Genomic DNA, 56,404 nt, shown 5'->3' with positions numbered 1-56,404 from the left:
GTGCGGGAGACCACCGGGCTGCCCTATGCCTCCACCGTGGACGGTGTGATGCACGCCTGCGGGCACGACGTCCACACCTCCTCCCTGCTGGGGCTCTGCGCCGTCATGGACGCCCACCGCGAGGCGTGGGCGGGCACCTTCATCGCCCTGTTCCAGCCCGCCGAGGAGGTCACCCAGGGCGCGAACAACATGATCAAGGACGGGCTTGCCGACGTGATCCCCCGCCCAGATGTCTGTTTCGGCCAGCACGTGGTCGCAGGCCCCCAGGGGACGGTCTACACCGCCGCAGGCCCCGTGCTCGCGGCGTGCGACACCATCACCGTGACGATCCCCGGCCTGTCCGCGCATGCCTCCTCCCCGCACCTGGGCCTGGACCCCAGCTACGTCGCGGCGATGATCGTCGTGCGCCTGCAGGGCATCGTGGGCCGCGAGGTGGACCCGAACGACTTCGCGGTGATCTCCGTGGGCTCGCTCATCGCCGGGCACACGAATAACACCATCCCCAGCGAGGCGAAGCTGGTGCTGAACTGCCGCTTCTACAACACCGAGGTGCGCGACCGCACCTACGAGGCCATCGAGCGGGTCATCCGCGGCGAGTGCCTGGCCTCCGGGGTCACCGGCGAGCCGACCATCGAGTACTCCGCCCGCGGCGAGCTGACCGATAACGACCCGGAGCTCTTCCGCACGGTCCGCCCGTACTTCGACGAGGTCTTCGGCGGCCAGTCGCAGGACTCCGAGCGGTGGACCGCCTCCGAGGACTTCTCCGAGATCCCCCGCCACTTCGGCTGCCCGTACCTGTTCTGGACGGTCGGGGTGACCCCCACCGAGCAGTGGGACGCAGCCACCCCGGCGCCGGGGAACCACGCCAGCGACTTCGCCCCGGCGAAGGGGTCCGTGCACACCGGCATCAAGGCCGCCGCCGCAGCAGTGCTGGGCTACCTGGGGGTCTAGGCCACCTGGGGTTGCCCCCTCCTGCGGCGCCCGCACCGCAGTATTCGCTCCACCTGCTTTGCCCCACCCGCGCTAAGCACAGCGAAAGGGCCGGAGCTCGCTTCATTAGCGAGACACCCGGCCCCTTTTTCACTCGCGCGCTCTGCCTAGCGGCGGCGCTCCTGACCCAGCATGTGCACCTGGATCATGTTCGTGTTGCCCGGAATCCCCGGCGGGGAGCCCGCGGTGACCACGACGAGGTCATCGTAGTTGTAGTTCTTCTTGCTGAGCAGGGACTCGTCCACCACGCGCATCATGTCATCGGTGGAGTCGACGTCATTGGTGAGCAGCGTCTCGGTGCCCCAGGTCAGCGACAGCTGGTTGCGCACATCCTGCGAAGGCGTGAACACCAGCAGCGGCAGGTAGCTGCGCAGGCGCGCCACGCGCTTGGCGGTATCCCCAGAGGAGGTGAAGGCCACCAGGGCGCGCGCGTTGAGACGCTCGCCGATGTCCTTCGCCGCGTAGGAGATCACGCCGCGGCGGGTGCGCGGGCGGTGCGTCAGGGGTGGGGCCTCGCCGTCGTCCTCGGCGGCAACGACGATGCGGGACATCGTCTCCACCGTCGCAATCGGGTGCTTACCCACGGAAGTCTCGCCGGACAGCATGACCGCATCCGCACCGTCGAGCACGGCGTTGGCCACGTCGGAGGCCTCCGCGCGGGTCGGACGGGAGTTCTCGATCATGGAGTCCAGCATCTGGGTCGCCACAATCACCGGCTTGGCGTTCTCGCGGGCGATCTGGATGGCGCGCTTCTGAACCAGCGGGACGTCCTCCAGCGGCACCTCCACACCCAGGTCACCGCGGGCGACCATGATCGCGTCGAAGGCCAGGATGATCGGCTCCAGCGCGTCGACGGCCTCCGGCTTCTCCAGCTTCGCGATGACCGGCACGCGGCGGCCGACCTCGTCCATGATCTCGTGGACAAGCTCAACGTCCGCCGGGGAGCGGACGAAGGACAGCGCGATGAAGTCCACGCCCATCTTCAGGGCGAAGCGAAGGTCCTCGCGGTCCTTCTCGCTCAGCGCCGGCACAGAGATGTTCATCCCCGGCAGGGACACACCCTTGTTGTTGGAGACCGGGCCGCCCTCGACGACCTCGCAGACCACGTCGTCGTCCTCGACAGCCTTGCAGATCAGCGCGACCTTGCCGTCGTCGACGAGCAGGCGGTCGCCCGGCTGGGCGTCCCGGGCAAGGCCCTTGTACGTGGTGGAGACGCGGTCGTGGGTGCCCTCGATGTCCTCCACGGTGATGCGGACGGTCTCGCCGGTCGCCCAGTAGGTCTTGTCTTCGGCAAAACGGCCCAGGCGGATCTTCGGGCCCTGCAGGTCGGCGAGGATGCCGACCGGCTTGCCGGTCTCCGCCGAGGCGTCGCGGACCCACTGGTAATTCTGCTGATGATCAGCGTGTTCCCCATGGGAAAAGTTCAGACGCGCGACATTCATGCCCGCGTCGATCAGCCCGCGAATCGAATCCTTATCGGCCACAGCCGGGCCGAGCGTACATACGATTTTTGTTCTTCTGCTCACAGCTCCCCAGAATAGCCAGGAGCAGCCTACCCCCGCTACATAAGGGGTAATTGGGGCGTGTTTTTACTCCGACGCGGCAGAAAGTTCGGCGTTGCCGCGGACGTACTCGGGAGTTTCCCGACGTCGGTTCCGGGTCGCCCAGAACAAGATGGCAGCCGACACAAACGCCACGGCAGAGACCACCACGTTGATGCGGACGTCCCCGAAGACCGTCGTCGCCGGATCGGTGCGCATCATCTCAATGAAGAAGCGACCCAGGGTGTAGCCAGCCACGTAGAGCATGAACACCCTGCCGCCACCCAGCCGGCGGGTGCGGTCGATGTAGACCAGCAGGCAGACGATGAGGATGTTCCACAGCATCTCGTAGAGGAAGGTGGGCTGGACGGTGGCGATGACCTCCCCGGTGGAACGCCCCGTGACGGGCGCGAGGTACCCGGATTCGTCGACGCGGCGGTAGATCTCCAGGGCCAGCGGGCCGTCAGCGGGACCGCCGTAGAGCTCCTGGTTGAACCAGTTGCCCAACCGGCCGATGGCCTGTGCCAGCAGGATGGTGGGCGCGATGGCGTCCGCGAAGGGCATCAGTGGGAGACGCTTGAACTTAAACAGCAGCGCCACGGCCACCCCACCCAGGATCACCGCGCCCCAGATGCCGAGGCCACCGTTGGTGATCTTCAGCGCGTCAACGGGGTTCTTCCCCGGCCCGAAATACTTATCGTGGTCGGTGATGACGTGATAAATCCGCCCGCCGATGATGCCCGCGGGTACGGCGACGAGCAGCGCGTCGACCACGACTTCCGGGTCACCGCCACGATCGGCGTAGCGCTTCCGCGACCAGAAGTACGCCACGACGATGCCCGTGAGGATGCACAGGGCGTAGGCACGCAGCGGGAAGCTGCCCAGGTACCACACGCCCTGCGGGGGCGAAGGAATCGCGGCGAGCAGCATGGTGTCCGTCGCACCCATCATGCGTGGCTACTCCCCTACGCCTTGGCGCGCACGCCGGCGGCCAGATCTGCTGCGACCTCCATCAGGGTGCCCTGCTCCGTGGCGTTGATGAGGGCTGAGCCCACGATCACGCCGTCGGCGAAGGCTGCGATCTGCGCGGCCTGCTTGCCGTCGCGAACGCCCAGCCCGACGGCCACCGGCAGGTCGGTGACCTTGCGGCAGCGCTCCACGAGCTCCTGGGCCCCCTTGTCGACCTCGTCCTGGGCGCCGGTGACACCCATGTGGGAAGCCGCGTAGATGAAGCCGCCACCGGCGTTCGCGGTCATCTCCAACCGCTCCATCGTGGTCGACTGGGCCGCCAGGTAGACCGGATCCAGGTCGTGCTCATCGCAGGCGGCCTTCCAGCGGCCAGCCATCTCCGGAAGCAGGTCCGGGATGATGCTGCCCAGCCCACCGGCCTCAGCGAACTCGGCGGCGAAGCGCTCCGGGCCGTACTGCAGCACCGGGTTCCAGTAGGTCATGACCACGCAGTTCGCGCCGGCTTCGGTGGCCCGGCGAACGACCTCGATGGTGTCCTTGACCTTGAAGCCATTCTCCAGGGCGATATCCGCGGCGTGCTGGATGGTTGGGCCGTCCATCATCGGGTCCGTGAACGGGATGCCCACCTCGATGAGATCCGCGTGCTTGGACAGCTCGATGATGTTCTCGACGGACTCCTCCACCGTCGGGAAACCTGCCGGGTAGTAGGCGACGAACGCCGCCCTCCCCTCGGCCTTGGCGTCCTTAAAAATCTGCTCCAAACGGCTCATTTAGTTACCCTCCTTCGCGAACCACTTCGCGGCGGTCGCGACGTCCTTATCGCCGCGGCCGGAGACGTTGACGATGATCAACGGGTTATCCTCGCGCTCGGCGTACTTGATAGCAGCGGCCACACCGTGGGCGGACTCGATGGCCGGCAGGATGCCCTCCAAGCGGGTCAGCAGGCGGAAGGCCTCCATGGCCTCGGCATCGGTGATGGCGAAGTATTCCGCGCGCCCCTCGGCGTGCAGTGCGGAGTGCTCAGGGCCCACACCCGGGTAATCGAGCCCGGCGGAGATGGAGTGCGACGGGATGATCTGGCCGTCCTCGTCCTCCATCAGGTCGGAGTAGGAGCCCTGGAACACGCCCTGGCGACCCATGTTGATGGGTGCTGCGTGACGGCCGGTGTCCATGCCGTCGCCCGCGGCCTCGGCGCCGATCAGCGCGACGGACTCGTCCTCGATGAACCGGTGGAACAGACCGATGGCGTTCGAGCCACCGCCCACGCAGGCCACGACGGCGTCTGGGAGGCGACCAGCGCCCTGAAGGATCTGCTCGCGGGCCTCGGTGCCGATGATGCGCTGCAGGTCGCGCACCATCTGCGGGAATGGGTGCGGGCCGGCGGCGGTGCCGAAGCAGTAATAAGTGTCGTCCGCGTTGGCCACCCAGTAGCGCATGGCCTCGTTAATCGCGTCCTTCAGCGTGGCGGAGCCGAGCTCGATCTCCACGACTTCCGCTCCCAGCAGCTTCATCCGGGCGACGTTCATCGCCTGGCGCTGGGCGTCCACTGCACCCATGTAGATGCGACATTCCAGGCCGAGCAGGGCACACGCGGTGGCGGTTGCGACGCCGTGCTGGCCGGCGCCCGTCTCAGCGATCACGCGGGTCTTGCCCATGCGCTTGGCTAGCAGGGCCTGGCCGAGCACGTTATTGATCTTGTGGGAACCCGTGTGGTTGAGGTCTTCACGCTTGAGCCACACCTCTGCACCCACGTGCTTGGAGAATCGCTCTGCGTAGTACAGCGGGGACGGTCGGCCCGAGTAGTTGCGGTGCAGATCGTCGAGCGTATCCAGGTACTCCGGATCGGTCTTCGCCTTCCCCCAGGCATCGGTGATCTCATCGATCACGGCCATGAGGGCCTCTGGGATATAACGGCCACCGAAGTCGCCCCACTGCCCGAGATTATCGGGCTCGTGGTGGGTCGCGGTGCCGATCACTTCGCCGGCGGTGGGAAGTGCTTGTGCTGGGCTTTTCTTGTTATTACTCACGAGTTCCAACTTACCTGGCTGGGATTATGCGTTTTGCTTGGAGCCGGTCGGGCACGCCGGGTGCTGGCCCGCCACCACGAGGGCCTTGGCGGCCGCACCCGGGTCGTCGGCGGTCACGAGCCCCTCGCCCACGAGGACAGCGTTTGCGCCGTGGCGGGCGTACTCGATCAGGTCGTGCTTATCGCGCACACCGGATTCCGCGATCTTCACGATGTGATCCGGGATCAGCGGGGCGATGCGCCCGAAGACGGACATATCGACCTCGAGGGTCTTGAGGTTACGGGCGTTGACGCCAATAACCTTGGCGCCGGCAGCGACCGCACGCTCGACCTCGTCCTCCGTGTGGACCTCGACGAGGGCGGTCATCCCCAGCGACTCGGCGCACTCCAGGAGCCCGGTCAGCCGCTCCTGCTCGAGGGCGGCAACGATGAGGAGGATGACGTCCGCGCCGTGGGCCCGTGCCTCGTAGATCTGGTACGGGTTGACGATGAAGTCCTTGCGCAGCAGCGGGATATCCACGTTTGCGCGCACAGCGTCGAAGTCGGCCAGGGAGCCGTTGAAGCGGCGTTCCTCGGTCAGGCAGCTGATGACTGCGGCACCATTCTTGGCATAGGCCTTAGCCAGCACCTCCGGCTCTGGGATCGCGGCCAGCGCTCCCTTCGAGGGGCTGGAGCGCTTGACCTCAGCGATAACGCTCACATCCGGACCGGAGAGAGCAGCCAGCGCGTCGAGCGCGGGCGGGGCGTCCAGTGCACGGGCCTTGATCTCCGCCAGCGGCACCTCCGCTTCACGGCGAGCCTGGTCCTCGAGAACTCCGGCGATGATCTCATCCAACACTGTTGCCATGTCGGCCTAACCTTTCACGATCGCTGTGTCGATGGTCACAACATTATCTACGCGTCGCGCTGGCACGAAATCCTGCCACCCCGGGTGGTACCGGCTACGTCCGTTCGTCGTCCGTGGGGTCCACTCCCGCATCCAGGGCGTCCCACAGCACCCGGCCGGAATCCGGGTTTTCCGTCAGGTCTTGCTTGGCTCCCTCGCGCCGACGTTCCGGGGTCTCATAGCGGCTATAGCCACTGTCCGAGCCCCCGGGCTTCATCGCGAGGATCACTCCGCCACACACGCCGAGAATGGCGACGATGACGGTGAGCAGGACGGGCAGGTTGTGCACTTCCGCGGACACCACCTGGGCCCAGGCGGAGATCTGCTCGGGGTTGCTGGAATTCTGCGTGGCCACGCCAGAGCGCAGCAGCTGCTGGGCACGGTAGAGATCCGGCTCCGCACCCACGAGCTGCACGGCTCGGAAGCTCGCGCCAGCGAACAGCAGTGCGATGAGCACTCCGATGATACGGCGGACCACTGGCGGGACCGCCATCGTCGCGATCAGCGCGGCCATCATCGCCAGCGCCAGCGGCGTGCCAGCCGGATCCCACACTGCACCCACGAGCTCGTGGGTGGACTCGCCGGACTTGTCGTCGAAGACCTCCGCGGTCAGCCAGTTCATGCGGCCGAAACCCCACACGCCGGCCGCTGCCAGGATCACCAGCAGCTGGGCCAGCCCACGAATGCGCTTCTCAGTCTTCGTCATGCCCTTCTTACCTTTTTCGTCAACGTCGTTGGCCGGTCGCAACCTAGAGCTTGCGCAGCGTCTCCGCTGCTGCCACGGCGCGCAGCACGGCCGCGGCCTTGTGCTGGCACTCGCGGTCTTCCGCCGCCGGGTCGGAATCCGCAACGATACCCGCACCGGCCTGCACGTACACGGTGCCGTCCTTGTAGAGCCCGGAGCGGATCGCGATCGCCTGGTCGGTGTTGCCGGAAAAATCGAAGTAGCCGACCGTGCCGCCGTAGATACCGCGGCGGGTGTCCTCGAGGCGGTCGATGATGCCCATCGCGGATGGCTTCGGGGAGCCAGAGAGCGTGCCCGCCGGGAAGGTCGCGGCCGCAGCGTCCACGGCCGTCTTACCCTCCGCGAGCTCGCCCGTCACGCCGGAAACCAGGTGCATGATGGCGCTGTAGCGCTCGATGTGGCGGAAGTCGTGTACCGCCACTGAGCCAGGCTTCGAGATCTTGCCAACGTCGTTGCGGCCGAGGTCCACGAGCATCAAGTGCTCGGAGTTCTCCTTCTCATCGGCCAGCAGCTCCCACTCGTTGGCCAGGTCCTCCTCCGGGGTGGCCCCGCGGGGCCGGGAACCGGCGATCGGATGGGTGCTGATGTGCCCATCTTGCACGCGGACAAGGGACTCCGGCGAGGAGCCGACGATCCGGAACGCGGTCTGCGTGAAGTCCTCGTTCGGGATGTTCATCAGGAACATGTACGGGCTCGGGTTGGTGCGTCGCAACATCCGGTAGATGTCCAGGGCGGGCACGTCCGTATCAATCTCGAATCGCTGGCTCAGCACGATCTGGAACGCGTCCCCTGCCCGGATGTGCTCCTGGCACTGCAACACGCGCTCCCGGTACACCTCAGAAGTCTGCTGGCGACGGACCTGCGGCTCGGCGGTGGCGTCATAAGTGTGAACCCCGCCCGCCGTCGCGCCGGAGAGCTTGCCGAGCATGTCCTCGATGCGGGCCACGGCGTCGTCGTAGGCGGCGTCCACGCGCTCCGGTGAGTTATTCCAGTTCACGGCATTGGCGATGAGCCAGATGCTGCCCTCGTGGTGGTCCACGACCGCCAGGGTGTCGACGAGCATCTGCACCAGGTCGGGGACGTCCAGGTCGTCCTCGCAGGTATCCGGTAGCTGCTCGATGTAGCGCACCATGTCGTAGCCCAGGTAGCCGACCAGGCCACTAGTCAGTGGCGGTAGGCCCGGCATGGGGGCAGTGTGCAGGGCTTCGAGGGTGGCGCTGATCGCAGCGAGCGGGTCCTCGGCGGCGGGCAGGTCCTCGGGAGTCTGGCCGATCCAGCGGGCGTCCTTGCCCTTGGCAACCAGGGCGGCGCGCGCCCCGGTGCCGATGATGGACCAGCGGCTCCAGGACTTGCCACTCGGGGCGGATTCGAAGAGGAACGTGCCCGGCCGGTCCTCCGCGAGGACGCGATAAGTGTTCAGGGTGGACAGCCCATCGGCCAGCACCTTGTACACCACCGGAACCACGCGGTGTTCCGCCGCCAGAGCGCGGAATTCCTCGCGGGTCGTCATCTGCTGGAAATACCCCTGCGCTGTAGCCATGTTCTAGAGCAACCTATCCGAATCGAAGCAGGTGGTGGTTCCGGTGTGGCACGCCGCACCGGTCTGATTGACCTTCAGCAGCACCGTGTCGCCATCGCAGTCGAGCCGTGCCTCCACGACTTCCTGCGTGTGCCCACTGGTCTCCCCCTTGACCCACAGCTGCTGCCGGGACCGGGACCAGTACGTGCCCTTGCGGGTGGCCAGGGTCAGAGCCAGGGCCTCGTCGTTCATCCAGGCCTGCATCAGGACGTCGCCGGAGGTCGCGTCCTGGACGACGGCGGCGACGAGCCCGTCAGCGTTGCGCTTCAGGCGCCCGGCGATGGCGGGGTCGAGGGCTGCAGAACTCAACGGCGCACCTCGTAATCCTCCGCGAGAGCGTCCTTGACTTCGCGAATGCTGACCTCGCCGAAGTGGAAGATACTGGCCGCCAGGACCGCGTTCGCACCGGCCGCAACAGCTGGCGGGAAGTGGCTGGCTGCACCCGCGCCACCGGAGGCGATGACCGGGATGGACACGACCTCGCGCACCGCGGCAAGCATCTCGGTATCGAAGCCGTCCTTGGTGCCATCGGCGTCCATGGAGTTGAGCAGGATCTCCCCCACTCCCAGTTCCTCACCCTTCTTGGCCCAGGCCACGGCGTCCAGGCCGGCGGACTTGGTGCCGCCGTGCGTGGTGACCTCGTAGCCGGAGGGCTGGTCATCGCAGCGGCGGGCGTCCACGGAGAGCACGACGCACTGGGCGCCGAAGCGGGTGGACAGCTCGCGGAGCAGCTCCGGGTTCGCCACCGCAGAGGAGTTCACGGAGACCTTATCGGCGCCCGCCCGCAGCAGGGCGTCGGCGTCCTCGACGGAACGGACCCCGCCGCCGACGGTGAGCGGGATGAAGATCTGATCCGCGGTGCGGCGGACGACGTCCAGCATCGTGCCGCGGCCCTCCTTGGACGCGGAGACGTCCAGGAAGGTCAGCTCGTCGGCGCCCTCTTCGTCGTAGCGCTTCGCGAGCTCCACCGGGTCGCCGGCGTCGCGCAGGTTCTTAAAGTTCACGCCCTTGACGACGCGGCCGTTCGCCACGTCCAGGCATGGAATGACGCGCACACTGACGCTCATTGAATTCCACCTCGGTCCATGATCTCCTGCGCGGTGCGCGCAGCGGTGCCGATCGGCACGTTTTGAATGTGTTCCAGCAGCGTGGCGTGCACGTCCGGTTCCCCTGCCACCAGGCCGGAGACGCCTGGCCGCCACGGGTTGCCCGCGAAGTCGGTCGCCACCCCACCGTTGGCCTCCACGGCCAGGATGCCTGCCGCGTTATCCCACAGGTTCGGGCTGAAGGTCACCGTGCCGCCGAAAACACCGGCGGCGGTGAAGGCCAGGTCGATGCCCACCGAGCCGGTGACGCGCATGCGCGGATAGGACTTGCCGATTTCGTTGAGCATGTCCTGGCGGTAGGAAATCGGCAGGTTGCCGCGGCGCTGGGACAGGATCGAGCCGAAGCTGATCTGTGTCACGCCCGCGTCCGAGGGTGGCATCGGCCGGGCGGGGTTGCCGTCCACGAACAGGCCGTGGCCCTTGTGCGCGGTGATGCGGCGACCCAGCAACGGCATCTCGGTCACCGACAGCAGGGTCTCACCCTGGTGGATCAGGGACACGAGGATGCAGCAGAACGGGTTGCCCACCGCGTAGTTCGCGGTGCCGTCAATCGGGTCAACGACCCAGAAGGTCTCCGGCTCCTCGTCGATGAGTTCCCGACGACGCCGACGCGGGCCGTCGAGGGCGTCCGCGCTCTTGTCACCGGGATTGTATTCCGGCACTTCGCCCGGCAGCTCGCCCGGCATGACGGTCCCATACTCCTCGCCGTGAACCGGGAAGCCGGTGTACTGGCTCAGCAGGTTGCGCAGCTGCCGTTCCACCTTGAGGTCGGCCTCGGTGGCGAAATCGCCGGGGCTCTTGATGACCTCGGGATCCGCACCGACGGCGGCCGTGAAGGTGGCCTCGGCTTCGTCGACCGCGGCTTCGGCGATGGCCAGCAGCGCGCGGGTGTCGAGAGATTCTGTCATCAGTCCTCCTGACCGCGGGCGACCCGCAGCGCCTCCTCGAGCGTGAACTTGCCTGCATACAGTGCCTTACCAACGATGGCCGAGTCCACGCCCTCGTCGACGACGGCGGCGAGTGCTCGGATGTCGTCCAGGCTGGAGATACCGCCCGACGCGACGACCGGCGCGGACGTTGCCGCCGAAACCTCGCGCAGCAGCTCGACGTTCGGTCCGTTCAGCATGCCGTCACGGGAGACATCGGTGACGACAAGGCGGGACACACCCTCGGCGTCGAGGCGCTCCAGGACCTCCCACAGGTTGCCGCCGTCGCTGGTCCAGCCACGGCCACGCAGGCGCCACTCGCCGTCGACCTCACGGGTGTCCAGGCCGATGGCGACCTTGTCCCCGTGCTCCTGGATGATCTTCTTGCACCACTCCGGGTTCTCCAGCGCGGCGGTGCCGATGTTGACGCGCTCGCAGCCGGTGGACAACGCGCGTTCGAGGGAGGCGTCGTCGCGGATGCCGCCGGAGAGCTCGACCTTCAGGTCCATCGCCTGGGTGACCTCGCGGATGATCTCGAAGTTGCTGCCCCGGCCGAAGGCGGCATCGAGGTCGACGAGGTGAATCCACTCGGCCCCGGCGTTCTGCCAGGCCATGGCGGCCTCGATCGGCGCGCCGTAGCTGGTCTCCGTGCCGGCCTCGCCCTGGACGAGGCGGACGGCCTGGCCCTCGGAGACGTCGACGGCGGGAAGGAGAGTCAAAGCGGTGGTGTTGTTGTGGGACATGTTTTTCACTTTCTCGCCACGGGGTGGATTTAGCTATTAAAGGATCAGTGTAGCCCCGGCCTGCCGGCGCAGTGCCGGGACCGTGCAACTAGAGGGTTGTGACCCAGTTGCGCAGCAGGTGCGCGCCCGCGTCGCCGGACTTCTCCGGGTGGAACTGGGTGGCCCACAGCGGGCCGTTTTCCACGGCTGCGACGAAGCGGCAGTCCTCGTGCTGGCCCCAGTGGACCAGGGGCGCGCGGGTCCGGCCGTCGGTGTGCAGCTCCCACTCCTGGACCCCATAGGAGTGGACGAAGTAGAAGCGCTCGTCGGCAGGGAGACCGTCGAACATCTGGCTGCCCGCGGGATCGACGTCCACGGTGTTCCAGCCCATGTGCGGCAGGATCTTGGCGTCGAGGCGACGGACAGTACCCGGCCACTCTCCTGCGCCCTCGATCTCCGAGCTGCCGTGGGCGCCGTCGGCGAACTCCACACCGTGCTCGAAAAGGATCTGCATGCCCACGCAGATGCCGAGTACCGGGCGGCCGCCGGCAAGCCGCTCCCCGATCAGTCGAGCCCCCTGGACCTTGCGCAGGCCCGTCATGCAGCTGGCGAACGCCCCCACCCCGGGCACGAGAAGGCCATCGGCGTTCAGCACCGTCTTCGGATCGTTGGTGACGGTGACTTCGGCCCCGGCCCGCTCGATGGCGCGCTGCGCGGAGCGGATGTTGCCACTGCCGTAGTCCAACAGCGCGACGCTGGGCCGCCGCCCACCGGTGGCCTTAAGGGTACCCTCTTCAGCAGGGGCGGCTGTGCTGGAATTCGCTTCTGTGGACTGTGTTTCCATAGCCCGCATTGTACCCGGGCGCCTACCGGCGACGAACGCGCACCCGGTCGGTCACGCGGCGCAGACGGGTACGGACATTTCCGGTGTCCACGACGCGGTGCTGGCCCATGAAGCGGTCCAGGATGACCAGCCCCAAGCCAACGAGGATGACGATGCCCGCACCGATGAAGGCTCCCTGGAAGGCGAAGCTGGAGGCCACGATGCCCAGCAGGATCGAGCCGACACCGGTGCCGGAGTCGAAGGACATGTTCCACAGGGCGGAAGCCTCGGCGGAGCGGTCGCGCGGCAGGCGGTAGAAGAGCAGCAGCAGCGCTTCAGACTGCGCCAAGCCAAAACCGGCGCCGAAGATCGCGGCGGTCAGCAGGGCGCAGGCCACCAGCAGCCGGCCGGTGGGCTCCATGTTGATGGTCAGGGCTGCTCCCAGCACACCGGCGAGGGCGAAGATCAGCGAGGCAACGGCCAGGGTGCCGGGCTCGCCCTTGCGGTCGGACCACCAGCCGGAGAACGCACGCGCGATCGTCTGCGCCGTGCCCATCACCGCCAGGGTGAGGCCGGCGACCGTGGCGGCGATGGCGGGATCGATCTTGGCGGCGGCGGGCGCCAGGAAGTTACTGAACGCCGCAAAACCCACGGCGGCGACACCGATGAGCAGCCCAGGCACGGTCGCCAGCTTCCAGGTGGCAACCATCTGGGTGGCGGGCTTTTCGACTTCCGTGGTTTCGTGGGTGGCCTCGGTGACCTCCTTGGATTCCACCGGGAGCCCCAGCGCGGCTGCTGCACCGATCACGGCGTAGACGGCGGCCAGGACGTAGACCGCGGAGCCGTAGTTGTCATAAACCCACATGCCCAGCGGGAAGCCGATGAGCTGGCCGCTTCCCACGAAGACCCCGAAGACACCGCTGGACCGGCCCAGCAGGTGCAGCGGCACGAGGTCGGCGATCAGCGCGGCCTCCGTCACCGTGACGGCACCGAAGCCGATGCCGCGGATGATAGCCACGGCGATCACGGCCGCATTGGACAACGAGCCGATGTGCAGCAGCGCGGGAAGGCCGAGCAATAAGCCGGCCGTGGCCATGACGGGGAAATAGCCTACTTTCCGCAGGATCCTTGGGGTGAAGTACTGGGTCGCCACGGTGGCCCCCATGAAGATGCCGGTACTAGCACCGGCCATCGTCTCGGATCCCCCAGCTTCAATGATGGCCAGCGGGATCACCGGCAGGAGGATCGCCCACCCGCCGAAGGCACAGAACACCGAGATCAACGTGGCTTTGAGCCCCGGGGCCTGCCACACGGATTCGATCTTGGCGAGCTCTGCCGCCGGGAGTGCCTTCGGGCGAATAGGCAAGGTCATCCTTCCTTCCTCCGTACGTGGTGCGCACGGGGTTGAGAATCTGCTGGTCTAATTCGGCGACGGGTCTCTCACCCGCCCAGGCCGCACGGCTGGGGCGCGTGCGGCTCAAATCCTACAAGGCACCCTTGGTCGACGGGATGCCGGTGACGCGCTCGTCGCGCTCCACGGCGGCACGCAGTGCGCGGGCCACGGCCTTGTACTCCGCTTCGGTGATGTGGTGCGGATCGCGGCCATAGAGGCAACGCACGTGCAGGGCGATCCGAGCGTTCAGGGCCAGGGTTTCGAAGAAGTGCTGGTTGATCACGGTGGCATAGTGACCGCCGATGACCGTGTGCACCATGGCATCTGGCTCACCGGTGCCAACGTAGTACGGGCGACCCGAGACGTCGACGGCCGCATGAGCCAGGCACTCGTCCATCGGGATGAACGCATCACCGAAGCGGCGGATGCCGGCCTTGTTCCCGAGCGCCTCGCCCAGTGCCTGGCCCAGAACGATGCCAGTGTCCTCGACGGTGTGGTGGGCGTCGATCTCGACGTCGCCGACTGCCTTGACCTCGAGGTCGAAGGAGCCGTGGGCACCGAGTGCGGTGAGCATGTGGTCGAAGAAGGGCAGTCCGGTGGAAATGTCGGTCTTACCGCTGCCATCCAAGTTGATGCTCACCGAGATGTCGGACTCGCTGGTCTTCCGCTGGGCGCGTCCGATCCGGTCCTCGAAGGTGTTGCTCATAGTTAGTTCTTTCCTTTCACTGCTGCCGCTGCGGCCAGGAAGGCGTCGTTTTCTTCCGGCAGGCCGACCGTCACGCGCAGCCAGCCGGGGATGCCGACGTCCCGGATGAGGACGTCCTGGTCCAAGAACGCCTCCCACGTGCGGTGACTGTCCTGCAGCCCACCGAAGAAGATGAAGTTGGAGTGCGAGTCGACGACCTCATAGCCGAGTTCCTTCAGCTCGGCGGCAACCCGGTCGCGCTGCTCGCTGAGGGTGGCGACGGTGGCCAACGTATCCTCCCGGTGGCGCAGCGCCACGCGCGCGGCGGCCTGGCTCAGCGTCGAGAGGTGGTACGGCAGGCGCACCAGCATGACTGCCTCGATGAACGCCGGGTCGGCCACGAAGTAGCCCAGGCGACCACCGGCAAAGTCGAAGGCCTTGCTCATCGTGCGGGAGACCACGAGCTTGGCCGGGTAGTCCGCCAGCAGCGTGCAAGCGCTCGGCTCGTCGGAAAACTCGGCGTAGGCCTCGTCGATGATGACGATCCCCGGTGCGGCGTCGAGGATGCGGCGAATGTCCGCCAGCGGGGTGATCCCACCGGTCGGGTTATTCGGCGTCGTGACGAAAACGATGTTCGGCTGGTGCTCCTCAATGGCCGCCACAGCCTTGTCGACGTCGATCGCGAAGCCCTGGGCCGGGTCGCGGTCGATGGCGATGAACTCGGTCTGGGTGCCTGCCGCGAGGATCGGGTGCATGGAGTAGCTGGGTACGAAACCCAGCACGCTGCGGCCCGGCCCGCCGAAGACCTGAAGGAGCTGCTGCAGGATCTCGTTGGAGCCGTTGGCCGCCCACAGATTGTCCTTGGTGACCGCCACGCCCGTCTGCGCGGTGATGTAGTCAGCCAGATCCTCGCGCAGCTCGACGGCGTCGCGCTCCGGGTAACGGTTTAGCCCAGCACCGAGCGCGCGGACCTCGGCGACGAGGTCCTCAACGATGGCCTCGCTCGGCGGGTAGGGGTTTTCGTTCGTGTTCAACTGGTTCTTGACGGTCAGCTGGGGCGCGCCGTAGGCAGACTTGCCCTGGAATTCTTCACGGATCGGGAGATTAACCACGGTTGGTCCAATCTGGGTTGGTGCGGGCCTTGATTGCTTCCCCGTGGGCGGGGAGGCGCTCGGCGTCCGCGAGGGCGATCACGGTCTCCGAGACGTCCTGCAGGGCCTGCTCACTGTAGTTCACGACGTGCACGGACTTGAGGAAGGTGTGGGTGGACAGGCCCGAGGAGTGCCGGGCGCTGCCGCTGGTCGGCAGGACGTGGTTGCTGCCCGCGGCGTAGTCGCCCAGCGGCACCGGGCTGTACGGCCCGATGAAGATCGCACCGGCGTTGATGATCTTCTTCGCGGTGCCGGTGTCGTCCTTCGTGTGGATCTCCAGGTGCTCGGCGGCGTAGGCGTTGGCCACGCGGATCGCCTCTTCTTCATCGCCGACGAGCACGATGCCGCTCTGCTGGCCCTGCAGGGCCTCGGCGACGCGCTCGGAGTTGTGGGTCACCTGGTAACGCTCGGCGATCTCGCGGTCGACCGCGTCGGCGAGCTGTTCGGAGTTTGTGATCAGCACGGAAGCCGCCATCGGGTCGTGCTCGGCCTGGCTGATCAGGTCATAAGCCACCTGCACGGGGTCGGCGGACTCGTCGGCCAGGACCGCGATCTCAGTGGGGCCTGCCTCCGCGTCGATACCGACGACGGAGCGGCACAGTCGCTTGGCGGCGGTGACGAAGATATTGCCCGGGCCGGTGATCATATCCACCGGCTCCAGATCCTCGTCACCGTAAGCCAGCAGAGCGATGGCCTGCGCGCCGCCCACGGCCCAGACCTCGTCCACGCCCAGCAGCTTGCAGGCCGCGAGGATCGTCGGGTGCGGCCAGCCGCCATTATCCGCCTGCGGCGGGGAGGCCACCACGAGGCTGCCGACGCCGGCGGCCTGCGCGGGAACTGCGTTCATGATCACGCTGGACGGGTACACGGCCTTGCCACCCGGGACGTACAGGCCCACGCGCTCCACCGGGATCCATCGCTCGGAGACCACGCCACCTTCGGCGATCTCGACGTCCTGGTCCTCCGGCCGCTGTGCCTCGTGGAAAGCCCGCACCCGGCGGATCGCCTCCTTGAGCGCGTCCAGCACCCTCGGCTCCAGGGTGTCAAGGCTCTGATCGATGACCTCGGCCGGCACCCGGAGGCTCGCCGGTACGCAGCCATCGAACTGCTGGGAGTACTTATTTGCCGCCGCCACGCCGTGGGCCTTGACGTCCTCAACGACGGGCGAGACGGTCGGCAGCACCGCATCAATATCCGTGCCGCCGCGGGGCAGCGCCCGCCGAAGCTGGGCGGTGGTGGGTGTGGTGCCTCGAAGATCAATGCGCTGGAGCATGCCAGATCCTCTCCCTTAAAGGGGCTAAAAATGGTGGGTTGCTAGGGTGATCCTTATTCTAATCCAGCCAGGTTTTCCGGAGGTTCATGGGGCATGCCACTGACTTTGAACGCATTGTTGGCCGATAGCGCCCACGATGTCGCTCAGGGGCGCACGGCCTGGCGGCAGATGAGTGAATTCGCCCGCTTCCACTGGCTCGCCACCGCCGAGGACGTCAGCCCCGAGCTCGTCGGCGAGTTCTACTTCCTGCGCGCCGGGGCCGCAGATGTGATGGGGATGACCGACGAGGCCATCGCCGCGCTCAGCGAGCTCAACACCTGGGCGGACAGTCGCGGGGACGATGCGCTCACGCTCGTCGGCAAGGCTCACCTGGCCTTCCACGCGCTCAACCAGGATGAGCCCTCTGTGTACCCGCTCGGCGAGCCCGAGGACCGGCTGCGCGCTCTGCTCGAGGACTTCCATGCCTGGCGCCCCACCCCGGATTCCCCCACTGTCGGCGAGGAACCGACCATTCGCGGGGAGAGCATCGACCGCCCCGATGCGGTAAAGCTCGCCACCGCCGCCACGACCGCATACTCGGTGGCCGTGAATGTCAGCGAGCAGCTGGCAGAGGTCTTCGCTGGGCTGGTGCGCCGCTTCGGCACCGCCTACCCCACCGAGGCAGACCGATTGCTCTGGTACGCCCAGCGGCACTGGTTCTCCGGCCGCAAACAACAGGCCTATGCCCTGGCCAGCGAGGTGCTGAGCAGCTCAGACACCACGTCGGTCTCCCGCTTCGACGCCCACGACATGCTGGGGCACTTTGCACTTTTGGAAGGCGACGAGGCAGGCGTGGCTGAGCACTGGGCACGCTGCGTGGAGCTGGCTCGCATCATGGATGCCCCGGTCATCGCGATGCGTCACGCGGAGCTCACCGCCCGCGTGTACTTCTCCCAGGACCGCGCGGGAGAGGCCTGGCAGCTCTCACACGACATGGTCACCTGGGTCGACGGCGTCCCCGTCGGCCCCATCCTGCTGGATTTGCAGGAGGTCATCGCCCAGTCCGCCTTCGAAAACAACCTCTTCGAGGAGGCCTGGGACACCGCGCGGTCGGTGATCCACTGGTCGGAGATGACCCCCAATGACCAGCGCACCGCCTCCTGCTACGCGATCGCCACCTTCGCGGGCCTGCGCCTGGGGCTAGCCGAAGAGGTCTTCGACCTGCAGCACCGCCGGGCGGAGTTGTTGAAGGCATCCGGCCGGCTGCTGGATGCCGCCGAGGTCTTCCAGACCCTGGCCTACCTCGACGAGGACGCCGCGACCGCGTATCTCCGCCGCTCCTGGGAGCTCATCGAGGCCAGCCAGGAGGAGGGCAAGGAGTGGCACGTCGCCGAGTGGCTGCTCACGATGGCCCAGTTCGCCGAGGGCGGGGCGGCCGTGGACTTCGCGCGCCGGGCGACCAGCGCCTTCGAGCAGTTGGGGCACCCGGTCAAGGAGGCCTTCGCGCTGCTAGCGGAGGCTCGCGCCCAGCTGGCGATGGGGGAAACTGACCTGGCGCGGCAGGCCTACGCCCAGGCAAACGTGGCCATGCCCGCGGAGTTCGCGCGCCCCGCAGAGCTCGATGCGGTATTCACGCAGGTCAAAGAGGAGCTCGGCGACTAACTCTGGGCCGAAGCCGCACTATCGCTGAAGGTCTCGCTGTCGCTCATCACGGACGCGCACCAGTAGAAGACCAGGGCGATGGTCATCGGCAGCAGCAGCGCGGTCAGCGAAATATCGGCGCTGGCCAAGTGGAGAACGTCCCCCGGGGCGGGGTGCCCCTCGGGCAGGGTATTCATCCAGCTGGTGATCCGCGCCCCAATCGCGAAGGCCCACCAGGTGCCGGAGAACACCACGAGCGTGGTCCACATCATCATGGCCGGTCCGCGCGGTTTGGTGAGGAAAGACCACCCGGCGACGGCGAAGGCCAGCAGGCCGGTGACGATGACGAAGCACGCAAAGCCCACGAAGCTGGCATCTTCGGTGCCGGGCACGGGGTCGAGTGCACCGTTGGCGGTCACCTCGACGTCAACGGTCGGGTGCCACAGCCCCCACAGCACACCGACAACGCCGTAGGCCAGCATCGCGAAGAGGAATACCGCCGAGACCGGCTGCGCCTTGCGTGCGATGCTAGCTAGCCGCAAAACTTCCAGCGCCCGTCTTCCTTGACCAGGTCAATCGGCGCTGGCTGGGACTGCCCCTGTGCGCTGGCGGTGGTCTCGACGCGCGCGGTGTTGCCGTTGACCTGCACGCTGTTGATGTTATCGATGCGCGGGATCAGGTTCAGGCCGGTCCCGGCGAGGTTGTTCGCTGCCTCGTCGAAGGCGCCGTCGCCAACCTCGTTGCGGACGCGCTGGCAGGCGTTGTCACGGCGGTAGTTCATGTAGGCGTGCGGGTTGTTGACGTGGGCGTTCATGCCCATGACGAGGTCGCGGATCTCCTTCTCGTCGTTCCCCGCGTTGCCCTGCGCCGGGGCACCACCCGGCGCCTTGGGCTGCTCCTTCGCCTGCTCCTGCTGGGCCTGCTTGGCGGCCTCTGCCTTCTTGGCCTCTTCCTTCTTGGCCTCAGCCCGCTTCTTCTCGGCTTCTGCCTTCTTCTTTTCCTCCGCCTTCTTCTTTTCGGCGGCCTTTTTCTCCTCAGCCTTCTTTTCTTCGGCCTTCTTCTTGTCCTTGTCCTCGGACTTCTTCGCGTCGGCCTGCGAGGTGGTGGTCGAGGTGGACTTCTCATCCTTCGACGCTTCCTCTTCCTTCGAGCAAGCGGACAGGGCGAGCCCTGCTGCCAGGCACACCGCGAGGGCGCGCCGTCCAGAGCTGGAAACTGCTGAGATCTTCATAGCTTTAGAAGCCTAGTCGCTCGCGTGTCCTGTGCCTAGCTCCATCGGGTAGCGTCGAAGCCATGACGGACTCCTCGATCACCATCACCAGCGACGGCATTCAGGTCCACCGTTCGCTGCTCGCCCGCTCCCTCTCCCCCGATCTGGCCATCGCACCGGAGCAACTGCTGGGTTGGCGCATCTCGGCGCCGACGGCCAGCTCGCCGGGGTGGTTGCACTTCCTGCTTGCTGGGGCCAGCACCAACGGCTTCATCCGCAGCTTCGATGAGGCACGCCTGAACCCGGCCACCGTGCACTTCTTCCCCGGCGAGGCGGAGATGCTGACCGAGATCGACGAGCAACTTTCCCGCCTGCAGGCCGGTTTCGACGTCGACGTCGCGACCATCGATGCCGCAGAGTGGTCGGCCTCCTTCGAGTCGGACGCCCCAGCGGCGGGCAGCTCCGCAGCACCAGCGGCCGCGCCGACGTCGTCGTCGACAAAGAAGACACCGAAGAAGAGCGGCAACCGGCGCGCCCCCTGGGACCGGGTGGCCACACCAGACAAGGTGCCGGAGCAAAACACTGAAGCGGACGTGGACGGCCCCGTGTTCGGCGAGACGGTCGTCATCACCGGGGACGTGGATCCCTACTCCAAGGGCGAGGTCTGGGACATGCTGGCCGATGCTGGTGCGATCGTCGCGAAGAACGTGACGAAGAAGACCACCCTGCTGATTCTCGGCGAATGGGCGACGGTGACCAGCAAGGAGAAGCGCGCCCGGGAGCTGCAGGAACAGGGCCAGGAGCTGGCGATCTGGACCTTCGAGGAACTGCTTAACAAGCTGGGAGTGCAGGGCTAGCTCCCCGGCGCGGTGGGTGGCTCCCCCAAGAATTTTTGGGGTTTTCGCCGTTTCCGGGAACCAAATGGGCTCCCGCGTTGTCTAACACTGTCATGACGAGCACAGTGACAACGCGTAGAACAACGCACAGAACCAGGACCACGATCACGGCTGCCGCGGAGGTGGCCACGCAGTGCACGGCCGGGCCGGCGGGCCCTGCGAGCAAAAGCCTGCCCGGGGTGGCTCGGCTGACCCGCCTGCCGGAGGCCTGCTATAGCCGCCCGGTGCGGGTGCCGGTGGGGTCCGGCTTCACCGCGGAGCTCCCGGAGTTCTCGGAGAAGGATTATCACACGCTCCTGCAGCTGTGGGGTGAGACTGCAGACAGCATCAGCGAGGTGGTGGGCGAATCCGGCGAGGCCTACCGTGTCCACCGCCTCGACTCCCGGGATTATGGCTGGGTGGAGCTCACCGGTTCCGCGGGCGCCCCGCCGCCGACCGCGATGCTGACCCACCCGAAGCTGGCTCAGGGGCTCGCGGAACGGGTGGAAAGGGTCTTGGACGGGGTGGCGGCGTTCTACGTCGCCGGCGAGCGTGTACAGGTCTGCCCGCTGCCATTGGCTATCGATCGCCAAGACTGGCACGGCCCCTTCGACCTGCGCACCGGTTTCTGCGTGGCCTTCGACTTCCTCTAGAAACCGCTCTCCGCGGCCTCGCGAACCGTGGCTTAGACTCTGGGTCATGGGAAACTCCACCTCACCAACCGCCAGCACCATCGCCCAGGCGCTGAAGGACTACGACACCTGGCTCGATGAGCACCCCGCCGCCGAGCGCGAAACGAAGGAGCTCGTTGCCGCCGCGCTCGACGACGCGGGCATCAGCTTCGACCAGGTCTCGGTGAGGCTGAAGGACCGCTCCAGCTTCGTCGCGAAGCTGAAGAACCCCAACTACCCGGAATATCAGGACTTCGCGAGCGCCCACGACATCGTCGGCATCCGGGTGACCACCTTCCACTCCGGCGAGATCGAGCAGCTGCTCGCGGCGGTGAGCACCATCTTCGCCATCGACACCGTGGTCGATAAGGCCGCCGAAACCGCCAAGAGCGGGCGCTTCGGTTACGCCTCCCACCACGTGATCGGCTACTCAGAGCAACTCGGCCGGCGAGTGGAGGTGCAGCTGCGCACCGTGCTGCAGCACGCGTGGGCCGAGTTCGAGCACGATATGCGCTACAAGAACCCGGAGATGTCCGGCAACCCGGAGGTGGACCGGGCTTTCACGCTGGCCGCAGGTCTCATCGAACTCGCCGACGAGCAGTTCGACAAGATCGCCCGCATCGTCGACGCCCGCACGCAGGAGCAGGACGCCACCGAGCTCGACACCCGCTCGCTGCCGGGCCTGCTCACCCGCCTGCTAGGCAACTCCTACCCCACCTCGCGGGCGGATTATTACGGCTGGGCGATCGCGATGCTGGCTGCCCACGGCATCACCACCGTCGCAGAGCTCAAGGAGCTGCTGGACCCGGATCGCATCGCCGCGCTCAACGAGGCGATGGCTTATCCCTTCGAGCCCGGGCAGGTGCGCCTCATCGACGACCTGCTGTTGTTCACCTACGGCCGGGACCATATTCGGCGCACCGTGCACATCGGGGAGAATATCGAGACCCGCCCGGGGCGCCTCGGCAACCGTTGGCAGCAGCTCGGCCAGCAGGTCTACTCCCCCGCTGCGCGCGACTGAACGCGCTGGCTCCGCCCCTTGGCGTTGTCTCAGGCTTCTGCACCCAGCGTTGTCCCCCGGCTCGATTCGGCGCCGCGGCGCACCAACGTGGCGCTACCGCATTCAGCGGCGCCGCTGGTTGCGCATGAACTTATCCAGCTGGCGGCGCTCCTTCTTCGTGGGCCGGCCGGCCCCGGGGTCACGCCGTGGCATGGAGGCGATGATCTCCTTGGGCGGCGGTGGCGGAGAGTGGTCGATATAGGCTTTCTGCGCCACGGGCGCCCCCACCCGCTTGTGCAGCAGCTCCGTGACCTCAACGATGCGTTCCCGGTGATTGACCCACACCCGCACCTGGTCCCCCACCGCCACGTGCTGGGCGGGTTTGACCGATTCGCCGTTGATTTTCACATGCCCGGCGCGGCATGCGGCCGCGGCCTGCGCGCGGGTCTTGGTGAGCCGGACGGCCCAGACCCAGGCGTCGATGCGGACCATGGTTTACCAGTTGTCCTTCTGGTTGATGATCTTGTTGATCTGCCAGCCGTTGTATCCGGCCACGATTAGGGAGATCACCAGGACGGTGATGATGAAGCCCATGCCAGCGCCGGTGAGGGCGCCCAGGACGATGAGTCCGCCGCCGACGCCAGCGGTGATCTGGATAGCCTTGGAGTGCTTGCGCACGGCGGCCTTGCGCTGGGCAATCGGGTTGTCTCCGTAGGGGCGGGTCATGGTGCTTCTTCCTCTATCACGTTCTTGGTGTTGTGGCCCGGGTGCTCACCGGGTCGCCAGGGTGCCTGGGAAAAGTTTTAGCTTCCGGTGGGTAAATCTACCCAACGTTGGCCCGCGCGGGTGGGTTCCACGCGGCCTTGGGTCCAGCTGGCCAGGTGGGTGGCTAGCGCATCGTCCCCGGCGATGAGGAAGCCGACCTGGGCGGCGTAGTCGGTCTCCAGGATCTGGTAGCCGGCATTGCGGATGTCGGATTCCACGCGCCCGGCCTCGTCGTGGTTGAGCTCCACGCGGTAGAGCTCCAGCTGGGTGCGTGTGACCCAGGTGACCTTATCGAGCGCGGCCTTGGTGGCGTCGTGGTAGGCGCGGACCAGGCCGCCGGTACCCAGCAGGACGCCGCCGAAGTAGCGGACGACCACTGCGGTGACGTCGAGGGCCCCGCTGCCGCGCAGCACCTCGAGCATGGGCTGTCCGGCGGTGCCGGCGGGCTCGCCGTCGTCACTGGAGCGCTCGATGGGTTGGGCTCCGTCCTGGTGGACGAGGTAGGCGCTGCAGTGGTGGCGGGCATCCGGGTAGCGTTCCCGGACCTCGTCGATGAATGCCCGTGCCTCGGCCTCGGTGGGGGTCTGCCGCACCAGGCCGATGAAGGTGGAGCGCTTGATCTCGAGCTCGGCCTGCCACTCGTTATCCGTCGGGCGGCGGTAGGGCGCAAGCCGGGTGAACTCTTCTGCGCCTTCCGACTCGGGGGTCTGCTTCTTCTTGCTCACTGGGTGTTGTTTTCCTGCTCGTGGTGTGCTCGTGGTTGGGCAGCCGTGAGGACCGGGGCTACCTGGGCGTTTAGGCGAAGATACCCTCCCAGGTGCTGGCCTTCAGGTCCCCCATCAGCGCCGGGGACTTGGTCACCCGCATCTCTGGACCGAGCAGGAACTGCACCTCCTGCTCGCCGTCGACGAGGGTGAGGTAGACATCCGAGTCTCCCTTGTTGTTGCTGAGCACCTGCTTGAGGCGCTGCATGTTCTCCGGGGTGGCCTGGTCGACGCGGATGTTCAGCCGCAGTGGCACGCCGGTGCCCGCCCCGATGGAGAGCTCGGCGGACTTCAGGTCCTCGCAGAAGATGCTCATGCGGTCGTCGCGGTAGCGGATTTTCGCCTTGGCCAGGACGATGTTGTCCTCCACGATCTGCGGGGCGACCATCTGGTAGGTCTTCGCGAAGACGAGCAGTTCCACCTGCGCGCCGTGCTGGTCCTCGAGGGTGGCGATGACCCAGGGCGCACCGTTGCGGTCCACGCGGCGCTCGACGCTGGAGATGATGCCGCCGATCTTGACGTCCTTGTTATTCGGCAGCTCGCCGGACAGGACGGTGGGCAGCGGGGTGTCGACCTGGGCATCGAGAGCGTCCTCGAAACCGTCGAGGGGGTGGCCGGAGACGTAGAGGCCCAGCATGTCGCGCTCCAGGGCGAGCTCGTGCTTGCGCTCCCACTCCTGGTCCGGGACCTCGACCTTGAAGACGTCCCCGGCCTCCTCGGCGCCGAGGCCGGCGAAGAGGTCGAACTGTCCCTTGGCGGCGGCCTTCTTCGTCGCGACGACGGCGTCGACGGCGTCCTCGTGGACGAGGACGAGGCCCTTGCGCGGGTGCCCGAGGGAGTCGAAGGCGCCCGCCTTGATCAGCGACTCGGTCACACGCTTGGAGGCGGCGACGGCGTCGATCTTGTCGAGGTAGTCGGAGAAGTCCTTGAACGCCCCCTTCTCATCGCGTGCGGCGATGATGGATTCGACGACGTCCTCGCCGACGTTGCGCACCGCGCCGAGGCCGAAGCGGATGTCCTCGCCGACGGACTGGAAGGTGAAGGCGGACTCGTTGACGTCCGGCGAGAGCACCTTGATGCCTAGGTGGCGACAGTCGGCCAGGTAGATGGCGGACTTGTCCTTCTTATCGGAGACACTCGTCAGCAGCGCGGCCATGTACTCCGCGGTGTAGTTGGCCTTCAGGTAGGCAGTCCAGAAGGACACCAGCCCATAGCCCGCGGCGTGGGACTTGTTGAACGCGTAGGAGGCGAAGGGCTCGATGGTGCCCCACAGGGCGTCCATGGCCTCCTTGGAGTAGCCGTTTGCCTGCATGCCCGACCAGAACTTGTCGTACTGCTGGGCCAGGACCTCCGGCTTCTTCTTACCCATGGCCTTTCGGAAGCCGTCTGCCTCACCCGCGGTGTAGTTCGCCACCTTCTGGGAGATCCTCATGATCTGCTCCTGGTAGACGATCAGGCCGTAGGTCTCGTCGAGGATCTCCTTGAGTGGCTCCTCCAGCTCCGGGTGGATCGGGGTGATCGGCTTGCGCCCGTTCTTGCGGTCCGCGTAATCCCAGTGGGCGTTCACGCCCATCGGTCCCGGGCGGTACAGGGCCAGGGAGGCGACAATATCGCTGAACCCGGTGGGCTTCATGCGCTTGAGCAGCTCCTGCATGCCACCGGAGTCCAGCTGGAACACACCCAGGGTGTCGCCCCGGGCGAGCAGCTCGTAGGTCGCATCGTCCTCGGTGGACAGCCCCTCGAGGTCGAAGTCCTCGCCACGGTTCTTCTTGATGTTGTCGATCGCATCGCCGAGGACGGTGAGGTTGCGCAGCCCCAGGAAGTCCATCTTCAGCAGGCCGATGGCCTCACAGGCCGGGTAGGGCCAGCCGGTAATCAGCGCGCCGTCCTGCTTGCGCTTCCACATCGGGATGCAGTCCAGCAGTGGGACGGAGGACATAATCACCGCACAGGCATGCACGCCCGCCTGGCGGACCACCCCCTCCAGCCCGAGGGCGTCCTCGTAGATCTTGTTGACCTGCGGGTCGGTGTCGATGAGCTGACGGACCTCGGCGGCCTCCGCGTAGCGCGGGTGCTCCGGGTCCTTGATGCCCTTGAGCTCGATGTCCTTAGCCATGATCGCCGGCGGCAGGGTCTTGGTGATCCGGTCAGCCATCTGGAAGCCCGCCTGCCCGTACCAGGCACGCGCCGAGTCCTTAATGGCCTGCTTGGTCTTCACCGTGCCGAAGGTGATCACCTGGGCGATCTTGTCCTCGCCCCAGCGATCCGCTGCGTAGCGGATCATCTCGCCACGGCGGCGGTCGTCGAAGTCGATATCGATATCAGGCGCGGACGGGCGTTCCGGGTTGAGGAAGCGCTCGAAGAGCAGGCCGTGCTCGATGGGGTCGATGTTCGTGATCGTCAGTGCGTAGGCCACCAGGGCGCCTGCGGCGGAGCCACGGCCGGGGCCGACGCGGATGCCGACGGAGCGGGCGTACTTGATCAGCTCGGCGACGATGAGGAAGTAGGAAGGGTAGCCCTTCATGTCGATGACGCCGATTTCGTACTCGGCCCGGTCAATGTATTCCTGCGGCACCGGGCCGCCGTTGAATCGCTCCTCCAGGCCACACATGACCTCGTGGGTCAGCCAGGACGTCGGCGTGTGGCCTTCTGGAACCTCGGCGACCGGCATGCGGTCGTAGGGGTGTTCTTCCCAGATCTCGCCGTAGTCCTGGACGCGCTCGGCGATCCACAGGGTGTTATCGCAACCATCCGGGACGACATGGTCCCACTGGTTGCGGATGTCCTCCGCGGTACGGATGTAGTAGGAGGAACCGCTGAAGGCGAAGCGCTTACCGCCCTCGTCGATGGTGGGTTCGTCCATGGTGGAGCCGGTCTGCACGCACAGCATGACCTCGTGGGCGGCGGCCTGGTTCTCCAGCACGTAGTGGCAGTCGTTGGTGACCAGCGGCGGCAGGTCCAGCTTGCGGCCGATCTCCAGCAGCTCGTCGCGGACGCGCTTCTCGATCTCCAGCCCGTGGTCCATGAGCTCGAGGAAGAAGTTGTCCTTGCCGTAGATGTCCTGCCACATCGCCGCGGCCTCGAGGGCCTCGTTGAACTGGCCAAGGCGGAGGCGGGTCTGCACGTCGCCGGAGGGGCAGCCGGTGGTCGCGATGACGCCCTCGGCGTGCTCGGCGATGAGCTCGGCGTCCATGCGCGGCCACTTGCCCAGCTGGCCCTCGTAAGAGGCCATGGAGGAAAGATAGAAGAGGTTGCGCAGGCCGGTGGCGTTCTCGGCGAGCATTGTCTGGTGCAGGTACGCGCCGGAAGCCGAGACGTCGTCCTTCTTCTGCTCCGGGTTACCCCAGCGCACGCGGTTCATGTTGAAGCGGGAGTCGGGGGCCATGTAGGCCTCGATGCCGATGATCGGTTTGATCCCGGCCGCCGTCATGGTGCGGTAGAAGGCATCCGCGCCGAACATGTTGCCGTGGTCGGTCATGCCCACCGCGGGCATCCCCTGGCGGGAAACCTCCTCGGCGAGCATGTCTACCTTCGCCATGCCGTCGAGCATGGAGTATTCCGTGTGATTATGTAGGTGGACGAAAGACGAGCGGCTCATAACTGGATATCCTATCGTTTTCCGGACACCACGAAACTCGGGCGCTAAGCTTTTGCCCCGTGAAGTATTTGACCAGGTCTGCCGTTGCCCATCTGGACGCCCCGTTCGCTGTCATGGATCTCGACGCCGCGCTCGCCAACGCCCGCGATATGGTCCGCCGTGCGAACGGCACCCCGATCCGGCTTGCGAGCAAGTCGGTGCGCATCCGCGAGATGCTGCGCCGCGTGCTGGAGCTGCCCGGCTACGCCGGGGTGCTGGGTTTCCACCTCTCCGAGGCCATCTGGTTGGTCGAGACCGGGGTCAGCGACGACGTCCTGGTCGCCTACCCCACCACCCACCGCGAGGCGCTGCGCACGCTCGCCGCGTCCCCGACGCTCCGGGAGTCCATCACCGTGATGGTGGATTCTCCGGCCCACCTGGACTTCATCGACGAGGCAGTGGCCGAGGAGGTTGGTTCCGGTGCCGAACGCGGGGAGATTCGGGTGTGCATCGACGTGGACGCCAGCCTGGCCATGGGGCCGGTGCACGTGGGGGCACTGCGTTCCCCGGCCCACTCCGTGGAGCAGGTCCGGCGGCTGGCGGAGGTCGTCATCGCCCGGCCGGGGTTCCGGCTGGTGGGTCTCATGGCTTACGAGGGGCAGATCGCCGGGACCACGGATAGCTCCCCGGCGATCTCGGTGATGAAGGGGATCTCCACCCGGGAGCTGGCCACCCGGCGCGGGAAGATTGTCCGAGCCGTGGAGCAGCTCCTGGCGAGCGCGGGGCAACCGCCGCTGGAGTTCGTCAACGGCGGGGGCACTGGGTCGATCGAGACTACCTCGGCGGAAACAGTGATCACGGAGATCGGTGCGGGCTCGGGAGTGCTGGCCCCCGGGTTATTCGACCGCTATAAGAGCTTCCAACCGGATCCGGCGCAGTGGTTTGTGGTGCCGGTGGTGCGCCGCCCCGCCGCCGATGTGGTGACGGTGGCGGGTGGTGGCCGGGTGGCCTCCGGGCCGCCGGGGGCGGACCGGCTGCCGACGGTGGACTACCCCGCTGGCCTGCGCATGGCCCCGCTGGAGGGTCCTGGCGAGGTACAGACCCCGCTGCGGGGACCTGCGGCTAAAAGCCTGCAGTTGGGAGATCACGTGTGGTTCCGCCACGCGAAGGCCGGCGAGCAGGCGGAGTGGTTCGACGAGGTGATCGTCGTGTCCGGTGGTCAGATCGTGGACCGGTGGCCGACCTACCGGGGCGAGGGGCAGGCCTTCGTCTAGTCTTCCTCAGCTGCTGGAGTGACCTTGCCGATCTTCTCCAGGGAGGCGTTGCGCCGGGTGGCGCGGGTCTGGATGACCATGTCGATGATGAAGATCACCACGGCCACCCAGATGATGGAGAAGCCCACCCAACGCATCGGCTCGATATGTTCCTTCGTGACGAACACGGCCCAGAGCATCTGCATGACCGGGGTGAGGTACTGGATCATGCCCAGCGAAGTCAGGGACATCTCCTGGGCGGCGCGGGCGAAGGCCAGCAGCGGCAGGGCGGTGACCACACCCGCGACCATCAGCAGAGCCGCATGCCCGCCACCCTCGGTGGTGAAGGTTGACTCCGGACCCAACCACAGCAGGTAGATCACGGCGATGGGGGCAAGCACCATCGTCTCGGCGGCCAGGGATTGCAGTGGTTCCAACCGCATGCGCTTCTTCGCCAGACCGTAGAAGCCGAAGCTCAGGGCCAGCCCCAATGAGATGATCGGTGGCTGCCCCAGCGCGATGGTGAGGATCACCACCGCCACGGCGGCGATGGCTACCGAGAGCTTCTGCATCGGGCGCAGGCTCTCGCGCAGCAGCAGCACGCCCAGCACGACGGAGACCAGCGGGTTAATGAAGTAGCCCAACGCGGCGTCCGCGACGTGACCGCTGTTGACCGCGTAGATATAGAGTCCCCAGTTCACGGAGATCAGCAGCGAAGCCACCGCGACCCGGATCCACTCGCGGGGCGTGATCTCGCGCAGCAGCTTGATGCGGCGCAGCGCCAGCAGGAGCAGCAGCACGAAGACCAGGGTCCAGATGAAGCGGTGCGCCAGGATCTCCACCGGTGCGGCCGGTTCCAGCAGTGGGAAGAACGCGGGGAAGAATCCCCACATGATGTATGCGGCAAAACCCCACAGCATGGGCTATTCCTCCTCGTGCGTCACGGCGCGGATGCCCATACGACCATAGGCTGCGTCCACCGGGGCCGGTTCAACGGCCATGACTTTCGGGTTCTTCGCGATCGCCTTGAGCTCGGCGGGCGCGGCGTAGACAAGGGCGCCGTTGATGGCGACCTTCTCCCCCTCCAGTCCTTCGGTGGCGATGGTGAAGACGTCCTCGCGGCGCAGCCCGGCGGCCGGTTCCGGGATCGGGCGCTGTACCACCGGGCCGATCAGCAGCGTGGACACGCGCACCCGGGCCGCGTGCGGGATGTCGAAGACCTTGGCGAAGTCCTTTGGCGCCATCGCCGTGGTGGGCGATACCAGCGCCCAGCGGGGCTCGTTCCCCTCGGCCTCGTCAAGGAGCTGGCGGGAGTGCTCCTCGTACGCCTGGTCGGACATGTAGAACGGCCCCAGCTGGTCGCCGTTGATGTGCATCGGCTTGCTGGTGCGGTCCGACTGGGCCATGACCATGATCCCCACGAGCAGGGCGACGGCGCAGAGCCCGCCGAGCCACGCCACCCACGCGGGTCGGCGGGTATCCTCCCAGTCCAGTTCCCGCTGGCGGGCGCGGTTGGGCTTGACCACCTGCGGAGACCTAGATTCCATCGTTGGCCTCCCGCAGCCTATCCAGGGCCTGCTGGAGGTCCGCTGGGTACGGGCTGTCGATCTGCATCATCCGGCCCGTGGGGTGCTCGAAGCGCAGGGAGACTGCGTGCAGCCACTGGCGGATCAGCCCCAGCTTCTCGGCCAGCTCCGGGTCGGAGCCATACATGGGGTCGCCGCACAGCGGGTGGTGCAGGGAGGAGAAGTGCACGCGGATCTGGTGGGTCCGGCCGGTCTCCAGGTTCACCCGCAGCAGGCTGGCCTGGCGGTGGGCCTCGAGGGTGTCGTAGTGCGTCACCGCGTGCTTGCCATCGTCGCGCACGGCGAAGCGCCAACCCGCCGAGGGATGGCGCCCGATCGGGGCATCGATGGTCCCGGAGGTCGGGTCGGGGTGGCCCTGCACCAGCGCGTGGTAGATCTTCTCCACCTCGCGGTTGCGGAAGGCGCGCTTCAAGTGGGTATAGGCCCGCTCGCTCGCGGCGACGATCATCACCCCGGAGGTGCCCACGTCGAGCCGCTGGACGATACCCTTGCGCTCCGGGGGCCCGGAGGTAGAGATACGGAAGCCCGCGGCCGCCAGGCCTGCAGTCACAGTGGGGCCCTCCCAGCCCAAGGTCGGGTGTGCGGCGACACCGACGGGCTTATTCACGGCGATGACGTCGTCGTCGGAATAGAGAATGTCCATGCCCGCGACGAGCTGGGGTGGCTCGGCAGCCAGGTCGCGTTCCGGGGCGGGAAGGGTGACGTCCAACCACTGGCCGGAAACAAGCCGGTCGGACTTGCCCAGCGCCTTGCCCTCGGAGGTGATGTCCCCCGCGGCCGCGAGGTCGGCCACCACCGTCCGGGACAGGCCCAGCAGCTTGGACAGGCCTGCGTCGACACGCATCCCCGCCAGGCCGTCCGGCACGGGCATCATCCGCTGCTCACGTTCGGTCATTGCGCTGCCTTCCTTTCTGCTCGGGGCTCAACGATGAAAACGATGGCGAGGTAGAGGACTACCCCGACGGTGATGGCGATATCCGCCACGTTGAAGATCGCGAAGTTCCAGAAGCTGAAGAAGTCCACGACGTGGCCGTGCATACCGCCCGGCTCCCGGAAAATGCGGTCGATCAGGTTGCCGGCCGCCCCTCCCCCGATCAGCCCAATGGTCAGGGCACCAAGCCCGGTGCGGGCTCGAAAGGCGAGGAATACCGCCACACCCACCGCGATGAGCTGGACGAATGCCAGCACGATGGTGGCGTCCGTACCCATCGAAAATGCCGCCCCCGGGTTGCGGACCAACAAGAAACGGAACCAATCCCCCAGCACCGGCACGGCTTCGCGCGGCGGCAGGGTGGTCACGGCCAGCCACTTGCTCAGCTGGTCGATGATCACCACAACCGCCAGGGTCGCCAGGGCCACGGCGGTCACGGTTCCTCGGTTACTCTGCTGCTTCACTCCAGCAAGTCTAGCTTGAGCTGCAAACTGCTACGGTTATGACCGTGTTTACTCCCTCACGCACCCGCTCCCACCGCACCGGCCGGCGCGCGATCGCCGCTTTGATGTGTTCCCTCGGACTCCTCGGCACGGCCGCGTGCACTGCTGATTCGTCGAGCCCAGAGGCCGTCGAGGCGCCGGTCGAGGGCGTGCGCGTGCAGCTGCTTGAGCCCGGCAACAGCCCCCGCGCGACCCTCGCCTACCGCATCGGCGAGGAGGAAACATCCCAGGAGCTGACCTATTCGGCGACCCAGGGGTTGGAGCAGAAAACCGCCCACGGCGAGGGCGAGGACGTCCCCTACGGCGATGTCACGATGGACCTGCCACTGAACGCCACGGCGAGCGAGGAGGGCGAGGAGATCGCCACGACCGTCGTGGTGGGGCGCCCGGACGGGACGAACGCGGAGCTGAACGAGGACATGGCCTCCGCCGAGGGTTTCGAGATGCACCAGACGATGGAGCCCAGCGGCCGGGTGAAGACCCGCTCCTTCGGCGCCCCCGAAGGCGCCACGGACGGGGCCCGGGCCAGCGTGGAGCAGGCGCTAACGCAGATGACGGACCTGCCGATCGTCTTCCCTGAGGAGGAAGTAGGCCCGGGCGCGACGTGGACGGTCAGCGGACGCGTGGACGAGGGGGTCTCGCTGCGCCAGGAGCTGACGTACACGCTCGTGGAGCGGGACGGCGACAAGGTCATCCTCGACGTCGCGGCCAAGCGCCGACCGGCGGTCGCGAGCCTGGCGGATACGGACCTGAAGGTGCTGGAGGCGGATTCAACCTCCGAGGGGCGGATCACCGTCGACCTCACCCGCCCGCTGCCCGCCGAGGGCAAGGTCAGCGTGGAAACGACCGTCACTTACGGCAAGGACGACGCCCCGCTGCGCGTACTGCAGACCATCACGTCGCGCAGCGAATGGAAGTAGGCCGTTGACAGCCTAAGGCCCAGGGAGCAGAGCCCAGGGCGTGGGGAGCTTAGAGCTCCTTACACATCGGCGGGACCTGCTCCGGCAGAACCGTCTCGACGAGGGTGCACGCCCAGCGGGTGTCCAGCTTCCACTTGCCATCCTCGTGGACGAACTCCACTCCACTGATGACCTGCGGGTCCCGCTCCGGCGCCTGCAGCTTGATGGTGGCCTCGGCCATATCCGGCAGCACGCCCGGCAGCACCGGGTCCACGACCTCGAGCATTGCCTGAGCCTCGCTCTGGCTGCGGGTCAGCGCCTCGAAGATTTCCGGAGCCTGGTCACCATCCACGACGGAATTGACCTTCTCCTCGGCTGGGACGCGCGGGTCAACGGCCTTGAGGAGAACCTCCTGCAGTTCCTTCGGTGTCGGCAGCTTCTCCTCCGGTGCGGTGGAGGACGGTGCGCTGCTGGCGGTGGTCTGCTCGGTGGTGGCTGCGTTATCCGCATCCTCCGAGCCGCAGGCGGTCAGCGTGAGGCCGGCGACGGCAGCGGTTGCCACGGCCACGGACTTCCAGATCTTCACGGTCAACATTCTCCTTCGACGCGGGGGGTGTCAAAGCCCTGATCCTACTCGCCTGGGTGTCAAAGCCCGCTTCCGCAGGCGTTGGTGTGCGCCGGATCTCATTCCGGGCGGGGCTCAGTCGGGTCTTCCCCACCGAGCTCCAGCTGCCCGCCGTCATCATCCGCAGCCGTATCCCAGGCCAGGCTGTCCAGCGGGTCCGCGGGCTGGAGCTTCGGGTCGTCGGTGCCGAAGGTGGCGATGCGTCCCGGACCGGTTTCGCGGGTCTCAAAGCGCACCGTCACCACGCCCACCCCACTTCCCTGCACCCAGCCATGCCCGTAATCCGGGTGCCAGACGTCCTGGGTCTGTTTCCACCGGTTTTCCGACTGCTCCCCCGCACCCCCGGGGTGTGACTCGCCAGCTGCGTCGGCCTCCGCCGGGATCACGCCCGGGCCGCTAACGGTCGTAGTACTCAGGTGCGGCACCGCGGGGTGGCTGAGCTCCGGGAAGAGCATCTCCTGCCGGTCGTGGCTGAGTCCGGAAAATCCCACGCCCACCAGCCGCACGGCGCCGGAGTCCTCCGGGCGCGGCAGTACCGCGCGGGCGGCGCGCAACAACTGCTCGAAGTCATCGGTTGGTGCGGGCAGCGTGGTTGACCGGGTGTGCAGCGCGAAGTCGCTGGTACGGATCTTCACCGTGACAGTGCGTGCGGCCCGACCGTCCTTGCGCAGCCGCCGATAGGCCTGCCGGGCGGAGAGCTCCATGATGTTCAGCACGTCCCGGTAGGTCCGCGCGTCCACCGGCAGGGTCTGTTCGGCGCTGATCTGCTTCGCCTCCGCCCGTGGGGCCACGGGCCGGGGGTCGTCACCGCCGGCCATGACCTGAACCTCCAGGCCGACCTTGCCGAGCAGTGATTTCACGTCGGTGGGGTCCATGTCCACGAACTGCTGAATCGTGTACACGCCTACGTCGGCGAGCTTGGCCTGAGCGACCCTCCCGATCCCCCACAGGTCGCCCACGGGGCGCGGCCCGAAGGTGGCCATCCGGTCCTCCACCACGAAGATGCCGTGGGGCTTGGCCAGGTCGCTGGCCATCTTCGCGTCCAGCTTGGTGCTCGCCATCCCGATGGAGCATGGCAGCTCCGTGGCCTCCTCCACCGCGCGCTGGAGGCCCTCGGCCCACCGCCGGGCGGCCGCGGCATCGGCCAACCCCTGTGGTTCGGCGAAGCCCTCGTCGACCGAGAGCTGCTCGACCACGCCCGCGCGCTCGGCGATGACCTGGAAGATTCGCCGGGAAATGGTCTTATACAGCACCGACCGGGGCTGGACCACGATCGCCCGGTTGCGGCACAGCCGGATCGCCTGGTGCATCGGCATGGCTGAGCGCGCGCCGTACACGCGCGCCTCGTAGCTCGCCCCGGCCACAACCCCGCGCCCGGACATCCCGCCCACAAGGACGGGCCGGTCACGCAGGGTCGGCCGGGTCAGCTGCTCCACGGACGCGTAGAACGCGTCCATGTCGATGTGGGCGACCCAGCGCATGGCGGCTTAGCGAGCCACCTTTGCCACCTCGGCGGTCACGCCGGCCACGATCTCGTGGCCCAGCTTCTCGCCGGTGAGCACCTCGTGCTCCACCGCAAGGACCTCCTCGGCGATGTGGCCGATGTGCTGCTTAGCCCAGTCCTGCTTCTCCGCCGGCACCGACAGGCGCAGGCTGATGCGGTCGGAGACCTCGAAGCCCTCGTTCTTGCGGGCGTCCTGCAGGCCGCGGATGACATCCGCTGCCCAGCCTTCGGCCTCCAGCTCGGGGGTGACGGTCGTGTCGAGGACCACCAGGCCGTCGACCCCACCCGGGCCCGCGACGCGCGCGGTGGAGTCCGGGTTCTCCGCCACCAGGCGCTCGGTATACAGCTCCGGGGTCAGGACGATATCGCCGTCGACGACGACGTTCTCGCCGTCACGGACGTAGTTACCGGCCTTGACGTTCTTGATCGCGCGCTGGACGTCACGGCCAAGCGTCGGGCCGGCAACCTTCGCGTTGACGACGACCTCGAAGCTGCCCGCGGAGTCAACGTCATCCGTCAACTCCACGTCCTTGACATTGACCTCGTCGCGGATGGTGGCGGCGAAGTCCGCGAGCCGTGCAGACTCCGGCAACGCGACCGTGAGCTTCGGCAGCGGCAGACGGTTGCGCAGCTTATTGGACTTGCGCACCGAGCTGGCCGAGGAGCAGACCGCACGGGTGGCATCCATCGCGTCGACGAGCTCCGCGTCGGCCGGGAAGTCCTCGGCCTTCGGGTAGTCCGCCAGGTGGACGGAACGCTCGCCGGTGAGCCCACGCCAGATGACCTCGGAGATGTACGGCAGCAGCGGCGCGGTCACGCGGGTGGCCACCTCGAGCACCGTGTACAGGGTGTCGAAGGCCTCCGGGTGAGCCTCCTGGCCAGCCCAGAAACGGTCACGGGAGCGGCGCACGTACCAGTTGGTGAGGATGTCGGCGTACTGACGCACCTCGTCGCAGGCGTCCGCGATACGGGTATCGGCCAGGGCCTTGTCCACGTTGGCCACCAGGTCGTGGGTCTTGGCGAGAATGTAGCGGTCCAGCACGTTATCGGAGTCCACGGACCAGCGCGCCTCCTCGGAGGCGTAGAGCTGCAGGAAGCTGTACGCATTCCAGATCGGCAGCAGCGCCTGGCGCACGCCCTCGCGGATGCCCTGCTCGGTGACGATCAGGTTACCGCCACGCAGGATCGGACTGGACATGAGGAACCAGCGCATCGCGTCGGAGCCGTCGCGGTCGAAGACCTCGTTGACGTCCGGGTAGTTGCCCTTGGACTTGGACATCTTCAGCCCGTCGGAGCCCAGGACGATGCCGTGGGCGACGACCTTCTTGAAGGCCGGGCGGTCGAACAGCGCGGTGGAGAGTACGTGCTGGACGTAGAACCAGCCGCGGGACTGGCCGGAGTACTCGACGATGAAGTCCGCCGGCTGCTCCTCCTCGAAGGCCGCCACGTTCTCGAATGGGTAGTGGTACTGGGCGAAAGGCATGGAGCCAGACTCGAACCAGCAGTCGAGGACGTCCGGGACGCGGCGCATCATGGACTTGCCGGTCGGGTCGTCCGGGTTCGGGCGGACCAGCTCGTCGATGTCCGGGCGGTGCAGGGACTTCGGTCGGACACCGAAGTCGGCCTCCAGCTCCTCGATGGAGCCGTAGACGTCCACGCGTGGGTACTGCGGGTCATCGGAAACCCACGCTGGGACCGGGGAGCCCCAGTAGCGGGTGCGGGAGATGTTCCAGTCGCGGGCACCCTCCAGCCACTTACCGAACTGGCCGTCGCGGATGTGCTCCGGGATCCACTCGATCTGCTGGTTGAGCTCCACCATGCGGTCGCGGATCTCGAGCACATTCACGAACCAGCCGGGCAGAGCCATGTAGATCAGCGGCTCGCCGGAGCGCCAGGAGTGCGGGTAGGAGTGGACGATCGTCTGGTCGCGCAGGACGCGCTGCTTGGCCTTCAGATCACGGATGATGTCGCGGTTGGCATCGAAGACGAGCGTGCCCTGGTACTCGGGCACCAGGGAGGTGAACTTGCCGTCGGCGTCCACCGGGATGACCAGGTCGATGCCGTAGCCCTTACAGACGTCCATATCGTCCTCACCGAAGGCCGGGGCCTGGTGGACGACACCGGTGCCGTCCTCGGTAGAGACGTAGTCCGCGACGAGCACCATGAAGGCGTTGTCCTGATCAGCGAAGTGATCGAAGACCGGGGTATACTCCAGGCCCTCAAGCTCAGCGCCGGTGAAGGTCGCCAGCACCTCTGGTTCCTTGCCCAGCTCCTTGGCGTAGGCACCCAGCAGTGCACTAGCCAGCAGCAGCTTCGCGCCGACGAAGCCCTCCGCACCGTCGTCGCCGACCTTGACCAGGGAGTACTCGATCTCCGGGCCGACGGCCAGGGCGAGGTTGGACGGCAGCGTCCACGGGGTCGTCGTCCAGGCGATGGCCGCGGCGTCGTGCAGCTCGGGGTGCGCCTCCCAAGTCTTGGTGGCTGGGTAGCCCTCGCGTGCGCCGGTGAACGGCATGGTCACGGTGACCGTCGGGTCCTGGCGGTCGCGGTAGGAGTCGTCGAGGCGGGTCTCCTGGTTGGACAGCGGGGTGTGCTCGGCCCAGGAGTACGGCAGCACGCGGAAGCCCTGGTAGATCAGGCCCTTGTCGTAGAGCTCCTTGAAAGCCCACATGACGGACTCCATGTAGTCCTGGTCCATGGTCTTGTAGCCGTTGTCGAAGTCGACCCAGCGAGCCTGACGGGTGACGTAGTTCTCCCACTCATCGGCGTAGTGCATGACGGACTTGGCGCAGTACTCGTTGAAGCGGTCGAGCCCCATGGACTCGATCTCGCCCTTGTCCTTGATGCCCAGTTGCTTCTCCGCCTCCAGCTCGGCAGGCAGGCCGTGGCAGTCCCAGCCGAAGACGCGTGGGACGTGGTAGCCGGCCATGGTGCGGTAGCGCGGGACGATGTCCTTGACGTAGCCGGTGAGCAGGTGGCCGTAGTGCGGCAGGCCGTTGGCGAACGGCGGGCCGTCGTTGAAGACGTACTCCTCGTTGTCCTTGCGGTTATCGAGGCTGGCCTGGAAGGTATTGTCCTTCTTCCAGTACTTCAGTACCTCTTCTTCCATGGCCGGGAAGTTGCTGCCCCCGCCGCTCATGTCCACGCGGGGGTAGACGCCGCCAGCTGGTGTAGCCATAAGAAAATCCTCGTCTCTGGTGCTTAAAATGAAATTTCTTTCAAGCACAGGGACGAGGATTCGCGGTACCACCCTGCTTGAAGCCTTCCGTGGGCGCCACCCGCCCGTTGGAAAGGCTTCCTCTTATCTTGCGTTGTTGTACGGAACGCGACTCCGCTCGGTTCTACTGGGCATCCCTCGTGGGGGCTGTTCTTCCGAGACGCTCGCCGGTGATGGCCGGGTCCTCGCGGTGGGTTGGCTCGGTGTGGCTGCCAACCCTAGGGGTAAAGCTATGTAGTTATTTTTTGCTCTTACGGTGCTGGATGGCCTCCGCGATGGAGAGCAGGACTCCGATGGCTGCGATGATCACGCAGATCCAGGCCCAGGTGACTGAGCCCAGGTAGAGCGCCACCAGGAGTGCCGCAAATCCGAGGACCGCGAGGCCCAATGAGGCCACGAGCATGATCGCTAGTTTCGCTCGCCTTCGCCCTCGACGGCCTTCGGCGCTGCGGTGCCGCGGCTGTTGAGGTCCTCAAGCTGGGACTCGAGGAAGGTCTTCAGGCGGGTGCGGTACTCGCGCTCGTAGGTGCGCAGCTCCTCGATGCGGGCCTCGAGAGCGGTCTGCTGCTTCTTCACCGTGGTCATGATCTCGGTGTGCTTGCGCTCGGCGTCCTGCTGCAGGGCGTTGGCCTTCTCCTGCGCCTGGCGCACGGTGGCCTCTGCCTGAGCGTTGGCGTCGGAGACCAGGGTCTCGGACTTCTGCTTCGCGTCGGAGAGCTGGGTCTCGGACTTCTGCTTCGCGTCGGCCAGCATCTTCTCGGAGCGGGTCTTCGCGTCGGAGAGCTGCTCCTCGGAACGCTTCTGGGAGTCCGCCAGCTGGTTCTTCGCGGTAGAGTCCGCGTTATCCAGGGTCTTCTTCGCCTCGGCGCGGGCCTCATCCAGCATGGCGTTGGACTCGGTCTTCGCGTCGTTGGTGAGGCGGTCGGCCATCTCCTGAGCCAGGGACAGCACGCGGGCGGCCTGCATGTGGGTGTCCTCGGTGGCAGCGCCCTTGGCAGCTGCACCACCGGCGACACCGGAAGCCTGCGGGGCGGCCTTGCCAGCCTGGGACTTTGCGGCCTCGGCATCCTGCTGAGCCTTCTTGGCCTTCTCCTCAGCCTCCTGAGCGCGGCGCTCAGCGGCCTCAGCGCGCTGCTCCGCCTCCTTCAGCTTGGACTGCAGGCCGGAGACCTCGGCAGCACCCTTGGACTGGGTGTTCTGAGCCTCGCGGCGAGCCTCCTCGCGGACCTCGGCCTCAACCTCGGAGCGGATCTGCTTGCGCAGTGCCTCCTCGTCGACCTTGGTGTCCGCTGCGGCAGCGACCGGCTGGCCACCGTCGCCCACCTGGCTGCGAAGTTCAGCGTTCTCGTCCTGGAGCTCGGCGAGGGTGTCCTCAACGAGGTCGAGGAACTGATCGACCTCGTCCTCGTTGTAGCCACGCTTACCAATCGGGGGCTTACTGAACGCAACATTGTGAACGTCAGCTGGTGTGAGCGCCATCAATACTTCCCTTCGCTCTCGGTTATTTTCGGCAATGCCTGTCTGCAGGATGGTTTTATTCTTCAGAAAGACTGTATTCCACCATACCAGCGCGAAAAGGCTTTGTTCCTATCAAGAGGTGGTTTTCTTCACCAGTTCTGAAAAACCATCGCCCTGGCCGGGTGCTCCCGGGATTCCTCGCTAGAGGAGGGAGTACAGAATCATCGTGAGAATCTGCAGACCAAAGAACAGCACCAAGACAGAAACGTCGAGGGCAACCCCGCCCATATTCAGCGGCGGGATGAGCTTACGCAGCCCCTTGACCGGCGGATCGGTGATCGCGAAGATCGGCTCGGCAAGCATGATGAACCAGCGCTGCGGGCGCCAATTCTGGGAGAAGGACTGCACCATCTCCACGATGATCCGCACGATGAGGAGCAGCGTGAAAAGGCGGACGAGCAGGATGAGTGCTCCGATGAGGTTGACCACTCGGGATCAGCCCTCCGTCAGCTGATCCAGCTGGGACTGCTCGAGCTCAATGCCGTGCGGGATCAGCACGAAGTTACGAACCCCACCCAGCTTCTTCAGCTCGGCGTCCAGACCCAGGCTCAGGCCTGCGGCGAAGTCCAGCACGCGGGTTGCGGCGGACTTCTCCATCCCACCCAGGTTGAAGACGACGACGTCGCCGGTCTTCAGCGCCTCGGAGATCTCGCGCGCCTGGTTGTACTCGTTCAGCGCCAGGCGGATAACCATCGGATTCTTCTGCGCCGGGGCAGCCTCACGCTCGGTAGCACCGTAGCGGGAACGTGCCGGGGCCGCGTGCTCCCGGTCGGAACCGTAGCCGTGAGAGGAGCCAGCCTCGGAGCGTCGCTCGCTGGAGCGGTAGGAACCGTAGTGATCGGAGTCGTAGCGTCCGGCCGAACGGTCCTCACGCTCGTGGCGCTCGGTGCGCTCGGGGCGCTCTTCGAAGTTATCCCGGTAGTAAGGGTCCTCGTAGCTTTCTACGCCCCCGAGCCCGAAGAACTCCTTGAACTTATCGCCAAAGCCCTCAGCCATGCTTGGGTTTCCTTTCGCTTGCTGCAATCACTGTTTATTGGGGTATTCGTTGTTCGTTAACGTACTGGTCGCGGGCCCATGATGTCCGTACCGACACGCACCAACGTGGAGCCCTCGCCGATCGCGATCTCCAGGTCGTGGCTCATGCCCGCGGAGTACACCGGCGCGCCCAGAACGCGGTCGCTGATGCCGTCCAGCAGCGCGCGGCCGCGGGCGAAGACCTCGGCCGGGTCACTGCCCAAAGGAGGGACGGTCATGAGGCCGCGCAGCTCGAGGTGTTCCGATCCCGCAACCAGGTCCGCGAGCTGGTCGATCTGGTCCTCCGGGGCACCGCCGCGCTGGGGGTCACCGTCGGCGCTGAACTGCACCAGTACCGGCAGCTTCTCCGCCCGGTCGCCGCGCTTCAGCGCCAGGCCGGCGCCGCGTTCGAGGGCGTTAATGAGGCGCTCCGAGTCCGCGGTGTGGACAGCGGCGGCCCACCGAGCCACAGAGTTGGCCTTGTTGGTCTGGATCTGACCCACCATGTGGATCTCGACGCTTCCCGCCAGGTCAGCGGCCTTGCGCTTGGCTTCCTGTTCGCGGTTTTCCCCGACCGCGTGGATGCCGCCGGCGCGCAGGAGCTCGATGTCTTCTACCGGGTGAAACTTCGTGATCGGCAGGAGGTCTGCTCCCCCGGCCACGGCGATGCGCTGCCGCACGGCTCGGAGGTTCTCCGCCAGCTGCTCTGCCCGCTGGGCGCGGGCCTTATCTCCATCTGGGCTTGTCATGATGGCATCCAGATTACGCCAGCTTGGCGACCGGTGGTTCCCTCGCGGCGGTAGCTGAACAGGCTCTCGGAGGCAATGGTGCAACGCGGGTCGATGTCCACCGCGCCCACGCCGAGGCTTTCGAGCTGGCGGGCGATGCCCGCCCGGATGTCGAGCCCGGTGGTCCCCTGCTTCGTACGGGTTTTCGCCCCAGGCAGGCGGGACTCCACGTCCGCCGCCATGTCGGCCGGAACCTCGTAGTTTTCGCCGCTGGCCGCAGCCCCCATCACCGCATGGATCGCGGCGGGGTTGGCGCCAAGCTCCACCATGCGCTCCACGGCCCGGGCAACGATGCCGTTGCGGGCCCCGATCCGCCCGGCGTGGACCGCGGCGATGACGCGGGCGTCCTGATCGGCGAGCAGGAGGGGGACGCAGTCGGCAGTCAGGACGACCAGCGGGACGTCCCGCAGCGTCGTGACGAGAGCGTCGGAGGCCGGCACGGGCCCCGACCCCACCATGTCCGCGGTGACCTCCGTGACCGTCGGGGTGTGCAGCTGCTCCATGAACATGAAGCGCTCCGCGTCGAGCCCCAGGATCTCGGCGAGTCGTCCGCGGTTGGCGGCGACCGCCGCCGGGTCGTCCCCGACGTGATCTCCCAGGTTAAAGCTGCCGTAGGGAGCCTCGGAAACGCCACCGTCACGGGTGGTAAACACCATCCGGACGGGGCGCTCGGTCGGGCGTGCCGTAGCCATCGCTGTTAGAGGAAGGACGGGAGGTCGAGGTCGTCGCCCTCGTCCGGGCCGTCGGTGCGCTCGTGGCGCGGGCGAGCCGGCTCGTCAGAGGTGAACAGGCCGCCGCCGCGTGCGGGGTTCTGACCTGCGCGGCCCTCGCGGGCGGCGAAGGAGCTCTGGCGCTCCTGGCGCGGCTCGCTTGCTGGGGTCGCTGGCTGGGCCGGTGCGGCCTCCTGCAGTGGCTCAGCCTCGACGCGCGGGGCCTCGGAGTCACCGAAGATGCTGGCGCCGCGGTTCTCGGCAGCGTGGGCAGCCCCGCCGCGCTGGGCGCTGGAGGATGCCGACGGGGAATCGTCGAAGCCGGTGGCGATGACGGTGACGCGAACCTCGTCGCCGAGCTGGTCGTCGATGATGGTGCCGAAGATGATGTTGGCGTCCTCGTCGGCCATGGTCTGAACCAGGGATGCGGCCTCGGAGACCTCCATCAGGCCCAGGTCGGAGCCACCCGCGAAGGAGAGCAGCACGCCCTTGGCGCCCTGCATGGTGTTTTCCAGCAGCGGGGAGTTGATCGCGGCCTCGGTGGCCTTGACGGCGCGCTGCTCACCGCGGGAGGTGCCGATGCCCATCAGGGCGGAGCCGGCGTCGGTCATGACGGAGCGGACGTCTGCGAAGTCCACGTTGATCACGCCCGGGGTGGTGATCAGCTTGGTGATGCCCTCGACACCGGACAGCAGCACCTCGTCTGCCTTGCGGAAGGCGTCCATCATGGACAGCTGCTCGTCGGAGAGCTTCAGCAGGGAGTCGTTCGGAATGACGATGAGGGTGTCGCAAACGTCGCGGAGCTCCTCGATACCCGCCAGGGCCTGCTTGGTGCGGCGCGGCCCCTCGAAGGTGAACGGGCGGGTGACGACACCGACGGTCAGGGCGTTCTGCTTCTTCGCGATGTTTGCGACGACCGGGGCGGCACCGGTGCCGGTGCCACCGCCCTCACCGGCGGTGACGAAGACCATGTCCGCACCAGCGAGGATCTCCTCGATCTGGTCCTTGTGGTCCTCGGCGGACTTGCGGCCGACATCCGGGTTGGCGCCGGCGCCAAGACCACGGGTTTCCTCGCGGCCGATATCGAGCTTCACGTCGGCATCGGTGAGCATGAGAGCCTGCGCGTCGGTGTTGATCGCGATGAACTCCACGCCCTGCAGCTTCTCGTCGATCATGCGGTTGACGGCGTTGACTCCGCCGCCGCCGACACCAACCACCTTGATTTCTGCGAGGTGGTTTCCAGGAGTTGTCATAAAGTTTTCCGCCTTCCTTGTGCGCGAGCCTTCGGGGAAAGGTCCGCGCTAATGTGTGGAGCCTTTTCGTTGCCTTCCATCTTGACCCGTGGGGCCAAGGATTTGGCGCACATTTCGGGAGCGTGTCGTATCTTTAAAGTTCTACTTTAAGGTTCCGACCTGCGATTATCGGCACATGAGTCACACTAGTCACACGCGCTTCAGTAGCGCCGCGCCAACCCCAACGCGGCGGAAAAATCCCACTTAATCCCGGGCTGTCGGCATGGCGGGATTGGACACGTTCCACGTGGGCTGCTCGCGCTGCAGCACCACGCGCACCGCCTCGGCCTTCTCCGTCAGCTGCTCGGCTGCACCGAAGTACACGACCTTGCGAGGCTTGGCCTCCCCCTTAGGGGCGGGCAGCTCGAAGGTCATCTCGACCGCCTCAGCGTTCGGGACCGCGACCTCCACCAGTTGCTTGCGGTTCTCCGGCTGCAGCGCATTCACCGCCGCCGCACCGGCAGCCAGTGCCCGGGTGTCGCCGTCCTTGACCTTTGTAAACGGCACCGCACCCTCCGGGGCCGGCCCCTTAAGGAAGACCTTGCCGTCCCGGTCGATCAGGGATGTCTCCCCACCCTCGTCGAGCACGCCGACGGCCTCGTGTTCGGTGATTTGAATTGTCACGGTGCTCGGCCAGCTGCGCGAGACGGTTACCTTCTTCACCCACGGCGTCGGGGCGACGTTCCGGGCAACCTGCTCGGTATCCAGGCGCAGCATGTTGCTCTGCTGGCCCACCCCGCTCGCTTCGCTGACCTGCTGCACATCAGCGTTTGTGGCGCCCTGGACGTCGACGTTCTTGACGGTAAGAACCGGGAAGAAGAAGAGCACCGCCCACGCGACAACGACGGCCAGCACCGCCACAAACGCCCACCGGCGCCGCGCGTGCTTGCTTCGCCTGCGACGTTCCCGGGCCTGCGCTCCCGCGCTGCGGGGGCCGCGCCGATCGCGTGTGGTCTTATCATCCGCCATGGCTCCTACTCCCCCTGCGCTTCCCGGCCGCAGCGCAGGATCTCATCGGCGAGCATGGTGACCGTGCCAGCACCGATGGTGAGCACCACGTCCCCCGGCTTCGCGATGCCGATGACCTGCTCCGCAACAGCGGAGAAGTTTGGCTGGAAGTGCCAGTCGCAGGTCAGCTTCTCACCGATGATGCGGGAATCCACGCCCTCCACCGGCTGCTCACGCGCGCCGAAAATATCCAGCAGAACAACCTCGTCCGCCAGGGACAGGGCACGGGCGAATTCAGCGGCGAAGTTCATGGTGCGGCTGTACAGGTGGGGCTGGAATACCGCGATGATGCGTCCGGCGTCGGTCGCCTCGACCAGCTCCTTAGCGGCGGTGAGCACCGCGGTGACCTCGGTCGGGTGGTGCGCATAATCGTCGTAGACCCGCACGCCACCGGCCTCACCGTGGTACTCGAAACGGCGGCGCACCCCGTCGAAATCGGCCACCCCAGCGATGACCTTCTCCAGGTCCGCGCCCAGGAGCGCACCGCCGGTGATCGCGGCAACCCCGTTGAGCGTCATGTGTGCCCCCGGGATGGCCACGCGGATATCCTCACAGCGTTCCTCCTGGCCGGGCAGGGTGAACCGAACCTTCGCAGCCGTACCACGTGCGTCGGGGCGCATCTCCTCGATAATCGCGGCGGCCGGGATATCCGGGTGTTGGTCGACGGCCGCGCGGGTGCCGTAACCCAACACCGTGGGCGCCGAACCCGCGGCGCGAACCCGGGCTGCCAGCGCGGCAGCGCCCGGGTCGTCGAGGCAGCACACCAGGTAGCCACCCGGGGTGACCTTCGTGGCGAACTCATCAAAGATCGCCACATAGGCCTGTTCCGTGCCGTAGTAGTCGAGGTGATCCGGCTCGATGTTCGTAATCACCGCAACTTCCGGGCTATAGGAGAGGAACGAGCCATCGGATTCGTCGGCCTCGGCGATGAAGATCTCCCCGGTGCCGTGGTGGGCGTTCGTACCCGCGCGGTTCAACTGCCCGCCGATGGCAAACGAAGGATCGAGGCCGGCGGCCTGCACGCCCACCACCGCCATCGAGGTCGTGGAGGTCTTCCCGTGGGTGCCCGCCAGTAGGAACGCCCGGCGATCGGACATGAGGGCGGCGAGCACGTCGGAGCGGCGGACGACGGGGATCCCGGCCTCGCGGGCAGCGGTGAGCTCAGGATTATCCTGCGGAATCGCGGCGAAGGAGGTCACGACAACCGTCGGAAGTGCCGCGCCACCGGTGACGTTGGCGGCGTCGTGTCCGATAGCGACCTCCGCCCCGGCTGCACGCAGCGCCAGAACACTGCGGGAATCCTTCATGTCGGAGCCGGTGACGCTGTAGCCCCGGGCGAGCAGGATTCGAGCGATGCCGGACATCCCGGCCCCGCCGATGCCCACCATGTGGGTGCGGCTCAGATCAATCTGTTCAGGCTGCGTGGTCATGGGATCCTCAATCTTCGTGGGAAGGGCTATTGCCTTGAAAGGGGTGTCGTAATAATCGCACCGGGAGAGGCCACCTGCTGGTGCTGTGGCCCGGCGTCCGGTTGAAGCGGGTCTGGGCGCCTAGCGGGCTGCTGAAAGCAGAGCTCGAGCAATCTCGTCCGCCGCATCGCGGTGACCGGCGGACTCGGCTGCCGCGCTGGCCTGGGCCAGCCGCTGCTCGTCGCCGAGCAGTGCGGTGACCTCCGAGGCGACGCGCGCGCCGTCGAGCTCGGAATCGGGGACAATCACCCCGCCACCGGCGTCGACAACAGGGCGGGCGTTGAGCTCCTGCTCCCCGTTGCCGTGCGGCAGCGGGACGTAGATGCCAGGCAGGCCGACGGCGGAGACCTCGGCGACGGTCATCGCACCCGCGCGGCACAGTACGGCGTCGGCTGCGGCGAGCGCGAGATCCATGCGGTCGATATACGGCACCGCCTGGTAGCGGGGTGCGGTGTCGAATTCGGGTGCGGTGATCTCGTTCTTCTTGCCGAAGGCGTGGAGGACGCCCACGCCCGCCTCGTGGAGGGCATCGGCGGCGTCAACAACCCCGCGGTTGATGCTGGCCGCGCCCTGGGAACCACCGGTGACCAGGAGGACCGGTCCTTCGGGGTCAAGGCCAAAGAACTCGCGGGCCTCGGCGCGCAACGCTGCGCGGTCCAGGTTCAACACGGATTCCTTGACCGGGATGCCCACGATCTTCTCGTCCTTCAGGCCCGAGCCTGGCACGGCGGCCAGCGCAGTCCCACCGAGGCGAACGCCCAGCTTGTTAGACATGCCGGCACGGGCGTTGGCCTCGTGCACGAAGAACGGGATTCCCAGCGAACGGGCGGCGAGGTAGGCCGGAGCAGAGACGTAGCCACCAAAGCCGATGAGGACGTCCGCCTGGACGTCACGGAGGTGGGCCTTGGTCTCGTCGATGGCCTGCTTCAAACGCAGCGGCAGGGTGAATAGGTCCTTATTCACCTTCCGCGGGACCGGAACCGGCGGGATCATGCGCAGGTCAAAGCCGCGGTCAGGCACGATCGAGGCTTCCAATCCCTTGGGGCTACCCAGTGCGGTGATCCGGGCGTTCCGGGCCAGGCGCTTCACAGCCTCGGCGACCGCGAGCGCTGGCTCGATGTGGCCAGCGGTTCCGCCTCCTGCGACGACCACCGACGGCGCGGCATCGGTACGCCCGCCTGCTGGATGATCCTCCCGGTGTGTGCTGTCGGCCATGGGTTTCTACTTCCTCCTTGGCGAGTAGCGGTTCGCGCTACTGCGGCTTCGACGTTGCGGCAGTGGTTCCTGCCGGTGCCAGCTATTAGTGCCATCGTAATCCGGCACGCGATCGCGGTGCGGCAGCCGCTCCTGCGCGCGACGGTTCCGGTCACGTTCCCGGCGGACATCCTGCCCCGCGGTGCCCGCGGTGGACTCCCGGCGGGTCACCGGTCGGCCGTAGCGCTGAGTCGTATTGCGACGCTCGATGCGGCGCTCCTCCCCCGCCCGGTACGGCAGCGGCTCCGGCAGCAGGAACATCCGGTCGAAGAGGCTACGACCCTCGTGCTGCATCGAGGAGATCGCCTTGGGCTCGTGGCGTGCGCAATTGGCGAGGAGGCCGAGCGAGCCCAGGGTGATGACCATGGAGGTACCACCCGCGGAGATCAGTGGCAGCTGGATACCCGTCATCGGCATCAGGCCCACGACGTAGGAGATGTTGTACAACGCCTGCACGACGATGCCCAGGGTCAGGGTTGCGGCGAGCATGGACAGGAACGGGTCTGCCTGCGCCAGGGCGGTGCGGATGCCGAACCAGCCGAGGAAGGCGAAGAGCGCGACCACGATGATGGCCCCCACCCAGCCGAGCTCCTCCCCGATGATTGCGAAGATGAAGTCATTCTTCGCCTCCGGCAGGTAGTACCACTTCGCGCGAGATTGCCCCAGCCCCGTGCCGGTCAGGGAGCCGTCCGAGAGGCTCAGCAGCCCCTGATAGGACTGGTAGGACGGCCCGCTGGTGCTGCCCTCCCGGAAGTTCAGGAACAGGGTGTCCTTCCACGTCGTGATGCGGTCGCTTCGGTAGGCCTGGGCGATGGTCGCGCCAGTGGCCAGCAGCGCGATGACACCGCCGACGAGGGCGATGAGGCGAGCCGAGACACCGGAGAAGAAGAACAGCGCCATCAACACGATGCCCACGGTGAGCATCATGCCGAGGTCCTTCTGCAGCAGAACCAGAAGCACCATGGCCGTGCCCACGGCCAGGAATCGACCAAGAGCGGGGCGGAATTCGTCGGTCTGGCGCGTCTTGGAGCTGATCTCCGCCGCACCCCACACAGCCAGCGCCACCTTGGACAGCTCGGAAGGCTGAATACCGAAGGAGCCGAAGCGGATCCACGAGTGGGAACCGATTTCCGCGCCAACACCAACCCCCGGGATGAACAGTGCTACCTGCAGGAACAGTGCGAGGCCGAGCAGCCACGGGGAGATGGCCTTGATGGTGTCCGGCCGGAGCCGCAGGGCAAGCCAGGCAACCACGAGGCCGAGGACGACGTACAGGGCCTGGTTGAGGAATACGGACCACACGGAGGTATCCGGGGTGCGCGCGGTGACCATCGAGGAGGACAGCACCATCGTCAAACCAATGGCGGTGAGCATCAGGGTGATGCTCAGGATCACCTTGTAGTTCAGCTGCGGGGCATCCAGCACCGCGCTGATCTTGGCTCCCACGCCCTTGGCGGTGGAGTTCTGCCCGCCACCGCTCTGCTTCGGTCGCGTTTGATCCGCGTGGCGGCGGGGGTACTCGGTGCGGGCGGGTTGGCGCCGGGCACGATCACGGCCTGAGCCGTGGTGTGAAGTCATAGTCATTGGTTCTCGCCCTCCCGTTCGCTGGTGCAAGCCTCGGCGCCTGTGCGCTGAGCGTAGGCGGCGAAGAGTTCGCCGCGCTGTGCCATACCGGTGTACATGTCCAGAGACGCCGCCGCGGGCGCAAGGACAACACTGTCCCCTGGTGCAGCGAGGCTACGGGCGGCGGCCACCGCCTCGGCCATCGCTCCTTCCGGGTCGGTGTTCGAGACCTCCGTGACAGGCAGGTCTGGGAACTGTGCCGCCAGTTCACGAATGATCTCCGCCCGGTCACAGCCGAGGACGACCGCGCCTCGCAGCCCAGGTCCGACGGTGGCGATGAGGTCGTGAACCTCCGCGCCCTTGAGCTGGCCGCCGGCGACCCACACGATGTTCTCTAGCCCGCCGAGCGCGGCGATGGCTGCGTGCGGGTTCGTGGCCTTGGAGTTATCAATCCAGATCACCCCTTCTGCCAGGTGCACGGCTTGGCCACGGTGCGCCTGCACTTCGAAGCCGTGCAGCGCCTGCGAAATGGCTACTGGCGGCACGTCGAAGGCTCGCACGAGGGCGCAGGCCGCCACAGCATCGGCGATGCCCGCCGGCCCCGGTGGGGAAATCGCCTCCGCCGAGGCGATGGGGGTGACCTGCAGTTCACCGTTCTCGGCGGTGGCTACCTCGGTGATGACCGCCCCTGCCTCGGACTCCACCACCCCCACAACGAGCGGGAAATGTGCTTGGGCGAGCACCTCGGCAGGATCCTGCATGCTGCAGGCCACCACGTTGGGGACACCGTTGTCCGCAGCGAGCTCGCGGACGAGCTGTTCGTCCACTGCAACCACCGGGCGCGGTCCCCGAAGGGCGCGGAGCTTATCCCCGGCGTAGCCTGCCATGGAACCATGCCAATCCAGGTGATCTTCCGCGAGGTTGAGCACCACGCCGGTGTCCGGGGTGAAGCTGGGCGCCCAATGCAGCTGGAAGCTGGAGACTTCGGCGACGAGGTAGTCCGCCCGCTCGTCGGCCACCAACGCGGCCCCCGGCGGGGTGCCGATGTTGCCGACGGACACGGCGGCCAGGCCCCCTGCCTGCAGCATCGCCGTGGTCATCGCGGTGGCGGTGGTCTTACCGTTCGTGCCGGTGATCGCAATCCAGGTGCGCGAGGTCCCGAAGGCCCCGGCCTGGTCCGCGAGCCAGGCGGCCTCGATGTCACCGATCACCGGCACGCCCGCGGCCTGGGCTGCGAGCAGCAGCTCAGAGTCCGGGCGCCACCCCGGCGAAGTGATCAGCAGTGCGGGCGCGGTCTCAGCCGAAGACACCGCGGCAATAGCCTCGGCGGTGTTGAGATCCGCAGCCTGGGCGCGGTCGTCGACAACCTTGAAGCGTCCACCGATGCCCTCGAGCATGGCGACGATGCCCTTGCCCGCCACGCCGGCGCCGGCGACGAAGACCGTCTGCGAGCGCATGATGTCAACAGCGGACTGGGGGTTAAGGATCGAATCGGTGGACATGATAGGCCCTCTTTCGCGGGTTTAGAAGCTCGTGGCGGTCAGCCACTCGCCGTAGAACAGGCCGAAGCCGGTCATCGCGGCCAGGGCTGCGAGCAGCCAGAAGCGGACGACGACGGTGGTCTCGGCCCAACCGCCGTTCTCAAAGTGGTGGTGGATCGGTGCCATGCGGAACACGCGCTTACCGGTCGTCTTGAAGTAGGTCACCTGGATGACCACGGAGACGGTCTCCAGAACGAAGATCGCGCCCACGATGATCATCAGCAGCTCGGTGTGGGAGGTAATCGACAGGCCGGCGACAAGACCGCCCAGGGCCAGCGAACCGGTGTCCCCCATGAAGATTTTCGCCGGGGCGGCGTTCCACCACAGGAAGCCAAGGCAGGCGCCCAAGCCGGCGGAGGCGAGCATCGCCAAGTCCAGCGGATCGCGCACGAAGTAGCACCCAGCCGCCGCCCCATCGGCGCAGGAGTTGCGGAACTGCCAGAAGGTGATGAGCACATACGCCCCCATCACGATGGCCGTCACGCCGGACGCCAGCCCGTCCAGGCCGTCCGTGAGGTTCACGGCATTCGACCAGGCGGAGATGACGATGTTGATGAAGATCAGGAACAGGATCATGCCGATGACGGCGCCGCCCACGGCGATGTTGAACGTCGGCATCTCCCGGACGAAGGAGAGGTACGTGGATCCCGGGGTGATGTCATTGGAGTCCGGGAACTGCAGAATCAGCACGCCGAAGGCGATGGCGATCGCCAGCTGGCAGATGAGCTTCGCCCGGGCGTTGAGCCCCAGGTTCCGCCCCTTGACCAGCTTGATGTAGTCATCGGCGAAGCCCACCCCGCCCAGGGCGAGGGTCAGGCCCAGCACCAGCCAGCCGGACACGCCGGGGCCGGAGCCGGTAAAGATCAGCCCGACCAGCACCGCGACAATATAGCCAAGGGTGATGCCCACGAGGATGGCGATGCCACCCATCGTGGGAGTGCCGCGCTTCTTCAGGTGGGACTTCGGCCCCTCCTCGCGGATCTCCTGTCCCAGGCCTTCGTCCGAGAACTTCCGGATGAGAACCGGGGTGAAAAGTACAGCCGCGAGGAACGCCACGGCGCCCGCGATGAAGATCTGCATCATGGGTTTTCCTTATGCTCCTTCGTCCGCCAAAAGCCCTTCGGCGACCGCCCAGAGACCATCAGAGTATGACGCCTTCACGAGCACAACATCCTTGGGTTTGACATGTTGATCCACAAAATTCACTGCCGCGTCGACATCCTCGACGCTGCGGGTATCCACACCGTGCTCCCGCGCCGCATCGGCGATGGCACGCTGATTGACCCCGGTGCCAACGATCACGGCGTGATCGATGCCCCGGGTGCCGAGGAACTTGCCTAGCTCGGTGTGCTCCTCGGCGGATTCCTCACCCAGCTCGCCCATCTGCCCCAGCACAGCCCAGCTACTGGCCTCCGGACGACCACCGGCCGTGTAGGCCAGGGCGTCGATGCCAGCGCGCATGGACTCCGGGTTGGCGTTGTAGGAATCGTTGATAATAGTCGCACCATCGCGCCGGGTTCGCACATCCATGCGGTTGGCGCTGGCGGCGACGTGGTTGCCCAGCACTCGGGCCGCCGACGCCGGCAGCATGCCGGATTCGATCGCAACCGCAGCGGCGGCGAGCGCGTTGGAGACCTGGTGGGCACCGAACACGCCCAGGCGGATGTCCACCGGCTCACCGTACGGGTGGTGCAGGCGGAAGGACGCCCGGGCGACCTCGTCCAGGCGGATGTCGCTGGCCCAGTAGTCGGCCCGCTCCCCCGTCTTGGAACGCTCGTCAAGCGCGAAGGTGACGACCCGCGCGCGGGTGCGGTGCCGCATGGCGATCACCGCGTCGTCGTCTGCGTTGAGGATCGCGATCCCGCCATCCTCTGCGGCAGGGAGTGCTTCGACGAGCTCTCCCTTGGCCTGTGCGATCGCCTCCCGGGAGCCGAACTCGCCGAGGTGTGCGCTGCCAACGTTCAGCTCGACGCCGATCTTCGGCGGGGTGACCGTGGTCAGGTGGGCAATGTGGCCCACACCGCGGGCGGACATCTCGGAGACCAGGAACTTCGTGTCTCGGTCCGCGCGCAGCGCGGTGTAGGGCAGGCCGATTTCGTTGTTGAAGCTGCCCGGCGGGGCGACGGTCTCTCCCAGGTCACCCAGCAGCGCGCCGATCAGATCCTTCGTGGAGGTCTTCCCGGCCGAGCCGGTCACACCAACGACGACCATGCCCTCTTCGTCGGCAAGGACGTCGGTGTTGTGGCGCGCGAGCTTATCGACGGCGGCGAGCACCGCCGCCCCGTAGCCCTCCTCATCTGCGCCGAAGACCGCGGAATTATCGGTGCCCTCAGCCCGCTCGCTGGCCGGCGCCAGCAGCGCCGGGTAACCAACGGGCCGGCCCACGATGGCCAACGCCGCGCCCTGCTCACCCGCGGCGGCCACGTAGTCGTGCCCGTCCACGGTGGCCCCGGGCAGCGCCATGAAGATGCTCCCCGGCGCTACCTTGCGCGAGTCGAACTCCACGGGCCCCGCCACGATAGTCTCCGCGGCGGCGCCGTCAATCAATTCGCCACCCGTGATGGCGGCAATTTCACCTGCTGAAAGCTCAATCATTGCTTCGTCGCCTCTCGTTAGTCGCGGATCTTCGTGTGTGCCTGCTGGTCAACGCCCGCCCGCTGCTCAAGCGCAGCGGCGAGCTCCTCGAGGTCGGAGAATGGGTGGATTTCCCCGCGGACCTCTTGGCCGGTCTCGTGTCCCTTGCCGGCCACCACGATCGCATCGCCTGGGCGAGCCCATGCGACCGCCGCGCGGATGGCGTCCGCGCGACCCGGGACGTCGTCATAAAAAACCTTCTCGCCGTTCGCCTCGCGGGCCTCGGCTGCCTTGCGCACCCCGTCCAGGATCATCGACCGAATCGGGGCGGGTTCTTCATCGCGCGGGTTGTCGTCGGTAACGAAGACGGCATCGGCGACCTTCGCGGCCTCCTCGCCCATCATGGGGCGCTTGTCGTGGTCACGGTTACCGCCGGCTCCCAGCACAATGCCGATGCGCCCCGTCGGGGACGGCAGGTAGTCGCTCAGGGTCCGGACGACGGCGGCGACGGCACCCGGCTTGTGGGCGTAGTCCACCACCGCGAGGAAGGGCTGCCCGGCGTCCACGGCCTGCATGCGGCCCGGCACCTGCACATCCGCGATGGCCGTTGCTGCGGCTTGCGGATCCTCCCCCAGCTGCGTCACGCAGCTGATCGCCAGCAGGCTGTTGGCCACGTTGAAAGAGCCGACCAGGCCGATGTCGTAGCTGAATACCTCGCCCTCGGTGGCCACGGTAATCTCCTGGCGGCCGGCCGGGGTGACGTGCACGTCGGTGACCTGCCAAACCGCGCCGGACTGCTTCGTGGTGCCCACGGTGAGGGCCTGGTGTCCGGAGTCTGCAATCATGCCGGCGAGGCGCTGGCCCCAGTCGTCGTCGACGCAGACCACGGCGGCAGGCAGCTCCGCGCCCTCGGCCTGAGCCTGGAGGAACAGCTGGGCCTTCGTCTCGAAGTAGTCCTCCATCGTCGGGTGGAAATCCAGGTGGTCCTGGCTCAAGTTGGTGAAGCCGGCGACGTCGAAATCGATGCCGGTCACCCGCCCCAGCGCGAGCGCATGCGAGCTGACCTCCATGACCACGTGGGTGACCCCGCGGTCGCGCATCTGCGCCAACAGGGCCTGCATGGTCGGCGCCTCGGGGGTGGTGAGCTTCGTGGGGATCTGCTCGCCATTGATCCGGGTGCCGGTGGTACCGATGATGCCGACGCTGTGCTTGGCCATCAGGGCGCGCTCGATGAGGTACGTCGTGGTGGTCTTACCCGAGGTTCCGGTGATGCCGATGATGCGCAGGTCGCGGCTCGGATGGCCGTAGACGGCCGCGGCGACCGGCCCCATCCAGCGCCGGACGTCGTCGACGACCAGCAGCGGGAGGTCCGCATCGGCGAGGATCTCCGCGCCCTCGGCGTCCGTGAGGACGGCAGCGGCCCCACTGTCGGCTGCGAAGGTCGCGCCGTGGACGCGGCTACCTGGAACGGCACAGAACAGGCCGCCGGGCTGGACGTCTGCGGAACCGATGGCGGCGGAGTCGACGGTGACGTCCTGATGGGTATCGGCGACCGTGCCGCCGGTCAGTGCCGCGAGTGCGCGGAGGGTTACCCCGCTGGTGTTGCGGTCGGAATTGTCAGTGGCCTGGTGGGTTGCCATGTTATCGAGCCTCCAGCATGAGCCGTGGTGCCTTCGGGGAAGGCGGAACGTTGTAGTGATCCATCAACCAGGATGCAATGTTGTGGAAGGTCGGCGCAGCCGAGCCCCCGCCGCCACCGCCTTCCTCGGTGCCGCGCTGCGGGTTGTCCAGCATGATCGCGACGACGAAACGGGGGTTATCCGCCGGGGCGATGCCGCCGAAGGTGATCCAGTAGTTGGAGTTTGAATACGCGCCGGTGTCCGGATCAATCTGCTGGGCAGTGCCGGTCTTGCCGGCGATCTGGTAGCCCTCGACTGCGGCCGCGGCACCGGTGCCGTTTTGCACACCGTTCGGGTCATCCTGGGTGACGGACTGGAACATCGCGCGGACGGTCTTCGCCGTCTCTGCGGACACGGCGCGCGTCTCGCCCTGGACCGGCTGCGGGACGTCCTCCCCGTCCGAGTTGGTGATGGACTTGATCAGGCGCGGCTGGACGCGGACGCCGTCGTTGGCGATCGTCTGGTAGATGCTGGCCATCTGCAGCAGGTTCATGGACATACCCTGCCCGATGGGGAGGTTGGCGAAGGTGCCGCCCGACCACTGAGAGAGCTCCGGCATGTAGCCCGCGGCCTCGTGTGGCATCCCCACGTCTGCAGCCTGGCCCACACCGAACTTCCGGAAGTATTCGTACATCTTCTCCTGACCGACGCGCTCGGCGAGCATCAGGGTGCCGACGTTGGAGGACTTCCCGAACACGCCGGTGGTGGTGTACGGGGCCACGCCGTGCTCCCACGCGTCGCGGACGGTGACGCCGGCCATTTCAATTGAGCCGGGCACCTTCAGCACCTCGTCCGGGGTGGTCTTCTTCTCCTCGATGGCGGCCGCGGCCGTCATGATCTTGGCGATGGAGCCCGGCTCGAAGGTTTCCGCGGTATTGCGGTCGCCGAAGGCCTTGTTGGCCCGCAGCTGCTTCTGCAGGTCACCGTTGGGATCGATCGTGTCGGAGCTGGCCATCGCGATGACCTCGGCGGACTTGGCGTCCAGCACGACGGCGGAAGCGGACTCGGCCTTGGAGTTATCCTTCGCCTGCTGCACCTGCTGCTGGATGAAGGCCTGCGCGTCGAGATCGAGGGTGAGCTCGAAGTTATCGCCGTTGACCGGCGGGTGTTCGTCGCGGGCGGAGCCTGGGATAGTGAGGCCGCCAGCGATGTCCAGGGTCTTGGAGCCGTTAACACCCTGCAGTCGGCTGTCCTGGGAGAGCTCCAGGCCGAATTGGCCCTGGTTATCGGCGCTGATCTTGCCGATGATGTTCTGGGCCACCGCACCGTTGGGGTACTGGCGGATGTCCTGGCGTTCCGCGGTGATCTCCGGGAACTTTTCGGTGACCTTCTGTGCCACGTCTGGGGCGACGTTGCGGACGAGGACGGTGTAGGTGACCTTCTCGTCGGTGAGTTTCTTGCGGAGGTCTTCCTTTTTCACCCGGCCTTCGGATGCCGGGATCATGTCTGGCAGTTCTTCGACGATCTGCTCGATGCGCTCGTCGGCTGGCGGGACCTCATCCGGGTTCGCCTTGTGCCGTTCGTCCATGTAGCCGCGCAGCTTATTCGGCAGCACCGACAGCGACTTGGCTTCCATCGTGTAGGCGAGGTTGCGGCCCTCGCGGTCGACGATGGCGCCGCGGTGGGCTGGTTCAGCAATGACGGCTGTGCGCTGCGCAGCGGCGTGTTCCGCGAGCGTTGGGCCCGCGATGAGCTGGACCCAGGTCAGGCGCAGGATGAGCGCGAGGACGACGATAACGATGGCAAACAGGGAGAGCCGCAGGCGCTTGTTATAGCGCTGCGGGCTGTTGTCGAGGAGCAGCAGCGCTCGCGTATTCCGCGAGCCGTCTGCCGGCCGACGGTTCCACTGCTGAGCCAACGGTGTGTGTCCTCCTCGATCTTTGTCTTCGCAGTTGCAAGATCGGCATGGTTCTTGGGTTGGAGACGCAGATCTTCACTGGCCGGGACGCGGCGGTGTCCCGGAAGTTTTAGCGCTTAGAATCTTAGGCGCTGTGCGGCCAGTTACGGTCGCGGCGCGGCGGGCGGAGCCGGATTCGCTTCGGCGGGTGCCGCCGGTGCGGGCTGTGCTGCTGGTGGCGCCGGCGGTGCCGGCTGCTCGCCGTTGGCCGGGGCCGGGGCCGGAGCTGGTGCGAGGGCTGGGGCGCCGTGGCCCTGGTTGGCATATGGCAGGTCCCCGGAG

52 protein-coding genes (1 of these 52 cut by a window edge) are annotated in these 56,404 nt (G+C 66.8%); 7 read left to right on the top strand and 45 right to left on the bottom strand.

The window, feature by feature from the left end; genetic code table 11:
* Window positions 1–951 carry the 3' portion of an amidohydrolase gene (locus HMPREF3088_RS02040; protein WP_070758088.1) on the top strand. It extends 303 nt beyond the left edge of the window, so only the last 951 of its 1,254 coding nucleotides appear in the window; its start codon lies beyond the left edge, outside the window; the stop codon is at window positions 949–951.
* A gap of 146 nt (window positions 952–1,097) precedes the next feature.
* On the opposite strand, the gene pyk is transcribed toward HMPREF3088_RS02040, so the two are convergent.
* From pyk to hisD, 16 genes are all read right to left on the bottom strand, one after another.
* Window positions 1,098–2,516, bottom strand: a complete 1,419-nt coding sequence (gene pyk / locus HMPREF3088_RS02035) for a pyruvate kinase (RefSeq protein WP_070758086.1) — start codon at window positions 2,514–2,516, stop codon at window positions 1,098–1,100.
* Window positions 2,517–2,579: 63 nt separating this feature from the next.
* Window positions 2,580–3,482, bottom strand: a complete 903-nt coding sequence (lgt, locus tag HMPREF3088_RS02030) for a prolipoprotein diacylglyceryl transferase (protein WP_070758084.1) — start codon at window positions 3,480–3,482, stop codon at window positions 2,580–2,582.
* A gap of 14 nt (window positions 3,483–3,496) precedes the next feature.
* On the bottom strand, window positions 3,497–4,270 hold the full coding sequence (trpA, locus tag HMPREF3088_RS02025) for a tryptophan synthase subunit alpha (protein ID WP_070758083.1): 774 nt from the start codon (window positions 4,268–4,270) through the stop codon (window positions 3,497–3,499).
* Entirely contained in the window at window positions 4,271–5,527 is a 1,257-nt protein-coding gene (gene trpB, locus HMPREF3088_RS02020) for a tryptophan synthase subunit beta (RefSeq protein ID WP_070758081.1), read from the bottom strand.
* Between the two features lie 24 nt (window positions 5,528–5,551).
* Window positions 5,552–6,373, bottom strand: a complete 822-nt coding sequence (trpC, locus tag HMPREF3088_RS02015; RefSeq protein WP_070758079.1) for an indole-3-glycerol phosphate synthase TrpC — start codon at window positions 6,371–6,373, stop codon at window positions 5,552–5,554.
* A 94-nt stretch (window positions 6,374–6,467) separates the two neighbouring features.
* Window positions 6,468–7,118 carry a TIGR02234 family membrane protein gene (locus HMPREF3088_RS02010; protein ID WP_070758076.1) on the bottom strand — a complete coding sequence of 217 codons (651 nt, stop codon included), beginning with the start codon at window positions 7,116–7,118 and terminating at the stop codon, window positions 6,468–6,470.
* Between the two features lie 43 nt (window positions 7,119–7,161).
* Window positions 7,162–8,697, bottom strand: coding sequence for an anthranilate synthase component I (locus HMPREF3088_RS02005; protein ID WP_070758074.1), 1,536 nt, complete (start codon window positions 8,695–8,697; stop codon window positions 7,162–7,164).
* 3 nt (window positions 8,698–8,700) lie between these two features.
* Window positions 8,701–9,045: a phosphoribosyl-AMP cyclohydrolase gene (gene hisI / locus HMPREF3088_RS02000; RefSeq protein ID WP_070758073.1), complete on the bottom strand. Its 345-nt coding sequence runs from the start codon at window positions 9,043–9,045 to the stop codon at window positions 8,701–8,703.
* Window positions 9,042–9,803, bottom strand: a complete 762-nt coding sequence (hisF, locus tag HMPREF3088_RS01995) for an imidazole glycerol phosphate synthase subunit HisF (protein ID WP_070758071.1) — start codon at window positions 9,801–9,803, stop codon at window positions 9,042–9,044. The genes hisI and hisF overlap by 4 nt, the downstream gene beginning before the upstream one ends.
* Window positions 9,800–10,750 (bottom strand): inositol monophosphatase family protein, encoded by a 951-nt coding sequence (locus HMPREF3088_RS01990; protein ID WP_070758069.1) that lies wholly within the window; start codon window positions 10,748–10,750, stop codon window positions 9,800–9,802. Before HMPREF3088_RS01990 ends, hisF begins: the two co-directional genes overlap by 4 nt.
* On the bottom strand, window positions 10,750–11,511 hold the full coding sequence (gene priA, locus HMPREF3088_RS01985) for a bifunctional 1-(5-phosphoribosyl)-5-((5-phosphoribosylamino)methylideneamino)imidazole-4-carboxamide isomerase/phosphoribosylanthranilate isomerase PriA (protein ID WP_070758067.1): 762 nt from the start codon (window positions 11,509–11,511) through the stop codon (window positions 10,750–10,752). The genes HMPREF3088_RS01990 and priA overlap by 1 nt, the downstream gene beginning before the upstream one ends.
* A gap of 88 nt (window positions 11,512–11,599) precedes the next feature.
* Window positions 11,600–12,343: an imidazole glycerol phosphate synthase subunit HisH gene (gene hisH, locus HMPREF3088_RS01980; RefSeq protein ID WP_070758065.1), complete on the bottom strand. Its 744-nt coding sequence runs from the start codon at window positions 12,341–12,343 to the stop codon at window positions 11,600–11,602.
* A gap of 13 nt (window positions 12,344–12,356) precedes the next feature.
* A complete protein-coding gene (locus HMPREF3088_RS01975) occupies window positions 12,357–13,685 on the bottom strand; it encodes an MFS transporter (RefSeq protein ID WP_070758063.1) in 1,329 nt (442 codons plus the stop codon).
* 112 nt (window positions 13,686–13,797) lie between these two features.
* Complete coding sequence (gene hisB, locus HMPREF3088_RS01970; protein ID WP_070758062.1) at window positions 13,798–14,412, bottom strand: imidazoleglycerol-phosphate dehydratase HisB; 615 nt, start codon at window positions 14,410–14,412, stop codon at window positions 13,798–13,800.
* A gap of 2 nt (window positions 14,413–14,414) precedes the next feature.
* On the bottom strand, window positions 14,415–15,515 hold the full coding sequence (locus HMPREF3088_RS01965) for a histidinol-phosphate transaminase (RefSeq protein ID WP_210401472.1): 1,101 nt from the start codon (window positions 15,513–15,515) through the stop codon (window positions 14,415–14,417).
* Window positions 15,496–16,815, bottom strand: a complete 1,320-nt coding sequence (gene hisD / locus HMPREF3088_RS01960) for a histidinol dehydrogenase (RefSeq protein WP_070758057.1) — start codon at window positions 16,813–16,815, stop codon at window positions 15,496–15,498. The genes HMPREF3088_RS01965 and hisD overlap by 20 nt, the downstream gene beginning before the upstream one ends.
* Before the next feature lie 93 nt (window positions 16,816–16,908).
* Between hisD and HMPREF3088_RS01955 the strand changes: the two genes are divergently transcribed.
* Window positions 16,909–18,456, top strand: a complete 1,548-nt coding sequence (locus HMPREF3088_RS01955; RefSeq protein WP_070758055.1) for a hypothetical protein — start codon at window positions 16,909–16,911, stop codon at window positions 18,454–18,456.
* Here the strand turns inward: HMPREF3088_RS01955 and HMPREF3088_RS01950 are convergent.
* Both HMPREF3088_RS01950 and HMPREF3088_RS01945 read right to left on the bottom strand, forming a co-directional pair.
* Window positions 18,453–18,977, bottom strand: a complete 525-nt coding sequence (locus HMPREF3088_RS01950; protein WP_070758053.1) for a hypothetical protein — start codon at window positions 18,975–18,977, stop codon at window positions 18,453–18,455. The two genes, HMPREF3088_RS01955 and HMPREF3088_RS01950, sit on opposite strands and share 4 nt — an antisense overlap.
* Entirely contained in the window at window positions 18,968–19,666 is a 699-nt protein-coding gene (locus tag HMPREF3088_RS01945) for an Rv0361 family membrane protein (RefSeq protein WP_070758051.1), read from the bottom strand. The genes HMPREF3088_RS01950 and HMPREF3088_RS01945 overlap by 10 nt, the downstream gene beginning before the upstream one ends.
* A gap of 62 nt (window positions 19,667–19,728) precedes the next feature.
* Here HMPREF3088_RS01945 and HMPREF3088_RS01940 point away from each other — a divergent pair, with 62 nt between their 5' ends.
* The 3 genes from HMPREF3088_RS01940 to HMPREF3088_RS01930 all read left to right on the top strand — a co-directional run bounded on the left by HMPREF3088_RS01940 (window position 19,729) and on the right by HMPREF3088_RS01930 (window position 22,212).
* Entirely contained in the window at window positions 19,729–20,502 is a 774-nt protein-coding gene (locus HMPREF3088_RS01940; RefSeq protein ID WP_070758050.1) for a BRCT domain-containing protein, read from the top strand.
* Between the two features lie 218 nt (window positions 20,503–20,720).
* Complete coding sequence (locus tag HMPREF3088_RS01935) at window positions 20,721–21,173, top strand: hypothetical protein (protein WP_246817999.1); 453 nt, start codon at window positions 20,721–20,723, stop codon at window positions 21,171–21,173.
* Between the two features lie 46 nt (window positions 21,174–21,219).
* Complete coding sequence (locus HMPREF3088_RS01930) at window positions 21,220–22,212, top strand: GTP pyrophosphokinase (RefSeq protein WP_070758048.1); 993 nt, start codon at window positions 21,220–21,222, stop codon at window positions 22,210–22,212.
* A 102-nt stretch (window positions 22,213–22,314) separates the two neighbouring features.
* Here the strand turns inward: HMPREF3088_RS01930 and HMPREF3088_RS01925 are convergent, their stop codons facing one another.
* From HMPREF3088_RS01925 to dnaE, 4 genes are all read right to left on the bottom strand, one after another.
* Complete coding sequence (locus HMPREF3088_RS01925) at window positions 22,315–22,683, bottom strand: RNA-binding S4 domain-containing protein (RefSeq protein ID WP_070758046.1); 369 nt, start codon at window positions 22,681–22,683, stop codon at window positions 22,315–22,317.
* Between the two features lie 3 nt (window positions 22,684–22,686).
* A complete protein-coding gene (locus tag HMPREF3088_RS01920; RefSeq protein WP_070758044.1) occupies window positions 22,687–22,917 on the bottom strand; it encodes a hypothetical protein in 231 nt (76 codons plus the stop codon).
* Between the two features lie 77 nt (window positions 22,918–22,994).
* Entirely contained in the window at window positions 22,995–23,681 is a 687-nt protein-coding gene (locus HMPREF3088_RS01915) for an IMPACT family protein (RefSeq protein WP_070758042.1), read from the bottom strand.
* Between the two features lie 70 nt (window positions 23,682–23,751).
* On the bottom strand, window positions 23,752–27,318 hold the full coding sequence (dnaE, locus tag HMPREF3088_RS01910) for a DNA polymerase III subunit alpha (RefSeq protein ID WP_070758040.1): 3,567 nt from the start codon (window positions 27,316–27,318) through the stop codon (window positions 23,752–23,754).
* 68 nt (window positions 27,319–27,386) lie between these two features.
* Here dnaE and HMPREF3088_RS01905 point away from each other — a divergent pair, with 68 nt between their 5' ends.
* Window positions 27,387–28,571: an amino acid deaminase/aldolase gene (locus tag HMPREF3088_RS01905; protein WP_070758038.1), complete on the top strand. Its 1,185-nt coding sequence runs from the start codon at window positions 27,387–27,389 to the stop codon at window positions 28,569–28,571.
* Here HMPREF3088_RS01905 and rarD read toward each other — a convergent pair.
* The 4 genes from rarD to lspA are packed head-to-tail and all read right to left on the bottom strand — an operon-like array spanning window position 28,568 to window position 31,531.
* Entirely contained in the window at window positions 28,568–29,470 is a 903-nt protein-coding gene (rarD, locus tag HMPREF3088_RS01900) for an EamA family transporter RarD (RefSeq protein WP_070758037.1), read from the bottom strand. The genes HMPREF3088_RS01905 and rarD overlap by 4 nt on opposite strands.
* A gap of 3 nt (window positions 29,471–29,473) precedes the next feature.
* Complete coding sequence (locus HMPREF3088_RS01895) at window positions 29,474–30,097, bottom strand: hypothetical protein (RefSeq protein WP_070758035.1); 624 nt, start codon at window positions 30,095–30,097, stop codon at window positions 29,474–29,476.
* Window positions 30,087–31,031, bottom strand: coding sequence for an RluA family pseudouridine synthase (locus HMPREF3088_RS01890; RefSeq protein ID WP_070758033.1), 945 nt, complete (start codon window positions 31,029–31,031; stop codon window positions 30,087–30,089). Before HMPREF3088_RS01890 ends, HMPREF3088_RS01895 begins: the two co-directional genes overlap by 11 nt.
* Window positions 31,028–31,531, bottom strand: coding sequence for a signal peptidase II (lspA, locus tag HMPREF3088_RS01885; RefSeq protein ID WP_070758031.1), 504 nt, complete (start codon window positions 31,529–31,531; stop codon window positions 31,028–31,030). Before lspA ends, HMPREF3088_RS01890 begins: the two co-directional genes overlap by 4 nt.
* Window positions 31,532–31,569: 38 nt before the next feature.
* On the opposite strand from lspA, the gene HMPREF3088_RS01880 reads away from it, so the two are divergent.
* Complete coding sequence (locus HMPREF3088_RS01880) at window positions 31,570–32,490, top strand: DUF6263 family protein (protein ID WP_070758030.1); 921 nt, start codon at window positions 31,570–31,572, stop codon at window positions 32,488–32,490.
* Window positions 32,491–32,539: 49 nt separating this feature from the next.
* Here HMPREF3088_RS01880 and HMPREF3088_RS01875 read toward each other — a convergent pair whose 3' ends face one another.
* From HMPREF3088_RS01875 to HMPREF3088_RS01790, 19 genes are all read right to left on the bottom strand, one after another.
* A complete protein-coding gene (locus HMPREF3088_RS01875; protein ID WP_246817998.1) occupies window positions 32,540–33,064 on the bottom strand; it encodes a WKL family lipoprotein in 525 nt (174 codons plus the stop codon).
* Window positions 33,065–33,153: 89 nt separating this feature from the next.
* Window positions 33,154–34,575, bottom strand: a complete 1,422-nt coding sequence (locus HMPREF3088_RS01870) for a DNA polymerase IV (protein ID WP_070758028.1) — start codon at window positions 34,573–34,575, stop codon at window positions 33,154–33,156.
* A 6-nt stretch (window positions 34,576–34,581) separates the two neighbouring features.
* Window positions 34,582–37,776 (bottom strand): isoleucine--tRNA ligase, encoded by a 3,195-nt coding sequence (gene ileS, locus HMPREF3088_RS01865; RefSeq protein WP_070758026.1) that lies wholly within the window; start codon window positions 37,774–37,776, stop codon window positions 34,582–34,584.
* 277 nt (window positions 37,777–38,053) lie between these two features.
* Window positions 38,054–38,218, bottom strand: a complete 165-nt coding sequence (locus tag HMPREF3088_RS10460) for a hypothetical protein (RefSeq protein ID WP_168167033.1) — start codon at window positions 38,216–38,218, stop codon at window positions 38,054–38,056.
* A gap of 5 nt (window positions 38,219–38,223) precedes the next feature.
* The gene (locus HMPREF3088_RS01860) at window positions 38,224–39,294 is read right to left on the bottom strand and encodes a DivIVA domain-containing protein (RefSeq protein WP_070758024.1); all 1,071 of its coding nucleotides are present in this window, start codon (window positions 39,292–39,294) and stop codon (window positions 38,224–38,226) included.
* A 180-nt stretch (window positions 39,295–39,474) separates the two neighbouring features.
* Window positions 39,475–39,762 carry a YggT family protein gene (locus tag HMPREF3088_RS01855; protein WP_070758022.1) on the bottom strand — a complete coding sequence of 96 codons (288 nt, stop codon included), beginning with the start codon at window positions 39,760–39,762 and terminating at the stop codon, window positions 39,475–39,477.
* Between the two features lie 6 nt (window positions 39,763–39,768).
* Complete coding sequence (locus HMPREF3088_RS01850; protein ID WP_070758020.1) at window positions 39,769–40,329, bottom strand: cell division protein SepF; 561 nt, start codon at window positions 40,327–40,329, stop codon at window positions 39,769–39,771.
* A gap of 56 nt (window positions 40,330–40,385) precedes the next feature.
* Complete coding sequence (locus HMPREF3088_RS01845; RefSeq protein WP_070758018.1) at window positions 40,386–41,096, bottom strand: YggS family pyridoxal phosphate enzyme; 711 nt, start codon at window positions 41,094–41,096, stop codon at window positions 40,386–40,388.
* Window positions 41,093–41,827, bottom strand: coding sequence for a peptidoglycan editing factor PgeF (pgeF, locus tag HMPREF3088_RS01840; RefSeq protein ID WP_070758017.1), 735 nt, complete (start codon window positions 41,825–41,827; stop codon window positions 41,093–41,095). The genes HMPREF3088_RS01845 and pgeF overlap by 4 nt, the downstream gene beginning before the upstream one ends.
* 5 nt (window positions 41,828–41,832) lie before the next feature.
* The gene (gene ftsZ / locus HMPREF3088_RS01835; protein ID WP_070758015.1) at window positions 41,833–43,098 is read right to left on the bottom strand and encodes a cell division protein FtsZ; all 1,266 of its coding nucleotides are present in this window, start codon (window positions 43,096–43,098) and stop codon (window positions 41,833–41,835) included.
* 243 nt (window positions 43,099–43,341) lie between these two features.
* The gene (locus HMPREF3088_RS01830; protein ID WP_070758013.1) at window positions 43,342–44,106 is read right to left on the bottom strand and encodes a cell division protein FtsQ/DivIB; all 765 of its coding nucleotides are present in this window, start codon (window positions 44,104–44,106) and stop codon (window positions 43,342–43,344) included.
* A 5-nt stretch (window positions 44,107–44,111) separates the two neighbouring features.
* A complete protein-coding gene (gene murC / locus HMPREF3088_RS01825) occupies window positions 44,112–45,575 on the bottom strand; it encodes a UDP-N-acetylmuramate--L-alanine ligase (RefSeq protein WP_070758011.1) in 1,464 nt (487 codons plus the stop codon).
* Window positions 45,576–45,695: 120 nt separating this feature from the next.
* Window positions 45,696–46,829 (bottom strand): undecaprenyldiphospho-muramoylpentapeptide beta-N-acetylglucosaminyltransferase, encoded by a 1,134-nt coding sequence (gene murG, locus HMPREF3088_RS01820; protein WP_070758010.1) that lies wholly within the window; start codon window positions 46,827–46,829, stop codon window positions 45,696–45,698.
* A 6-nt stretch (window positions 46,830–46,835) separates the two neighbouring features.
* Window positions 46,836–48,452 carry a peptidoglycan glycosyltransferase FtsW gene (locus HMPREF3088_RS01815; RefSeq protein ID WP_070758008.1) on the bottom strand — a complete coding sequence of 539 codons (1,617 nt, stop codon included), beginning with the start codon at window positions 48,450–48,452 and terminating at the stop codon, window positions 46,836–46,838.
* Window positions 48,449–49,933 (bottom strand): UDP-N-acetylmuramoyl-L-alanine--D-glutamate ligase, encoded by a 1,485-nt coding sequence (gene murD, locus HMPREF3088_RS01810; protein WP_070758006.1) that lies wholly within the window; start codon window positions 49,931–49,933, stop codon window positions 48,449–48,451. The genes HMPREF3088_RS01815 and murD overlap by 4 nt, the downstream gene beginning before the upstream one ends.
* 21 nt (window positions 49,934–49,954) lie before the next feature.
* Window positions 49,955–51,055 carry a phospho-N-acetylmuramoyl-pentapeptide-transferase gene (gene mraY, locus HMPREF3088_RS01805; RefSeq protein ID WP_070758004.1) on the bottom strand — a complete coding sequence of 367 codons (1,101 nt, stop codon included), beginning with the start codon at window positions 51,053–51,055 and terminating at the stop codon, window positions 49,955–49,957.
* Between the two features lie 9 nt (window positions 51,056–51,064).
* Window positions 51,065–52,567: a UDP-N-acetylmuramoyl-tripeptide--D-alanyl-D-alanine ligase gene (murF, locus tag HMPREF3088_RS01800; protein WP_070758002.1), complete on the bottom strand. Its 1,503-nt coding sequence runs from the start codon at window positions 52,565–52,567 to the stop codon at window positions 51,065–51,067.
* A 17-nt stretch (window positions 52,568–52,584) separates the two neighbouring features.
* Complete coding sequence (locus HMPREF3088_RS01795) at window positions 52,585–54,186, bottom strand: UDP-N-acetylmuramoyl-L-alanyl-D-glutamate--2,6-diaminopimelate ligase (RefSeq protein WP_070758000.1); 1,602 nt, start codon at window positions 54,184–54,186, stop codon at window positions 52,585–52,587.
* A gap of 1 nt (window position 54,187) precedes the next feature.
* Window positions 54,188–56,083 carry a peptidoglycan D,D-transpeptidase FtsI family protein gene (locus HMPREF3088_RS01790; protein ID WP_070757998.1) on the bottom strand — a complete coding sequence of 632 codons (1,896 nt, stop codon included), beginning with the start codon at window positions 56,081–56,083 and terminating at the stop codon, window positions 54,188–54,190.
* Window positions 56,084–56,404 lie beyond the last annotated feature (321 nt).

Source organism: Corynebacterium sp. HMSC22B11 (assembly GCF_001815965.1).
In the GTDB taxonomy this organism is placed as follows: Bacteria; Actinomycetota; Actinomycetes; order Mycobacteriales; family Mycobacteriaceae; genus Corynebacterium.
This window is presented reverse-complemented; position numbering and strand designations above follow the sequence as displayed.

What these genes read in the sequence shown, in the direction of transcription:
- ileS (WP_070758026.1), bottom strand. Translation starts at nt 37,776, where the DNA reads ATGGCTACACCAGCTGGCGGCGTCTACCCCCGCGTGGACATGAGCGGC.
- HMPREF3088_RS01975 (WP_070758063.1), bottom strand. Translation starts at nt 13,685, where the DNA reads ATGACCTTGCCTATTCGCCCGAAGGCACTCCCGGCGGCAGAGCTCGCC.
- HMPREF3088_RS01940 (WP_070758050.1), top strand. Translation starts at nt 19,729, where the DNA reads ATGACGGACTCCTCGATCACCATCACCAGCGACGGCATTCAGGTCCAC.
- HMPREF3088_RS01830 (WP_070758013.1), bottom strand. Translation starts at nt 44,106, where the DNA reads ATGGCGGATGATAAGACCACACGCGATCGGCGCGGCCCCCGCAGCGCG.
- murC (WP_070758011.1), bottom strand. Translation starts at nt 45,575, where the DNA reads ATGACCACGCAGCCTGAACAGATTGATCTGAGCCGCACCCACATGGTG.
- hisF (WP_070758071.1), bottom strand. Translation starts at nt 9,803, where the DNA reads ATGAGCGTCAGTGTGCGCGTCATTCCATGCCTGGACGTGGCGAACGGC.
- HMPREF3088_RS01860 (WP_070758024.1), bottom strand. Translation starts at nt 39,294, where the DNA reads ATGGCGCTCACACCAGCTGACGTTCACAATGTTGCGTTCAGTAAGCCC.
- HMPREF3088_RS01955 (WP_070758055.1), top strand. Translation starts at nt 16,909, where the DNA reads ATGCCACTGACTTTGAACGCATTGTTGGCCGATAGCGCCCACGATGTC.
- murD (WP_070758006.1), bottom strand. Translation starts at nt 49,933, where the DNA reads ATGTCCACCGATTCGATCCTTAACCCCCAGTCCGCTGTTGACATCATG.
- lgt (WP_070758084.1), bottom strand. Translation starts at nt 3,482, where the DNA reads ATGATGGGTGCGACGGACACCATGCTGCTCGCCGCGATTCCTTCGCCC.
- HMPREF3088_RS01875 (WP_246817998.1), bottom strand. Translation starts at nt 33,064, where the DNA reads ATGTTGACCGTGAAGATCTGGAAGTCCGTGGCCGTGGCAACCGCTGCC.
- HMPREF3088_RS01880 (WP_070758030.1), top strand. Translation starts at nt 31,570, where the DNA reads ATGACCGTGTTTACTCCCTCACGCACCCGCTCCCACCGCACCGGCCGG.
- hisB (WP_070758062.1), bottom strand. Translation starts at nt 14,412, where the DNA reads ATGAGCAACACCTTCGAGGACCGGATCGGACGCGCCCAGCGGAAGACC.
- HMPREF3088_RS01990 (WP_070758069.1), bottom strand. Translation starts at nt 10,750, where the DNA reads ATGACAGAATCTCTCGACACCCGCGCGCTGCTGGCCATCGCCGAAGCC.
- HMPREF3088_RS01815 (WP_070758008.1), bottom strand. Translation starts at nt 48,452, where the DNA reads ATGACTATGACTTCACACCACGGCTCAGGCCGTGATCGTGCCCGGCGC.
- trpC (WP_070758079.1), bottom strand. Translation starts at nt 6,373, where the DNA reads ATGGCAACAGTGTTGGATGAGATCATCGCCGGAGTTCTCGAGGACCAG.
- murF (WP_070758002.1), bottom strand. Translation starts at nt 52,567, where the DNA reads ATGATTGAGCTTTCAGCAGGTGAAATTGCCGCCATCACGGGTGGCGAA.
- HMPREF3088_RS01925 (WP_070758046.1), bottom strand. Translation starts at nt 22,683, where the DNA reads ATGGTCCGCATCGACGCCTGGGTCTGGGCCGTCCGGCTCACCAAGACC.
- pgeF (WP_070758017.1), bottom strand. Translation starts at nt 41,827, where the DNA reads ATGGCTACGGCACGCCCGACCGAGCGCCCCGTCCGGATGGTGTTTACC.
- HMPREF3088_RS01850 (WP_070758020.1), bottom strand. Translation starts at nt 40,329, where the DNA reads ATGGCTGAGGGCTTTGGCGATAAGTTCAAGGAGTTCTTCGGGCTCGGG.
- rarD (WP_070758037.1), bottom strand. Translation starts at nt 29,470, where the DNA reads ATGCTGTGGGGTTTTGCCGCATACATCATGTGGGGATTCTTCCCCGCG.
- trpA (WP_070758083.1), bottom strand. Translation starts at nt 4,270, where the DNA reads ATGAGCCGTTTGGAGCAGATTTTTAAGGACGCCAAGGCCGAGGGGAGG.
- dnaE (WP_070758040.1), bottom strand. Translation starts at nt 27,318, where the DNA reads ATGAGCCGCTCGTCTTTCGTCCACCTACATAATCACACGGAATACTCC.
- HMPREF3088_RS01920 (WP_070758044.1), bottom strand. Translation starts at nt 22,917, where the DNA reads ATGACCCGCCCCTACGGAGACAACCCGATTGCCCAGCGCAAGGCCGCC.
- murG (WP_070758010.1), bottom strand. Translation starts at nt 46,829, where the DNA reads ATGGCCGACAGCACACACCGGGAGGATCATCCAGCAGGCGGGCGTACC.
- HMPREF3088_RS02010 (WP_070758076.1), bottom strand. Translation starts at nt 7,118, where the DNA reads ATGACGAAGACTGAGAAGCGCATTCGTGGGCTGGCCCAGCTGCTGGTG.
- HMPREF3088_RS01890 (WP_070758033.1), bottom strand. Translation starts at nt 31,031, where the DNA reads ATGACCGAACGTGAGCAGCGGATGATGCCCGTGCCGGACGGCCTGGCG.
- priA (WP_070758067.1), bottom strand. Translation starts at nt 11,511, where the DNA reads ATGTCCCACAACAACACCACCGCTTTGACTCTCCTTCCCGCCGTCGAC.
- HMPREF3088_RS01845 (WP_070758018.1), bottom strand. Translation starts at nt 41,096, where the DNA reads ATGACAAGCCCAGATGGAGATAAGGCCCGCGCCCAGCGGGCAGAGCAG.
- HMPREF3088_RS10460 (WP_168167033.1), bottom strand. Translation starts at nt 38,218, where the DNA reads ATGCTCGTGGCCTCATTGGGCCTCGCGGTCCTCGGATTTGCGGCACTC.
- HMPREF3088_RS01930 (WP_070758048.1), top strand. Translation starts at nt 21,220, where the DNA reads ATGGGAAACTCCACCTCACCAACCGCCAGCACCATCGCCCAGGCGCTG.
- ftsZ (WP_070758015.1), bottom strand. Translation starts at nt 43,098, where the DNA reads ATGACAACTCCTGGAAACCACCTCGCAGAAATCAAGGTGGTTGGTGTC.
- hisD (WP_070758057.1), bottom strand. Translation starts at nt 16,815, where the DNA reads ATGCTCCAGCGCATTGATCTTCGAGGCACCACACCCACCACCGCCCAG.
- HMPREF3088_RS01895 (WP_070758035.1), bottom strand. Translation starts at nt 30,097, where the DNA reads ATGGAATCTAGGTCTCCGCAGGTGGTCAAGCCCAACCGCGCCCGCCAG.
- hisH (WP_070758065.1), bottom strand. Translation starts at nt 12,343, where the DNA reads ATGCGGGCTATGGAAACACAGTCCACAGAAGCGAATTCCAGCACAGCC.
- HMPREF3088_RS01870 (WP_070758028.1), bottom strand. Translation starts at nt 34,575, where the DNA reads ATGCGCTGGGTCGCCCACATCGACATGGACGCGTTCTACGCGTCCGTG.
- HMPREF3088_RS02005 (WP_070758074.1), bottom strand. Translation starts at nt 8,697, where the DNA reads ATGGCTACAGCGCAGGGGTATTTCCAGCAGATGACGACCCGCGAGGAA.
- mraY (WP_070758004.1), bottom strand. Translation starts at nt 51,055, where the DNA reads ATGATGCAGATCTTCATCGCGGGCGCCGTGGCGTTCCTCGCGGCTGTA.
- HMPREF3088_RS01945 (WP_070758051.1), bottom strand. Translation starts at nt 19,666, where the DNA reads ATGAAGATCTCAGCAGTTTCCAGCTCTGGACGGCGCGCCCTCGCGGTG.
- HMPREF3088_RS01795 (WP_070758000.1), bottom strand. Translation starts at nt 54,186, where the DNA reads ATGGCAACCCACCAGGCCACTGACAATTCCGACCGCAACACCAGCGGG.